Origin of the sequence: uncultured Fibrobacter sp. (genome assembly GCF_900316465.1) — a bacterium.
Classification (GTDB): Bacteria; Fibrobacterota; Fibrobacteria; order Fibrobacterales; family Fibrobacteraceae; genus Fibrobacter.
In genome coordinates, this window is record NZ_ONDD01000015.1 from 1 (window position 1) to 57,259 (window position 57,259).

Genomic DNA, 57,259 nt, shown 5'->3' on the forward strand with positions numbered 1-57,259 from the left:
AGGAGTTGTCAAGGAATATTACGAAGATGGCATTCCCGAAGCGGAATACAATTACGTTGACGGCTATATCGAAGGTACGGTGATTCGCTATCATAAGAATGGCAAGATTGCCTCGAAGGCCGAATACAAGCAGAACAAGCAGATTGCTTTCGGTGAATATTTTGATGAATCGGGTGAGCCGGCTACAAGCGGTTCTTACAAGGACTCGCGTGATGGTTACTCTTACGAATGGATTCGCATTGGTTCGCAACTTTGGACCGCCGAAAATATGAACTACGGTACAGCTTCGGGTTCTCTTTGCTCGCAGTGCAATCACTGGGGCAGACTCTATAACTTTGAAAATGCCAAGAAGGCTTGCCTTGAAGGATTCCACATGCCGACCAAGCAGGAATGGAATGAATTGCTCACTTTTGCGGGCAAGGAAAAGCCGGTGGGAGTCGTACTGAAAGCAGGCTACGGCTGGGATCCGATCAAGGGCACCAACAATTATGGCAACGGCAAGGATGAACTCGGATTCGGTGCCAAGGCCGGTGGCGCTCACTTTGCCAAGAGCGATGTTCCGCTGAAGGAACGCAAGTTCGAAGCTGCTGGCCAGAAGGCTTTCTTCTGGACGGCTGAAGGCGAAGTGCTTGTGTTCTTCCACGACAAGGATATCGCCAAGTTTGAAAAGTTTAATCCGGAATACGGCGCAAGCTTGCGTTGCATTAAGGACTAATTCAATTTAAATTGAAAAAAGAAAGGCGCTCTGGTGAGCGCCTTTTTTTATGGTTTGAAAATGGTCGTTTGCCGTGACGCAAGCCTTAAGCGATGTTAAGCGACTGTTCGCGGATGCATTCGACTTCGTTCTTGAGCTCGATGGCGAGGGCGGCGATGTCGGCACTCTGGCACTTTGTGCCGAGGGTGTTGGCTTCGCGGCCCATTTCTTGCAGAATGAATCCGAGGTTCTTGCCTTGCGCGCCGCCTTCCTTGAGGGCGTTCAAGAAAAGCTTGTTGTGGCTGCGGAAACGCGTGATTTCTTCGTGGATGTCGAGCTTGTCGGCCATGATGCAGGCTTCCTGCAGCAGGCGGACGTCGTCGATTTCGCTATCCTTCAAGAGCACGTTGATGCGTTCCTTGAACTTGTCTTTCCACACTTCGATGCGCTGCGGATCGAGAACTTCAATCTTGTCGAGGACGGCGTTCAAGTGATTCACGCGGCCTTCGAGATCGCGGGCGAGGTTTGCACCTTCCTTGGCACGCATTTCGTTCACCTGGTCAAGAGCCTTGTCGAGTTCGGCAGCGAGGTGCTTTTCAAGCGCATCGGAGTCGGCGTCGGCATCGGTGAATTGCAAAACTTCGGGGAGGGCCAGAATATGTTCTAGCTGGATGTCGCCTGCAATGTGGTATTTCAGCTGCATGGCGTGCGTGATTTCGACAAACTTTTTGATGGCGGCGTCGTTGTAGGAAACGGGAATGTTTCCGCCCGTGCCTGCGCCAAGCGTTACGCTAAAGATGACCGAACCGCGGACCAACTTATCCTTAATCTGGTTCTTGAAACTATTTTCGAGGTAGGCCAGGTTCTTGGGCAACTTGCAAGAGATATCCAGAAAGCGGTTGTTCACGCTGCGGACTTCAATCACGCAACTTGCGCCCTGGTACATGGACTCGCTCTTCCCAAACCCTGTCATCGATAAAATAGCCATAATCAATCCCTAAATTTATTTCTTGCTCACCATGGCAATCACGTGTTCTGCGCCGAAGGTCGTGAGGCCAATAGCCGTCAGGAACTTGCTGAACTTGTGTTCGTTCTGGTAATGAATGGTTTCGACCTTCAGGCCTTCCTTTTCGCAAAGAGTATAGAAATCTTTGAGCGTGAGCACACGGATGTTCGGCGTGTCATACCATTCGTAAGGCAATTCCTTGGACTTCGGCATGCGGCCGCGCAGCATCAGGCTTCCGCGAGTTGTCCAGTGACCGAAATTCGGGAAGGTCACGATGGCGCGCTTGGCCACGCGCAAGAGCTCGTTCAAGAGGGCGACCGGGTCGCGGATTTCTTGAATGGTGCGGTTGATAATCGCGTAGTCGAAGCTGTTGTCCTTGAAGTCGCTGATTCCGCTTTCGTCGAGGTCGCGCTGGATCACGGGCACATCGTTTTCAAGGCAATCCATGATGCTCTTGAAGTTGCGTTCGATGCCGAGAACTTCAACATGCTTTTTCTTGTTCAAGTAGTCGAGCAGTTCACCGTTACCGCAGCCGAGGTCAAGCACCTTGGTGTTTTCCTTGACGAGGCTTCCGATGTAGTCGAAGTCTTCGGTGTCATGGAATACCGGCATGACCTGCGTATCGGTCGAGGTCGGAATAATCTTGCTGTCGAGGAAACGGCCCACGGCCTTTCCGAGGTCGCCGACTTCAATAAGGAAGCCGTCGTGACCGAATTGCGTGTCGAGTTCGAGGCTCGTAACCACCTTGCCTGCATTCAAGAGTGCACTTGTAATACGGCGCGATTCGTGCGGCGGGAAAAGCCAGTCGGTACTCAGGTTCACGTTCAGGAATTCCGCCTTCACGCCCTTGAATGCGTTTTCAAGAGAGCCGTATTCCGTTTCGAGATCGAAACTGTCGGTAGCGTGAGCAATGTGCAGGTAGCTGTTGGCGTCGAAGCGGTCCACGAATTTGGCACCCTGATAACGCAGGTAGCTTTCGAGCGGAAGATTTAGGTCGAAAGGCGTGCTGTAGGTGACTGCGTGGTTGCGGCTTTCCTGGTCCTGGGCACGCTTGAACTTTTGTTCCATGCCCACGGCGCTGAGGTAGGTAATGTGGGCGAGCTTGCGGGCGTTCGAAAGGCCGACATCGGGGTGGGCGGATTCGTAGTAGTCGCCACCGTTGAAGTTCGGGTCTTGAGTAATCACGTCGCGTGCGACGATTTCAAAACCGAGTGCCTGGCTGCTGAAACGCGGAGAGCTTGCAATCACGATGCAACGGCGTACAAGGTCCGGGTAGTAAATGGCCCATTTCATGGCCTGGAATCCACCCATGGAACCACCGATCACGCAGCAGAGCTGATCGATGCCGAGTCCCTTGGCGAGTTCTCGTTGGGCATTCACCATGTCGCCGATGGTAATCATCGGGAAGGTGCTGCCGTAGGGCTTGCCGGTGCGCGGGTTAATGGAGGCGGGGCCAGTTGTGCCTTTGCAGCCGCCTAAAATGTTGCTGCACACGACAAAGAATTTATCTGTATCGACCGGTTTTCCGGGGCCGATCAAGGCGTCCCACCAACCGGGTTTCTTGTCGTTCTCGGTATAGTATCCGGCTACGTGGGCATCGGCCGTTAACGGGGAACACACCCAGACCACGTTGCTTTTGTCTGTGTTCAGTGTTCCGTACGTTTCGTAACGGATAGTCAGCGCCGGGAGTGTCTTACCACACTCCAGCATGAAGCCCTGTTCACCATAATCTTTTTCGAAAGTCTGGGGAACTACGGGACCGACGCTGTTTTTATGCAAAAATTCACTCATATGCATAAATTTAGAAAATGGTTGCCCAAATTAGGGTTAAATAATGAACAATGACTAATTAAAAATGAAGAAAATAGCAGAATATAGTTTAAATGGTGATAGTTAGTTATAGCTTCTGTTTATGACTTGGCTCAAACTTTCAAAAAGGTTATAAAATTACTTTTTCCTTACAAAATGGACGAGGAAGGCTCCAAAAGGGTTCAAAAAAAGGACTCTCTTTGCTACATTTGGCGCGGTTTGTAAACAAATAGTTAAGAAAAAGGTGTAAAGATGGTAATTGAACCGATGATCCGCAGCAATATGTGCGTGAATGCTCACCCTCAAGGCTGCGCCATGGATGTGAAGCGCCAGATTGAATACGTACAAAAGAAGCGCGCTGAACGTGGTACCCCGAAAGAGGCTCCGAAGACGGTTCTTGTGTTGGGATGTTCGACCGGCTATGGACTTGCTAGCCGAATTTCGGCGGCGTTTGAATTCGGTGCCGCGACAATCGGTGTGTCGTTTGAAAAAGAAGGTGCTGATGAACCTCGCCAGAAACCGGGTACGCCTGGCTGGTATAACAACATGGCTTTTGACAAGTTCGCTCATGAAGCGGGCCTTGAATCGGTAACTTTTAATGGCGATGCATTCTCCCATGAAATGCGCAAGAATGTGATTGACACCTTGAACAAGATGGGTCGTAAGGTCGATTTGCTGGTGTACAGCGTGGCATCGAGCGTGCGCGTGGATCCGGACAACGGAACGCTTTATCGCAGCGTGTTGAAGCCGATAGGCGAAACTTTCTCGGGCGCAACGATTGACTGTATGACCGGTAAAATCAGCACGATTAGCGCAGAGCCCGCCAACGAAGAAGAAATGGCGAACACCGTGAAGGTGATGGGTGGCGAAGATTGGGCTCTTTGGATTCGTCAGCTTAAGGCTGCTGGCGTGCTTGCCGAAGGCGTGAAGACTGTTGCCTATTCTTACATTGGCCCGGCTTTGTCGCATGCGATTTACCGCGACGGTACGATTGGTGGCGCCAAGAAGCACCTGGAAGCAACCGCTAGGGAACTTGATGCAGAACTCCAGAAGGAATTGAAGGGCGAAGCCTACGTGTCCGTGAACAAGGGCTTGGTCACACGCTCCAGCGCCGTGATTCCTATTATCCCGCTGTACCTTTCGGTGCTCTTTAAGGTGATGAAGGAACAGGGAAGTCACGAAGGTTGCATTGAACAGATGGAGCGCCTGATGAACGAACGCCTTTATACGGGTAGTGCTGTTCCGACTGACGAAAACCACTTGATTCGTATTGACGATTGGGAACTCGATCCGAAGGTTCAAGAAGAAGTGAACAAGCGCATGGCAACCATCACGCAAGAAAATCTTGCTCAGGTGGGCGACCTCGCAGGCTACCGTCACGACTTCTTGGCAACCAACGGTTTTGACATCGAAGGCGTAGATTACAGCGCCGACGTGAAGAGCGTCGAGACGATTTAATAGAAGTCTTATGTTGTGAAGCTAAAAAGGCGCGGGTAAAACCGCGTCTTTTTTTTATATTTGGGACATGTATATTATTGTAGGTCTCGGAAATCCTGGTACTCAGTATTCTAACACACATCACAACGCCGGTTTTATGGCGGTCGAAAAACTTGCTGATTCGAGCAAGGACTGGAAAAGCGAACATAAGGCGCTCACCATGAAGGTGAACATCGCAGGCGAGGAATGCCTGCTGGTGAAGCCGCAGACTTATATGAATTTGTCTGGTGAGGCCGTGCAGGCATTGATGACGTGGTACAAGGTGAAGGTGGACCACCTGCTCGTTTTCAGCGATGATATTAATTTGGATGTAGGCCGTATCCGTTGCCGCAAAGACGGCAGTCATGGCGGTCAGAACGGACTGCGCAATATCATTGAGCATGTGGGCGACAAGTTCCCGCGTATCCGCTTTGGCGTGGGCAAGTGCCCGCCCAAGTATGACTTGAGCAACTGGGTGCTCGCCAAGTTCCCGCCCGAAGATCGCCCGGCCTTTGACGAGGCCATTTCGAAAGTCCCTGCCCTTGTAGAATGCTACTTCAAGTTCGGCATCGAAAAGTGCATGGAACGCTACAACGGCAAGTAAAACCGACTTTTTACAATATTTCTAGCGGTATACAGCTAGGATTTGCGCGTGAAAATTACTATATTCTATGCGCAAAAGAGGTACTTTATGAAACTTTTGCCAGAAGCTTTGACGTTTGACGACGTCCTCCTTGTTCCCGCTGAATCTTCTGTTCTTCCGGCTCAGACCGATGTGAGCACTCAGCTCGCCCCGAATATCAAGCTGAACATTCCTATTATCAGTGCCGCTATGGATACCGTGACGACGGCTCCGCTCGCCATTTCTTTGGCTTTGCAGGGTGGTCTCGGCATTATCCACAAGAACATGAGCATCGAAGACCAGGCCGAAGAAGTTCGCAAGGTCAAGCGTTGGCAGTCCGGTATTGTGACCAATCCGGTGACGCTCGATGCCGACGAACCTGTGTCTGCAGCTTTTGAACTCCGCGCCCGTAACAAGGTGAGCGGTTTCCCGATTCTTTCCAAGGGTAAACTCGTGGGTATGCTCACGAGCCGTGACCTCCGCACGGTGAGCGACATGAACGTGAAGATCCGTGCCGTGATGACCAAGAATCCGGTGACGGCAAGCCCGAAGGTGAGCCTTGCCAAGGCGAAGGAAATCCTCGCCGAAAAGCGTATCGAAAAGCTCCCGCTCGTGGACGCTTCTGGCGCCTTGAAGGGCCTCATCACGATGACTGACATTTTGAAGCGCGAAAACAACCCGAACGCTAGCCTCGACAAGAATGGCCAGTTGCTCGTGGGTGCCGCTGTCAGCACTTCTGCAAATACTCTTGAACGCGTGGCTGCCCTCGTGGATGCCGGCGTTGACCTGTTGATTATCGATACGGCTCACGGCCACCACATCGGTGTGCGCAACATGGTGAAGACCGTTCGCAAGAAATATCCGAAGCTCACGATTTGCGCCGGTAACGTTTGCACACCGGAAGCCGTGGAAGAACTCGCCAAGTGCGGTGCCAACATCGTCAAGGTGGGTATCGGTCCGGGTTCCATCTGCACGACTCGTATCGTGGCTGGTGTGGGTTACCCGCAGTTCTCCGCTGTCGTGGAATGCGGCAAGATGGCTCGCAAGGTCGGCGTGAAGATTATCGCTGACGGTGGCCTCAAGTTCTCTGGTGACATCGTTAAGGCTCTCGCCGCTGGCGGTCACGCCGTGATGGTGGGCTCCCTGTTTGCCGGTACCGAAGAAGCTCCGGGCGAAGTGATTCTCGCTGATGGCCGTAGCTACAAGAGCTATCGCGGCATGGGTTCTCTCGGTGCCATGAAGGCTGGTTCTGCTGACCGTTACTTCCAGGGTGGCGTTCAGGAACCGCGCAAGTTCGTTCCGGAAGGCATTGAAGGCCGCGTTCCTTACAAGGGACCGCTCCGTGACACCGTTTACCAACTCATTGGCGGTATCCACTCTGCTATGGGTTATGCCGGTGCTGCTAACCTCGAAGAACTCTACAAGAAGGCAACCTTTGTCCGTATTACGGGCGCAGGCCTCCGTGAATCTCATCCGCACGATGTGACCATCACGAAGGAAGCTCCGAACTACAGAACGGGCGAATAATTCCGCTTTTTCGATGTATAAAAAAGCCCGCGATTCAAATCGCGGGTTTTTATTTGTTTTGCAAATGGAACTGTGCTGATTTTAGAACGGGAACGTTAAACCGATACCGAGGGGCAATACAACCTTGTTGTTGTCAAGATAACCGTATTCCTTGTTCAGGTTCGTGTAGTAACTGCCGTCTCCGGCGAAGAACTCGAAACCAGCTTCCACGTAGGCGCCGAAATGCTTCACGAACAGCACTTCCGCACCGATACCCAGCACGACTCGCCAGTAGTTCACCGTCTCGGTGTATTCCTTGTAGACGCCTGCGCCGATGTCGCGGTCTCGGTCGTATTCGCCGTGGACCCAGTCGGAAGTCAGAAACGTGTAGAAGTAGCGGGATTCCATGGGGTAGTAGATGAGCGAGATGCCGACCTGGAAAATATCTTCCGTGTAGTCGGTGAAGTGCACGCCCACGTTGAAGATTTCTTGCGCAACGACGTATTCAAGCGAGACTATGCCGCGGCTCGGAGATTTGATACCCGCGGTGGCGACGAGCGTGTAGACAGGGGCGTCCTTGCCGTAGACCATGCGCTGAGATGAACTGGATTCTGCGCCAAGGAGGACGAGTCCTCCGTCGCCGCTCGAGGATGAAGATTCTTCGGCCGCCGATGACGATGATGCCGTTGTCGCCAAGGGTTCGGTTTCGCCGGTGCTTGTGGCAGAACTGGCGTCGTCTTCGGGAGCAAACTTCTGATCCATGATCGAAGCGAAGGCGTCTTCCGACGAAGACGATTCGACTGCCGATGACAATTCATTTGCCGACGAGCTGGACTCCTGCGCGAATGAGATCGGCGCGAGGAGTGCAACGACGAGCGAGATTGCCTTGAAGAGAGTCTTCATTACTTGTTCAACTTTTCCGTAGCGGCGGCGACGCTGAGCAGGTCGGCTTCCTGGAACGGCTTGCCGATCCACTGGAGGCCCACGGGGAGTCCGCCAGCCATGCCGCACGGCACGCTCACGCCCGGGAGGCCGGAAAGGTTCAGGCTCACGGTGTAGATGTCGCTGAGGTAAACGGCCATTGGGTCGGATTCGTTCATGCCGCACTTGAGCGGGAGACCCGGCATCGTGGGGCTTGCGATCACGTCGCAGCTTTCGAATGCCTTGTTGAAGTCGTCGGTAATCAAGCGACGGACCTTCTGGGCCTGCACGTAGTAGGCATCGTAGAATCCTGCGGAAAGCACGTAGCTGCCGAGAAGAATACGGCGCTGGACTTCCTTGCCGAAACCTTCGCTGCGGGACTTGGCGTACAGGTCAAAGAGCTTGCGGGCTTCTTTGCTGCGGTAGCCGTAGCGAACGCCGTCGTAGCGGGAAAGGTTCGAGCTAGCTTCGGCGGTTGCAATGATGTAGTAGCTGGACACGGCGTAGCTGATGTGCGGAAGGCTGATTTCCTTGAGGGTGGCGCCTTCGGCTTCAAGCTTTTTGAGCATGCCTTCGATGGCGGCCTTGCACTGCGCGTCGAGACCTTCGCCGAAGTATTCCTTGGGAACGCCAATCACCTTGCCCTTCACGCCGGCGTCGAGCTTTGCGGTAAAGTCTTCGGTCGGGCGAGTGCTGGTGGTGTTGTCGTGCGGGTCGATACCGCAGATGGCGCCGAGGAGCGTGGCGGCATCTTTAACGGTTGCACCGAAGGGGCCAATCTGGTCCAAAGAGCTAGCGTAAGCGAGCAAGCCATAACGGGATACACGGCCGTAGGTGGGCTTGAGGCCCACAACGCCTGTGCAGGCAGCGGGCTGACGAATAGATCCACCGGTGTCGGAGCCAAGAGCACAGGCGACCGTGCCACTGGCCACGGCTACGGCCGAACCGCCACTGGAGCCTCCCGGAACGCGGGATTCGTCGAGCGGGTTGATGACCTTGCCGAAATAAGAAGTTTCGTTGCTGGAACCCATGGCGAATTCGTCCATGTTCGTCTTTCCAACGATCACGGCGCCGGCGGCTTCGAGCTTTTCAATAGCGGTAGCGGTGTAGGGGGCAACAAAGTTTTCAAGAATCTTGGAGGCGGCGGTCGTGCGCGTGCCTTCGATGCACATATTGTCCTTCACGGCAACGGGGATGCCGTCGAGGGCACCCAAAGTCTTGCCTTCAGCGCGGCGCTTGTCGGATTCGGCAGCCTTTTGAAGGGCGCGTTCGTTCAAGACGCTAATGTATGCATTTAAATTCTTGGTAGATTCAATCTTTGCGAGGGATTCTTCAGCGAGGGCCACGGCAGTCTTGCTGCCGTTGGCGAGCTTGTCGCTCAATTCTTGGATGGTCTCCATTACTTTCCTCCGGACCATTTCATGATGTAGATGCCGAGGATCATGCCGATAACGCTTACCACGTTCAGCTTGATGCCCACACCGAAGGCAAACCTGACGAGATACAGGTCAAGGATTACCGGTTCGGGTCTGTCGGCAAAACCGATGTTGAGGTTAAAGGACGAAACGAAGAAGTTGTGGACGACGTTGTTGTATCCACCAGCATTCATCAGTTCGCCAAGCTGACCGAACAGCACACCGAGGCATTCGCCAAGGATTCCGCCGATAATCAGGCCAAGCACGATAAAAACCAATAAACGGCCAAAAGTATTATTTCGATTCATGGCTGTTAATATAGAAAATAGTGGATGCTGGAAATGTATAATGAGTAATGAGGAATGGGTAATGAGACAAATGCTGGATGAAAAATTTAATTTTACATTCTGCGTTTTAATTACTCATCTCACATTGCACATCTACTTAATGCTCCAGTCGATGGGTTCCAGGCCTTTGCTCTTTAGGTATTCGTTAGCCTTACTAAAGTGCTTGCATCCGAAGAAACCGCGATAGGCAGAAAGGGGACTCGGGTGCGGGGCCGTTAAAATCAGGTGACCGCGATTTTTGGCGACGAGTTCCTGCTTTTTGATGGCGAAGCTGCCCCAAAGTAAAAATACCAGGTTCTCGCGAGTCTCGGACAGGCGCTTGATGATGGTGTCGGTAAATTGTTGCCAACCGATTCCGGCGTGGCTTGCTGCCATGTGGGCACGAACCGTGAGCGATGCGTTCAGCAAGAGGATTCCCTGGTGAGCCCAGCTTTCCAGGTTTCCATGCGGGGGCGGATTGATGCCCAAATCGTCGTGGAGTTCCTGGAAGATGTTGATGAGCGAGGGCGGCGGTTGGATTCCCATGGGCACAGAGAAGCAGAGCCCGTGTGCCTGGCCCGGGTTGTGGTAGGGGTCTTGTCCGATGATGACGGCCTTGACCTTATCGACAGGACAAAAGTCGAGGGCTGCAAAAATCTGGGATCCCGGCGGGTACACCACGTGGTGTTCTGCCTTTTCTTGCAGAAGTTTTTCTTTGATCTGCTTAAAATAGGGTTGCTCGAACTGGTCGGCGAGCAGGTTCAGCCAGGATTCTTCAAGTTTAACGGACATTGACTTTCCTTGCAAGTATTGCGACTTTTTCACCGTAGGCGCGGGTGTAGAATAATATAGCGGATTCCTTGCCCTTGGGTTTTAAACGCTTGATTTCGGCATCGGGGTCGAGTTTTACGCCGCGGAGTTTGAGCGTGATTTTGCCGATGTTGTGTTCTTTAAGCATGGCGCGCACGGCACCTGTTGCAATTTCGGTGTGGGCAAGCACTTCGTAGCAGGCAAATCCAGTAGCCGGCAGGGGAGTGGCGCTTGCCACGTAGGCGATGCCTTCTGAAATCAGGTGGGCGCTTGGGTCGCAGGCGAGAACCGCCTGGTTAAAGAGGTGGCTTCGAATGAGGACGGGTGCCGGTTCCGAGATGTACTGGCTGATTTCGCCGAGGGGCAGGTCGCTCTTGCTGGTCGCGGTGCGGTAAGTGCGGTCCTTGCCTTCGAGGCTGTCGTTTTTGTCCAGTTTCTCTTGAAGGTCGTCGTCCAAGGTTTCGGAGGAACGGTCGCGCGCCCGGCTCCATTCGGCAAGCGATTCGCCGGACTTGTCGATGATGACGGCGCGTACGGTGTCCGGATTCTTGGCGTGGGCGCCGAACAGCACGAGGCATTCGCGGCAGTCGCTGTGGCCGCCCAAATAAAGAATCTCGGTGCCGTTGGGGATTTCGGCCGGCGGGTATCCGGGCGGGAGCTTGGCCATGCCGCCCTTGTAATGCTTGCTGATTTCAATGACTTCTTCGAGCGTGGGCGTCAGATTGCGCAAGTCTCGCTGGTTTTCGCCTTCGATGGCGCGACGGGCTGGGTCGATGGTGAAGTAGTCGGCTCCGTTTTCGACCGAGCGCACGTCGCAGCACTGGGTGCCTACGGATTTTCCGAGGGCCTGCATGTTGTAGCGGTACATGGCGAGGCGGTTCTCGTCGAGGTCGAAGCCGGTAACCTTTAGGGTTTCGGGCAAGAAAAGGCTGTCGCCACCCATGCCGCAGCAGAGGTCGTTCACGGAGCCTTCGCTTGGCCAAAGGTTAGCCTTCCAGCGACCGATATCTTTTGCGGTGCTCTGCTCCAGGGCGAGCTTGTCGCAAAGCAGAAAGGCTTTTTTCTGTTTGGCATCGCCGAAGAATTTTTCGCGGAACTTGGGGACAAGCGCCATGTAGTCCATGATGGCAGCACGTTCTTCGTTGCTGAACCCTTCCTTATTCAGGTAGGTGGAAACCTGCAATGCGTCTAGCCGCTTAGAAAAGGCTTCTTCGATAAAGCCTTGGATCTTGGCAGAGGTGAGCAGGTCCCAGAAATTCATGTTTGCAAAGATACCTTTTTTGAATTTAATTATATTACAAGGCATGAATAATTCCCTTGATTTTATCGGCGATGTTCACGGGCACTGCGATGAACTCCGCGCCTTGCTGCAAAAGCTGGGCTATGTGGAGTCCGAAGGTGCGTTCCGGTATCCGGGCGGTGATCGATCGGTAGTATTCTTGGGCGATTACGTAGACCGCGGTCCCAAGGTACGCGAAACGTTGAACTTGGTGCGTGCCATGCGCGATGCCGGGTCGGCGATTGCGTTGATGGGTAACCACGAATTCAACATGCTTTCGTTCTGGCAAAAGAACGGTGCCGGTGGCGGCCATGTTTTGCACCGCTTTAAAGACGGCTTTTTGCGTGAACACAGCTTCAACAAGATTGCGATTCATTCACGGACGGTGACCTCTTTCGTGGGGCGTAAGCAGGAATTTATGGATGTCCTTGATTTCGTGAAGACGCTGCCGATTTACCTGGAAACAGAATCTTTTAGGGCGCAACATGCCTGCTTTGATGTCGATGCCGTTGCCGCGTTAAGGCGCGAAGGCATTACCTGCTTTGCCGACGGCAATTTCGATGAACTCATCGCCCGCGCCAATGACGAAGATTTTGAATATGAAGACAGCCTTTTTGTGCCCATGAGTACGCTCTTGAAAGGCCCTGAAATGCCTTTGCCCGAAGGCGAACATTTTACCGATGCCGAAGGCGTTCGTCGCATTAAGACCCGTATTGCCTGGTGGCTAGACCCGACCAAGGCTAGCTTCCGGGAACTTTGCTTTCAGCCGGGGGTTTCGATGGATGTAGAATCCGAAGTTTTGCCGTCGGTGCGTGCACGGAATTTTTACGGCGAAAACGAACGCCCCGTATTCTTTGGACATTATTGGCTGACGGGGCTCCCGAAGTTGATTCGTGACAATGTATGCTGTCTCGATTTTAGCGTAGCCGGTTACCGCGGAAATGGTCGATTGGTGGCCTATCGCTTTGACGGCGAACAGAAACTGGATGAAAGTAAGTTCGTATGGGTAGAAGCCTCGTCGTTATAAAGAAATTGGCATCCTTGAAGTTTACGGCCGTGCTGTTGGTGGCGTTTTTGCTGCTGACTTTTTGGGGCGTATTGGCGCAGGCCAATGCCGAGTCTGCCGGACTTCCGGCATCTGTCGCGGTGGATCGCTTTTTTGGTAGCTATTTCATTTGGATTTTAGGTGTCATTCCGCTGCCGGCATTTAAAGGCCTTGTGGTATTGTCTGCCGTGAATGTCCTCGCGTCGCTCTTGTTCCGCATGCCTCGCGGACTGAAGAATGTGGGACTGTGGATAATGCATGTCGCGCTGCTGGTTTTGCTTGTTGGCGGAATTGCCGAAAGTGAAATCAAGCGGGAATACAACGGCTATCGAGATGTGTCTATTTCCAACGCGACGGTTTCTTTTTTCGCCGTCGATGACAGCTTGAGAGTGACTCCGGTCGAGGTAAATGAAAAAGAATATGCTTACTCGGTTCATTATCATGGTAGGGTAGACGATGTAATGGGAACGTCGGTGGATTTGTACAAGGCAACCTACGACCCCTTGCGTTTTGTGCCTTATGCGTTTATGGCGTTGTTCCTTTTAGGGGCGCTTGTTCATTATGCGATAAAGGTCCGTTGTAAGCAGACGTCAAAAAAGCTAGAAGTGCTTAAGGCTTTGTCCTTTGTGGCCATTCTTGCGGCTTTCCCCATGGACGCTCATGCTTCAGAGCGCCCGGTCCCGATTTGGGAGGCTCTGCATTCGGATACTCCGATTTTGGTTGAAAACGCGGTGCGTCCCTTTGATTCTTTTGCGCGAGGCTTTCTTGACGACTTGAGCGGCCGTGTGACCTATAAGAAACTTACGGCGGCAAATGTGGTCCGCCAGATTCTGGTCGCTCCCGGAACGGCCAGAAATTATGACTTGTTCAAGGTACTCCGTAGCGATGTGTCCGTGATTCTTCGCTTGCCGCATCAAAAGCGTTACGTGAGCTATGCGGAGCTGGCCCCGTTGAAAGATATCCTCAAACTTTATGCGACGCGCAACGATGACTTGCCGGCGACTGCTGAAATGCGGCGTCTTTATTCAAATGTACTTCTGTATGAATCGGTTGTGGATCGTACTGCGTTTTCGATTATCGCTAAGCATTCCCTGACGCATTCCAATGTATACCCTCGCCGGTTAAAGGCTGAAGTTTTGTACCACTGGCTGAATCTTGCCTTATTTGCCTTTGTGGGCGCTTTGCTGGCATGTATTCTCTCTTCGCTGAATGTGGTGCTCCGTTCTTTAAAGTTAGATGCTGTTGCCAATATCATGTGTATCGTTACGGCAGTCATTTTGACGGCTTTGTTTACGATGCGCGCTTATGTCGCTGCCCGCCCTCCGATGTCTAGTTTGTATGAAATCGTGATGCTGGTGGCGTTGATGCTGATGGTTTTTGAATCGGGTGCGTTTATTTTCTGCAAGCGTCGCACTTATACCTTGATGATTCCCGTGACGTTTATGGCTGCGGCCCTTTTGTTCTTTGCCAAGTTCGTGCTGGAGCCGGGCGATACATTCCAGCCGATTCCGAATGTGTTGAACTCTTCGGTGTTCTTGACCATTCACGTGTTTGCGATTGCGCTTGGCTTTGCATCGATGATTTTGTCGGGGGTGGTTGCCCATTTGGTGCTTTACCGAAAAGCAAAGCAGACTCCGATTTTTTCGCTGATGTATGGAACGCTCGTTTTTGGCATGGTATTTACGATTCTTGGAACGCTTCTCGGTGGCGTGTGGGCTGATTTTGCGTGGGGCCGTTTCTGGGGGTTTGACCCGAAGGAATGCGGCGCGCTGTTTGTGATTCTCTGGGCGCTACTTTCAATCCATTTGTGGGCGGGTAAAGTAATTTCGCCGCGGGTGTTTGCCCTGTTGAATGCGCTCAACGTGATTGTCACGTTCCTCTGTTGGTTCGGGGTGAATTTGCTTGGTGTGGGCTTGCACAGTTATGGATTCCAGAGCGGCTCTTTGACATGGCTTGCGCTGTTTGTGGGGATTGATCTGATTGTGATAGCGTATCTTGGATGCCGAAAATTCTAAGCCCTCATCGCACATTCCTCATCTTGCACCTTACATTTTTCTATCTTTCTACCCATGCTTCAATGGGATACTCTGCTTTCTGCGACGCGTTACGGGCACCCTGCCGATTTGGACCCGAACCGTTCTGACTTCCACCGCGATTACGACCGTATTGTTTTTTCGACGGCATTTAGGCGCCTTGGCCGTAAAACCCAAGTGCATCCGTTCTCGGTGAACGACCACGTACATAGCCGCCTTACGCACAGTATCGAAGTTTCGAGCGTGGGCAGAAGCCTTGCCATTACGGTGTATCATCTGATTAAAAAGTATTTGCCCAAGTACATTAACGAATACCATTTCGGTACCATCGTGCAGTCGGCATGCTTGGCCCACGATATCGGTAACCCGCCTTTTGGTCATGCCGGTGAAGCCGCCATTCGTGAATGGTTCCGCAAGAATCGCAATTCGGCCCCGCTTCGCGACTTGAACGATACCGAAATTGCCGACTTTGAAAATTTCGATGGTAACGCCCAAGGCCACCGTATTTTGAGCAAGTTGGAATACCATTTCTTGGATGGTGGCATGCGCTTGACTTATGCGACGCTGGGCGCCATGATCAAGTACCCGCAGCTTGCAAAGTTCGGTTCGCCCACAAGTTTGTTCGCCACCGAAGCCGACCTTTATCGCGTGACAGCCTATACCCTTGGCATTCCCGAAGTGGAAACGGGCAAGTGGGTGCGTCATCCGCTGGTGTACCTGATGGAAGCGGCTGACGATATTTGCTACAGCATCTTGGATGTGGAAGACGCCATTGAACTCGGCATTTTGAGCTACGGCGATGTGCGTGGCATGTTCAGCTATCTTTGCGGTCCCGATGTGGATATTGACCGCGAATACCGTGAGAATGGCCAGAATTTCCGCGATTTTCTGAGCAGCGTGCGCGGGCTTGCCATTCAGAATCTGATTGACGATGTGGCCGTAACCTTCGTGAATAACTACGAAGCGATTATGAGCGGTGAACGCGTCAAACACTTGACGAATTTGTCACGTTCCGATGTAATGGAAGGTATCCGTATTGCGAAGCGCTTGGGTGTGGAACGCATTTACCCGGACCGCCGCAAGACCGAACTTGAAGTCGGTAGTTACACCACGCTTGCAACCGTGCTCGACGCTTTCATTAATGGTGTTTACGACTTCCGCTTGAACGGCAACAATTCTTACCGCGCCGACCGTATTGTGCGCCTGATTGGTCAGGCAAAAATCGGTCAGAGCGTGACGGTTGCCGAGGCATACCACCAGGTGCTGGACTTTGTGAGCGGCATGACGGATAACTATGCAACGTATCTGGCTCGTCAGATTGGCGGCCTAGCCATGGGATACTAGTTCCCTATGGTTTGGCTGTTTGATTACGACTTGACCTTGTACGGGGCTGAAGAACGCTGTGTCTTGAATTCCCTGGACCATCGCATTTCGCTATTCGTGCAAAAAACGGTCGGCTGTGATTTTGAAACGGCTCATAAGGTGCGTACCGATTACTTGGAACGCTATGGAACGACACTTTCGGGGTTAATGGCTCTTCACCATACGAATCCTGATGATTTTTTTGACTTCATTCATGAACCGGAGTATTTGATCTACCCCAAGAAGGCGCCTGAAAAGCTTGCTTTGTTGCAAAGCTTAAAAGGCCCGCGATTCGTCTTTACGAATGGCCGCCACGACTGGAGCGAAGCGGGTATGGCCCACATGGGAATCGATTCGGCGATTGACGGCGTTTTTGACTTGAAGTTGCTTGGCTGGGAAGGAAAACCTCACGAAAGCGCATACGACAAAATGGAAAATTGGCTTGCGCAGAAACTTCCGGCGATGGGTTTTGAAATGCCCACGAACAAGCGCGAAATTGTGCTGTTGGATGATGGCCTCCGCAATCTGGAACCTGCGCATCGCCGTGGCTGGACTACGATTTTTGTGAATCCGACCACCGATAGCGCCCCTTATGTGGATTACCATATTCCGCATCTAATGAATTTGGCGGATTTAAAGCTTTAATTTTTGTATTTTATTCTACGTATGAGAAAAATTTCACTGTTTGCATTGATTTGCCTTTTGGCCGTGTCTTTTACTTGGGCCATGCCTGAACCTGCCAAGCGTAACGGTTTTACCAATATGACTGTTACGACGGAGTATTCTGAACTTTTGAAAGAAAAGAATGCTCGCAACGATTCCTTGTTGCCGGCCCTCGATGGCGACAAGGCCTTTGCCGAAGTATTGCGTTTGAATCCGAATTTCTGGAGTCTTGGCGGAGCTATCGATAAAGAAGAATCGGTGGTGACCAAGCTTAATGCAAAGGTGATTTTTATTGACGGTATCCGTGAAGATCCTTTCTGCGAAATCGACAAGAATGCCGGTAGTACTGCTGGCGAATGGAATGTTCGCATTGGCGTGGACTTTGTGTCTGGTGGTTCCAATACGGTGCATATCCACGTGCAGCAGTGCTTGGACTACGTGCGCGATCAGTTGGGCTATGCAATCAAGAAGGGCGACAAGGTCGTCTTTGTGCCGCCTAAGAAGGTGCTCGATAAAATCAAGGAAAGCGAAATTCCGGATGCCATTGATATCGACATGCAGCAAACTCTGCTGAAGGCTCATGAAGATGTGAACCTGACGGGTAAATGCCCCAACAATATTGAAGCGTACATCATTTTGATGGATGTCTACAAACAGGTTAAGAATCAGAAAATGGATTTTGTGGTCATCAACGACCAACTCAACAAAAAGCGCAATGGCGCAGGCCGCGTGCAGAGCTGCGCTTTTAGCCGCGAATGGAACAAACGCTACCACGAAAGCGCAAGCTTTGAATGCGATATCGATAACGACCGCTGCACCTACCGCCAAGAAAATGACGGCAATTCCGAATGGTCGATCAACTACGACAAGGACCGCTTTGAATACATTAACAAAAAGTTCCTGTTCTTCAACAGGAACCCGAAAAGCATTCACAAGGGAGGCACCATGCTCGACTTGCGTCTGTTACGCCTTTCGACGAACTTGTGGCTTGAAGCCTATTTGAACATGAAGGGTGATCCGGTAACGCTTGGTCTGATTATTGTGCCTGGTGGCGACAAGTCTATGGAAGACTATGATGATGGTGGCGATGACGAAGAAGAAGGCTTGATGATGGAATAGCGAAAAAAGACTTGCAAAAGCTTGCGCGATAGAATATATTTGGGATATACAACAAACTAAGAGGAGAAACAATTATGAAACAAAAACTTTTATTCTTCGCTGCCGCGGTTCTGCTTTTTGCCGCGTGCTCGGACGATTCTTCAATCCAGTCGAGTACGGATAAGACGTCCAAGGTTACGACTTCGTGCAAGTTTGATGACTCCTGGTTCGAAGAAGCCTCTGCAAACGGTGGCTTTGCCTTGAAGAAAATGGCTTATGAGGAGTCGGAGCGGGAGCTGGGACGTAGTTTCTATGTCGTGGACCAGGAGGATTCTGTGCTTTTTGTGGTCACGGGAGTAGTTGATGCTTGCAATAGGTTGATTCGTGATATAGGCATGCGCATGGAGGGCGATACGCTCTACGCGACCCTAAACTATGAGCCGGATGTGGGGACAAATTGCCTCTGTTTTTGGGTGGATATGTCGTTTACGGCAGCAAAAAAGTATGGATCAGCGAAGACGATAATTATTGGTGACGAGGTATTCCCGTACCGCGAAAAGGCTGAAAAGGCGGAATCTTCTTCGGAAGAGTGAGTTTTGAGATTCTTTTACCAAAAAAACACCTTTTTGCCGGTCCGCCCGGCATTTTTTATTATATATTTGCTACAGATAGATTTATAAGGAGTTCTTATGAAAAAGTTTGTCAAGGCTTCTCTTGTTGCAGCCATGCTTGCTGCTCCGATCATGGCCGACGAAGAATTCGGCGGTATCGGTGTTACGATTTACCAGATTCGTGATGGCGTAAAGGTCGCCGAAGTGATTCCGGGTACTCCTGCTGCCGACACCAAGCTCCAGGCCGGTGACGTGATTACCGCTGTTGACGGTGTGAGCCTCAAGGGTAACGATATCGAAGCATCCAAGTCTATGCTCCGTGGTACGGTGAACAAGCCGCTTGAAATCACTTACGTGAGCGATGGCGAAACTTATACCGCTACGATCCGTCGCGCCCAGATTACCGTGAAGGATTTGGAAAGCGCCAAGGTGGAATCCTGGTACAATAAGGCTGAATTCAACGCCCAGGAACTCGAAACCTATGCAAGCGCAACCGAAAGCAACAACAAGCAGCTTGTTGCCGTGCTCCAACAGGGCTCGCTGGTTGCTTCTGATGCCAAGGTGCGTGCAACAAACCTGAACGGCATTTATGTGGAACGCGTGAATGAATTTGCTCCGGCTCCCAAGGTGAATAGCAACATGAAGCCCTCTTCTGCTATGCTCAAGGGCTTTAGCCGCAAGGCCATTAGCTTTGACCTCAAGTCTGCCGGCACTGCAATCATTACGATTCTGAATTCCGACGGTGCCGAAGTGGCTTCTCTCCGCGCTGACAATGCTCAGCCGGGCTTCAACACGCTTCGTTGGAATGGCGAAAACGTTCCGAGCGGTCGTTACCTTGTTCGTATTGACCACAACGGCTCCGTTTCCGGCAAGAACGCCGTGCTGAAGTAATTCAAGCGCTAATCGCTTTTCTTACAACCTCCGACAAAAATCGGGGGTTTCTTTTTTTGCATTTTTCTAAATTATCGCCAACGTGATTTTATCTAGAACCCATCGTATTCTGTGGGCTTTTTTGGCATTATGGATTTTTGCCATCGCCACTCCGACCGCCTTCGGCCAGGAGATGACTCGCTTTGAACTCGAAGAGCGTGTACAAGAAGAAGAGGATACGACGGAAGTTGACTGGATGAACGACACGACCGGTGTGGATACCATTGAATACCGCGCCGTGGACTTGGTTTACGATGTCGATAAATCGACCTTTAACCTGAATAACAGTGCCCAGCTCAAGTACCGTACTGCTACGCTGGATGCCGACACGATTTTGTTTGATCAGGAAAACAGTATTCTGGCGGCGACGGGCGATCCGGTGCTGCGCGAAACCAAGAACCCTTCGCTTTCGGGAATGCGGCTCAAGTACAACATGAAAAGCCGTATCGGTGAAATCTATTACGCGACTACCTACCAGGATAATCAGCAGCTGAACGGCATGGAAGTGCGAAGGCTTCCGGACCAAAGAATCCAGATTGCGCGTGGCGACTTCAGTACTTGTAACGACTCGACTCACCAGCACTTCTATTTCTACGGACGTCGCATGGTGGTAAAGCCTAAAGAGACGATTACTGCGCGTCCGGTGGTGCTGAATATTGCCGATGTGCCGGTGGCGGTGCTCCCGATGATTGTTGCGCCTTTGAAGAGTGGACGTAAGTCAGGTTTGTTGACTCCGAAGTTCGGTGGTGACCAAAAACAGGGTTACTACATGAGTAACCTCGGCTTTTATTATGCTGCAAACGACTACTGGGATGCAACGGTCAAGGGCGACATTATTGAAGGCGACGAAGCAAGGTTTGAACGCTCTACCTTGACGGGTGAGGTGCGATACAAGAAACGTTACGTACTCGATGGAAACGTGTCCTATACTTCGTACCTCGAAGAATTTGACATGGCGAACAGCGGTTACGATATCCGCTTTACGCATAACCAGAACTTGACTCCCGATGGCAAGCAGACGTTGAGTGGTTCGGGCTCCTTCGTCAGTAGCCAGAGTATCCGTAAAGACAAGGCTCTCGATGCCGAGACGATTTTGAACCAGCAAGCGAATGCGCAGTTGACTTATTCTGGCCGCTTTGGAACGAACAAGAGCCTTACGGTGAAGGCTCGCCAGAACCACAACTTGGTGACGGACATGATGGAACGTGAAATTCCGGATATCCAGTACCGCATGAGTGGTCAGCTCTTTACTTTTGAACTGGATGAAGATGAAGAAGCGTATGAAGACGGCTCGTTCATAAGCTACCTTGAAAAGTTCAATTACAACTTTAACAACCGCTTTAACTATTACACCAAGCGAGCCCGCGATACGGTCAATGCCGTAGACACGACGGCAGAATATGTTGGCTATACGGGTACGTATTCTATGGATTACTCGGGTACGCTGTTCGATGTCATCAATATCACGCCGCGTGCCACCTTTACGGGTTATTGGACTGGAACGGGTTGGATCAATCCCGAAGATTCACTCAAGTACCGCAAGCGCTACATGAGCCTTGATCCCGAACATGATGAATATGGCCAAGTGGCTTACAACCACAATTACAGCATTTCCGCCGACACAAAACTTTATGGTATTTGGGTTCCTGAAATTGGTCGATTTACGGGCGCAAGGCATGTGCTCTCGCCGAGTGTGTCTTACACGTATGCCCCAGAAATTGATACCGTGAAAAAGTTCGCCCCGCATCCGCTGTTGGGGCAGACTCCGTACCAGATTGAACAGAAGACCATTGGCTTTGGCCTCAACAATGACTTTGATATCAAGTACTTGAAGGTGGTAGGCCATGCGGCCGATACGACCAAGGGCGACACGGCGAAGGCGGTGGAAGACCAGTATGGTACACGTCGCTTGCTCACGACTCGCCACAACGTCTCGTATAACTTTGCCGCAGATTCTCTGCAGTTCTCGGACATTACGTCTTCGTTCGGTTTCCAGATTTTGCCAGACTACTTGTTTACGATCAACACTCGCCATAGCGTGTATCACAAGTTCACCGAAGACCCGAACAAGGTGCAGATGCCGGAACTTATTTACTGGGGTTACGATTTTTCGAAACGCTTTAGCTGGAGTGGCGAATTCAATGGTGGTCTTCCGTCGCAGTTGGGCAAGTACGAAATGCTCAAGTGGACCTTTGGCTTTGACTACAGCTACAGCTTTAGCAGTACTCGTGTGGCTCGAGACTTGTTCCAGGACCGCGTGACCCATTCTACGGGAATTAGCGCGAGCTTGCAACCCACTAAGAACTGGGAAATGACTTACAGCACCCGTTACAACTATAACGAAGGTCGCTTCGTGACGCATAGCTTTACTTTTAACCGTGTGTTGCACTGCTGGCAGCTTGACTTTAGCTGGACGCCGACGGGTCCTGCTGCGGGCTGGAGTTTCTCGATTTACGTGAGAGATTTGCCGGATATCAAGCTCAATGCGGGTAGCACGGAGACGAACTAAACGAAAAAAAGTTTGGATGGAATGAGATGGGTAAAACGAAAGTGATTCTGGCGAGCGGGTCTCCGCGGCGCAAAGAAATCTTGAACCTGATAGGCGTGAACTTTGAGGTGGTGGTCTCGAACGAAGAAGAAAAGCCGACTTCGACGAACCCGCTGGATTTTCCGAAAGAGAACGCCTCCATAAAGGCGCTTGCCGTTTCGCGCAAGATGCCTTCTGAAATCGTGCTTGGCTTTGACACTCTGGTGTTTCTGGACGGCCAGCCTTTGGGTAAGCCGCATTCCGAGGCGGAGGCCCTGGAAATGCTTTCGAAGCTTAATGGCAGATCGCACAAAGTAATAACTGGCGTGGCCATAGCCCATGGCGGACAAATTATTAAAGCGGAATGTGAGGAAACAGAGGTTGTTTTTAGAGACTGTTCCAAACAAGAACTCGAAAATTATGTAAATTCTAAGGACCCGATGGATAAGGCTGGCGCTTATGGAATTCAGACCGGTGGCGCAAGGCTTATCAAGGAAATCCGGGGGTGCTACTACAACGTGGTGGGTTTGCCTGTAGCGCGGATGCTCGAGATGTTGGTTGATATGAAGGTAGAGGTATAATGTCTAATCCAGCAGAAGAAATACGACCCGAAGAAAAACTGGGTCAGTTTATTGCAAGAGTTCGTGAAAGCCGCAAGATGACGGTGGAAGAACTTGCTGATTCAATTAAGCTTGGTGTCTCTTATATTAAGGCGATTGAAGCAGGCGACTGGAGAACGTTCCCGGTGGCTGCTTATGTACGTGGTTATTTACGTTCTATTTCTCACGTTTTGAATTTGAATGCCGACCAGGTGCTCAAGGCTTACAATGCCGAAAGCGGTGCTCCGGTTGAAACTGATTTTAACGATGTGTCGGCGGGCCGCAAGCTTGCTCCTCTCAAAGAGGGTGAAATCAAGAAAAAGAGCATGGCTGTCCCCGTGGTGCTCGTGCTTCTCGTACTGGCATTCCTAGTCGCATCTCATTTCTTGGATTTGGAATCCTTGGCTCAGCAGTCTAACGAACAGCAGCCCGCAGAAAAGCTCCCGGTTGCTGTCGAAGATTCCATGACCCAGGAAATTCCGGATGGTGCCGAGGCTGTTCCGGCTGATTCCATGGCTGCGGTTGATACTGCCGCTAAGGATTCTTCTGCAAACCAGGTCGCTGCCAATACGACGGTGAGCCAGGCTGTGGTGGATTCGGCTATCAAGAAGTCTGACTTGCCGGCATCTGCAACGATTTTCATTTCGTCTGATTCCAAGAAGGATACCGCAAAGGCTGCTGTTCCGACTACACCCAAGACTAGCAAGACGAATTTCGTGTTGATCGGTTCTGGTGAATCTCTTTCTTGGGTTGGCCTCAAGCGCCGCGAAGATGCTGATTCCTTCTTGAAGGAAGCAAACATTTCTAGAGCCGGTGTTCGCATGGTTTATAACACGAACGATACTTTGTGCGTAACTATCGGCGATCCGACGGCTATTGCCAAGATGCTCTTGAACGGTGTCGAAACTCCGCTCCCCGAAATGAAGTTCGGCCGCGTGACACGTTTCCGCGTGTATGGTGGCGTGATTGTTAAAAAGTAGAGGTCTATGATGCGTAGCACGACTCTCACTCGAAAGACCGGCGAAACCGATATTACCCTTTCTCTGAACCTGGATGATTCTACTCCGGGTAAGATTAGTTCCGGTAACGGCTTTCTGGACCACATGCTTAATTTGTTCCAAATTCATGGTGGAATCCACCTGGATTTGACTTGCGTGGGTGACGTCCATGTCGATATGCACCACAGCATGGAAGACATTGCGATTGTGCTTGGTCAGGCCTTGGTGGAATGCCTGGGCGACAAGAAGGGAATCGAACGCTACGGATTCTACTTTGTCCCGATGGACGAAGCTTTAAGCCGCGTTTGCATTGACTTCAGTAACCGCATTGGTTTTGTGTGGAACGTGAAGCTTCCGGCTGCCATGGCTGGCGGTATCGAAGCGAGCATGTTCGAACACTTCTTCAAGAGCCTTTGCGAAAATGCCCGCATGAACTTGCACGTGGAACTGTTCTATGGTAACGATAATCACCACTGCCTTGAAAGCATCTTCAAGGCGTTTGCTCGTGCAGTTGCGATGGCCATTGCTCCGAGCCGTACCGTGAAGGGCATTCCCAGCAGCAAGGGCGTGCTGTAATAATTACAATTTCGGTACTCTGACTTTGTCGCCGGCGTTCAAGTGTTCAAGCACGACGCCGGCGTTTACTGATTGTAGAGCCGAGAGAACGTAGAAGCGGGGGAGTCCTTGGACTCCTGCGCCGTAAGTGCGCTTTAACAGCTTGAACAGGTCGTCGTCTTCGTTTGCGGTGACTGTCTTGTAAAGGCTAGCGTTAGAGGGGTCGGACTGTAGCTTGGAAAGGGCGGTCGCGAACCGGTCTGCAAAAAGTTCGGCGGAATTGTCTGCCTTGGGGGCACTTGCCTGTTTTGCTCCCGCGGACTTGCCTGCGTGGTTCGCCTTCGGGGCAGCCTCTTTTTTGCCCGTGACAGAGCCCGGCAGTTTGAAAACTGGGGCGTCGAATACGTTCATGTTGATTTTGGCTTCGGCGTCAGCGCCCTTTTTAATGGGCTCCAGTGCCAAAATAGAGTCTAGCGAGGCGATGTAGGCGCTGTCGGGCCATTCGGTGAGCGGCATTTTCTGATCGGTTACGATGATTTTTGCCACGGGAGGTTCGCTCTCGCAGGCGATAAAAAGAGACGGAATAATTGTAAAAAATGCCGTAGAAAATCTATTCATGCTCCTAAAAATACCTAATTCCCTTGCCAAAATGGCGTATTTTTCTAAATTTTGGCTCTCAAAATCAACTACTTCATAGGAAGTTTAAAAATGAAAGAAGGTATCCACCCTAACTATCAACCGGTCGTGTTCGTCGATGCGAATACGGGTAAAGAATACATCACCCGCTCCACGAAGTCTTCCGCCGAAAAGAAGACTATCGATGGTGTTGAATATAGCGTAATTTCCTTGGAAATTACGGCTGATACCCATCCGTTCTGGACGGGCAAGCAGCATCGCGTGGATACGGCTGGCCGTATCGACCGCTTCAACAAGCGTTTCGCTGGCAACATCACTGGTGCAAAGCGTAAGACCCGCAAGGCTGCTCCTGCCAAGGCTGAAGACGCTGAATAATTACAGATAAATGAACGGCTCCCTTTGGAAAGAGGGGGCCTTTCTTCAAAAGGATTCAAATGAAAAAGCAACTCTTTATTGGTGCAGCCGCTCTCGTGGCTATGGCTATGACCGGTTGCCAGAAGACTGGTACTATCGAAGGTGTCGTTCTTGATCCGTTTACCGGCAAGGCTATCGAAATGCCGACCGTTTGGATGGATTCTACCATTTTCGGTACCCAGAACCCGAAGTACCCGTACAAGGGCGAACTGCAGCAGGGTAAGTTCAAGTTTGAAAAGGTTCCCGTTGGCGAATACCTGATCAAGGCCCGTCGTTCCAAGTACATTCTCGGCCAGCAGAAGATTGCTACCGACGAAAAGAACCCGAACCTCTCTGTGACTCTGTACGAATACAGCGACCAGATCAAGCCGGGTCTCTACAAGAGCGGTACGACCGAAGGTCCTGAAAAGATTGATAACCAGTGGGTTGTCTATTCTACAAGCTGCAGCGAATCCGTTGCCGGTTACCGTTTGACCATGCCGATTGCTACCGATGCCGCCAAGGTTCCGGGCAAGAAGGACAAAAAGAAGAAGAAGAAGGCCGATAAGGGCGCAGCCAAGGTTTCTAGCCTCCCGGCTCCGTTGGCAGTGGACGCTGCACTCAACGTGTTCTACGTGAATGCAAGCTCCGTGACTTCTCCGCTGGTCGTGACCTCCTACCCGGCTGTGGAAGGCAAGGTGGCTGACCATTCCGACTGCCAGGGCTTCGGCGCCGACGAAAAGACCGGTCTCTTTGTAGACAAGTCCAAGGGCACGACTCTGAATGTGGAATACAAGGCCGAAAACCTGTTCCAGGTGACGGGCACTCTTCCGTCTGGCAAGCAGATTCTTCAGCTCGCCCAGGATGGCAAGACCCTCCAGACCTACTACTTCCAGGTCAAGTAATTTTACGGCATAGGGCTTAGCCCTGTCTGTTGAATTTAGCGAAAGGCTCCGCTTTGCGGGGCCTTTTGCTGTATTGTGGGGCTGTTTTTTGCCGCGCAAGGCCTAGTGTAAAGAATTCGTTTGTTGATTTTTCGGGGTGTTTTGTATAGATTAGGGACATGGGAATTCGATTGGGAAAAATTGGCTTGGTATCTTTGGCGGCAATCGCTTTGTGCGCCTGTGAAGATAGTTCGAGTAATGCAACTGAACCGGTGCCGGAAAAGATTGAAGGGGCTACTGATGTTTCGTTGCCTAGTATTGATCTTGGCGATTATCTTTCTTCGTCCGCTTTAGCGTCGCTTTTGGAGGGCGATACACCGAATTCGTCTGCGATTGAACTTCCGCTTTCGTCTGAGTCGAATGCGCCGGAGTCTTCGGGGGCGGAGCAGCCGATTTCATCTGCTGAGATCGAAATGTCGTCGGGCGGGGTGATGCCGGGTTCTTCATCGACTGAAATGTCTTCAGGTGAGATGTTGCCGATATCGTCTTCGTCGAGAATTGTTCCTGATTTGTCTTCGGACTCGAGGCCGCCGCGTTCCTCGTCTTCCAAGATGGAACCGCCTCCGGAGTCTTCTTCTAGAATGGTGCCGCCCTCTTCTTCGAGCAATGGGCCTGCGCTTGACTTTAGCTTCTATAACGGTGCGGACATTTCGACGGTGCAGGAATACGAGCGCTGGGGTACCAAGTTCTACGATGTCGACGGCTCCGAAAAAGACATCTTTACGCTCCTGAAAGACCACGGATTCAATGCGATTCGCTTGAAGACTTTTGTGAGTCCGAAGGCGCAGTACGGTTATGCGGCGTCGGGCTGCGATCATGATGCCGAAAGTTATGCCGACAAGGACCACATTATCGCTTACGCCCAAAAGATCAAGGCGGCGGGCATGGCCTTCTTGCTTGACATTCATTACAGCGACAACTGGGCTGATCCGGGCAAGCAGATTATTCCTTCCCGCTGGCGCAACGTGAAAAGTTCCGATGCGATGGCGGATTCCGTATACAATTATACTTATGACTTGTTGAATTCCTTAAAGCAGGTGAATGCGACACCGGAGATGGTGCAAATCGGTAACGAAACCACGCCGGGCATTTTGATTCATGTGCCGAACAGCAAAACAGACTGCTGGGGCAACGGGGTAGACAAGGCATCTACTGCAATCAATGGTGATATGGGTACAAGTGCCGGCAAGGCCAATGCGGGCAAGTACTTTAAGGCGGGCATTCGCGCCGTCAAGGCGGTGTCGCAAAACATCAAGACGGTTCTTCATATCGAAAGCATCCGCAAAACAAACACGGTTAATTGGTGGATGGAAGAAATCTTCAAGAACCAGAAAATTCCTGCCGACGTGATGGGATTCTCGGCATACACTGCCTACGGTGATGACAAACCGGATAAATGGAATAGTTTGTTCAAAAGCTTGATTTCGACTTATCCGAATTTGGAATTCATCGTGGCCGAATACAACGGCGGTGAATCGGACAATACGTATTCTTACGATGGCTCACGCAAGAAGGCTGTCGATATGGTTCGCGGGCTAGATCGCTGGATTGGCGCCTTTTTCTGGGAACCTACTTTGAGTGGAGCCTGGGGGCCAGCGCTTTTTGACTGGGATGGCCCGAACATGAAGGCCAATAAGAAGGCTTTTGACGAGTACAAGGTGGAGTTTTAAGCGACACCATTGAGCCTTTTTTCTAAATTCAAAGTATGAATATTGAAGACTGGCGCAACCGTATTGATGAACTGAACGATGAACTGATTGCCCTTTTGAACAAGAGGGCGAGTTTCGCAGTGGAAATTGGTAAAATCAAGAAGCAAAAGGGACTCCCCGTGCTTGATGCTGCGCGCGAAGAGGCTGTTTTGAACGTGGTCGCCGAAAAAGCGAAAAAGGCGAATGGCCCCTTGCCTCCAGAATCGTTCAAGAACATTTTTAGAACCATTATTGACGAAACTTGCAAGGTAGAAGAATAATGCGGATTACCTTCGTTGGCTTTGGACTTTTGGCAAGTTCGGTAGCCGCTGCCATTAAGCAGGCAAAGTTGCCGACGGTGGTTCGTGCGGTGAGTAGCCCTGCAACGCTTGCCCGTGCAAAAGAACTGGGACTTGCCGATGAATTTTACGGCTACGACGAAATCAAGGACTGGGTTCCCGGTTCCGATGTGATTTTGCTTTGCGCCCCGATTCTCCATATTTTAAAAACCATCGAAAACTTGTCGCAGATGGATTTGTCGCTGCTGGAAGCTCAAAAGCAGATTCTGGTGAGCGATATCGGATCGACCAAGGTGGAAATTTGTAAGGCGGGTGCCAAGCTCCCGAAGCCGTTTGTGTTTGTGGGAAGCCACCCGATGGCGGGCTCCGAAAAGCGCACGCTTGAATACAACGATCCCTCGATTTTTGAAAATGCTTACTGGTTTGTGTGTCCGCCCGAAGGCGTAGATGAATCGGTGTACAAGCCGCTCTTGAACTTGATTTCGTTTGTGGGCGCAAATGCCGTGGTGTTCCCGCCGGAACATCATGACCGCACCATGGCTTGGGTATCGCACATGCCGCAGATGCTTTCGTCAACGCTCGCGGCGAGTATGCCTGAACGCTTGGTAAAGCCCAACTACCAGCATTACGCTGGTCGCGCCTTTAGAGACATGACGCGCATTGCCGCCTCTGGCTGGAACATGTGGCACGATATTGCCGTTACCAACCGCGACCAGACCGTGCTTGCGCTTAAAGAAGTGCGCGCCGGAATCGACAAGACGGTGGAGGCCATGGAAAGCCTGAAGGTAGTTTGTGAAGGCAAGCCCGCGGGCGATGATTGCTCTGCTGCGTTGGAGACGGTTTTCAAGGCCGGTAACGATGGCCGTGCAAGCTTGTTTGCTCCGGGCCGCAATGCCGCTGCCGCCTTCTCTGAAATTACGGTGCCCCTGAAAGATGTACCGGGTGCGCTGTTGCAGGTGTTGCAACCCCTAGCCGACAATAGTTTGAATATTCGCGATATAGAACTCATGAAGGTTCGCGAAAATATTGCAGGCACTTTGCTGCTTGCGTTTAAGACCCCTGAAGAGGCCCGCCGTGCCATGCAGATTTTGTTGCAGCTTGGTTACGACGTAAAGGAACGCTAATGGAATTTGTTTTAAACCCCGACCGCGAACGCATGGAGCTTGCGCTGGTGATGGCGCTGCTTGTAAATGGTCGTACCGTTTTTGAAGATTTTTCTTTTGCCGCAGGTGTAGAACCTTTTGCCGAGGCCCTCAAGGAATTTGGCCTGAATTATATGCAGCAAGGTCACCAGCTGGTGCTTGAAGGCAAGGGCTTTCAGTACGCGCTTCCGAGCATGCTCCCGATGGATTTGGGTGAATCGCGCTGCGTGATGCTTTGGACGCTTGCTTCTAAAGATGTCGATCAGATTTATACTTTTGCCGCCGAAAATGACGAAGCGGGAATTGCCAAGGTCGCACAAGCCAAGGAACTTTTGCAGAAGTATTTCAAGGTAAAGCCTGTCGACGATGAACCGGCGAAGTTTACGTTTACTTTTGCGCCCGAAGAAGTGGCAATTAAAAAGGATTCGCTCGGCAACGTGGCGACCGTGATGCGTAACCGCTTGCTTTTGCGTACGCTTATTCGCGGCGAATACCTGTCCTTCGAAGAAAAGGGCTCGGTACACGACCAGTGGACTAAAATGCTCATGTACTTTGGCGTGAATGTCAAGTACGAAAGCCGTGGCATGGAACAGTTGACCGAATTGGAACGCCGTATGATGATTGCGCGCGGCCAGAAGGTGGAACGTTCGCAGTTTACCGAAATTTCGGAAACCCAGGTGATTACAGGCCGCGACTACTACATTCCGGGCGATGCGACTGAGGCGATGGCCTTTGTCTTGCTCACAACGATTGCGGGCATTCCGAAGAATACCGAAGTCTGCCTCAAGAATGTGGATTTGAACAGTTCCCGCGCAGGAGCCCTCACTTGCCTCAAGCGCATGGGCGGTAATTTCGAAACCGTAAGCCGCCGTGAACGTTTTGGCGATGTCTATGGCGATATCATGGTGTATCCGCTTGCTTCGGGCAAACGCTTGCAGGGTAGGCGTTTCTCGGAAGATACGATGGCGACCGGAATTGAGGAATTTCCGTTCTTGGCGGTGGCCGCTTGCTTTGCCGAAGGCGAAACGATTTTGCGCATTCCCAAGGAATTGCGCGCCGAAATGCGCCCGATTAACGAAGCGCTGGCCGAAAACCTGCGCAAGACAGGCGCCGAAGTGGGCGTCTACGATGACGGTCTTGTGATTCGCGGGCTTGAAACGATTGTGAACGGTAGCGATTTTGACGGCGGAGACGTGCCGCAGAATGGCCTTGCGCTTTCGGTGCTTTCGATTGCACTTGAAAACGACGAGCCTGTGGCCAATTCCGAACTTGTTGAAGGTACTTACCCAGGTGTCTTGCAGAAACTTGGACAGCTTTTGGAAATGGCAACGGCAAAGCCTGAAACGGAGGTGTCGTAGTGAACAAGGTCAAAAAATTCCAATTCCGCACGATTGGTATCGTGGGCTGGAAAGACAAGAATCCGGATTTGACGCTTGCGCTCGACGTGATTTCGAAATGGGCGGTCGAGCATCCTCAGGTAACGTTCTGCGTGCTGAATAACCTGAAGGATCTGGTGCGCAAGCCCATCAAGATTGTCAAGGAAAGCGAACTTTGCAAGTCCGACTTGTTGCTTGCTATTGGCGGCGACGGCACTGTGCTTTCGGCGGCGCACATGGCGCTCGGGCACGACACGCCCATTCTGGGCGTGAACGCGGGTCGAGTCGGGTTCTTGGCCGAGACTCGTGTTGAAGGCCTTTCGCAGACTTTGGATAGCTTGCTTGCTGGCGACTTTTCGACCCGCGAGCGCATGATGATTGACGCGGTAGTTTACCACGGTAAAAAGCAGATTGCCAAGCAGACGGTGCTAAACGAGGTGCACGTTCGTGCGCACGCGCCCGAGCGCATGGTGAATGTGAGCGTGACTTACAATGGAACTGCTCTGACGGATTACTGGGCCGATTCCGTGCTCGTTTCGACTCCGACTGGCTCTACTGCCTACAACCTGGCGGCTGGTGGCCCGATCATTCACCCGGCAACGCCTGCAGTGGTGTTGACTCCGGTGGCAGCGAGCAGCCTTTCGGTGCGCCCGCTGGTGCTTTCGCTTTCGTCCAAGAAACTTCAGATGAAGTCGGCTGTCGATGGCCCGCTTGACCTGGTGTTCGATGGCCGTACCACGATTGTCTTGAAACCGAACGATGTGTTGACTCTTGCTGAAAGCAAGTCGGTGACGACGTTTATTCGCTTGCGCCATACGGGTTTTGTGGGCGCGCTTCGCGAAAAGCTTGGTTGGACGGGAAAACCGAGGCAGGTATAAGATGAAGAAATCTTTTGAATGGATTTTGGCGTTTGCAGTTGCGGGTCTGCTTTCGTTAGCAGGTTGCGCGGGCAGTCAGGGTGGCGACGACGCTTCGGGCGATGCGAGCATGAAGGATGCTCCGTGCCAGGAATGCGGAACCCGCGGCGATATCGAGCTCAAGATTTCAAACGAAAAGACCTACCGCGAATGGAACAAGAAGGCCTACAGCCGCATGGATTCGACGGCGGTGTGGGGCGTGTTCCCGGCGCTTTCGGTCAAGGCTGACCGCCCCGAAATATGCAAGTTCTGCCACAGCTACAGTGCGGACGCCTTGGATTTTGACCTGGCCCGCGTCGAAGATTCCCTGATGGTCAAGGCATTCCCCAAGATGCGTCGCGAACTCATGCTCCCGGGCATGCGCCTGCCCGATGCGGATTCTGCCTACGTCGATAGCCTTTCCAAGCTGCTTTTGAATTCGGTCTTTGCCGACGGTAAAAAGTTGAGCGATATGAGCCCGTGGCTGGACCGCGACGGGGTAGAGCAGGATATTTCCCGCGAACTTTCAAAGGATTTCAAGAACTTGCTGAATGCTTTAGCTAGCCGCTACGAACTGCGCTATGTGTCCATTCCGGTAGTGCTGAATGTGCGCATGGATACTGACCTCGGCAAGAGTGGAGGCTATACCTGGCAAACTCTTTGGACGCTTTGGGATGCCCGCTACGGGGAACTTGTGTTCCTCGTGTATTCGGAATTTACCGCTGCGACCACGAGCCGCGTGGCGCCTGAAAAAGAATGGGCGGAACCTTTCGCGTCCCGCCTCTGGAAAATGCTTTCGACTGACTTAAGCAAACTCGAAAATCACTAAAGCAAAAGCCCGGTTGACCGGGCTTTACTTTTATTTTTTCTTCTTTTTCTTCTTGTCCTTGGGCGGTGTGTAGTTGGAACCTACGGCGCCGCCATTGTTTTGCTTGCGGGCCATGTCGCCGACCTTCTTGAACATTTCCTTCATGGTTTCGTACTGCTTGAGCACGGCGTTCACGCGACCGATTTCGGTGCCGGAACCCTTGGCTACGCGTGCCTTGCGGCTGCCGTCCAGAATCTGCGGTTTCTTGCGTTCTTTGGGTGTCATGGAGCTGAGCACGGCTTCCACGTAAACCAGTTCCTTTTCGTCAATCTGGTCGATGGGGAGCTTGTTCAGGCCCGGAATCAAGCTCAGAATGTCCTTGATGCGGCCGAGCTTCTTGATGGTGCGCAACTGGTTCAAGAAATCGTTCAGGTCGAAGGTGTTGTTGAGAATCTTCTTCTTCAGGTCCTTGGCGTCTTTTTCGTCGATGACCTGCTGGGCTTTTTCCACGAGGCTCACCACGTCGCCCATGCCGAGGATTCGGCTGGCCATACGGTCGGGGTGGAACAGTTCAATTTCGGGGAGCTTTTCGCCGACACCGATAAAGCAGATGGGTACCCCCGTCATCTTCTTGATGCTGAGCGCTGCACCGCCACGGGTGTCACCGTCCATCTTCGAAAGGCAAACGCCCGTAAAGTTCAGACGGTTCCAGAAGGTTTCTGCCACATTCACCGCTTCCTGGCCGATCATGGCGTCGGCCACGAACAGAATTTCGTCCGGGTGAACGGCGTCGCGGGCCTTTTCCAGTTCCTGCATCAACTCTTCGTCGATCTGCAGGCGGCCTGCGGTATCGTAAATCACTAAGTCAAAGCCGTTGTCCTTGGCGTACTGGTAACCGTGCTTGATGATTTCGACCGGATTGCCCTGGCCTTCGTCGTAAACGGGAATGCCGATGGACTTGCCGAGCACTTGCAACTGCTTGATAGCGGCGGGGCGGTAAACGTCGGCGGCCACCAAAAGCGGCTTGCGCTTCTTTTTGCTGCGCATCCAGAGGGCGATTTTGCCAGCGAAGGTCGTCTTACCGGAACCCTGCAGGCCAACCATCATGATGCCGACCGGAGCCGGAGCGGAAAGGTTGATTTCCTTGGTTTCGCCACCCATCACGGCCACAAGTTCGTCGTGGATGATTTTCACAATCTGCTGACCGGGAGTCACCGAGGAAAGCACTTCGGAGCCCATGGCCTTTTCTTTAACGGCCTTAACGAAGTCGCGGGTCACGTTGAAGTTCACGTCGGCTTCGAGGAATGCACGGCGCACTTCGCGCAGCGATTCGGCGACGTTTTCTTCGGTGAGCTTGCCCTGCCCGCGCAGGTTCTTGAGAGTAGATTCTAGAGAGTCAGTCAGCTGTGAAAACATAGTGGGTCAAATATAGTAATTTCTTGCTTGGACTTTGAATTTGAGGTAAGCCGTTTGCTCACGATAAAATGAACTTGTTATAGAAAAAAGCTATCAATTGCCATGAAAAAATAGTATTGGACGTAAACCTCCGTAAAATCTAATATTGAGCCCGATTTAAAACGAATACAAACGGAGGCTTCAATGACAATTCATAATAATTTCGCTTTATTCTCGGCAGCAATTCTTGCTTCTACACTTTTCTTTGCCGCTTGCTCTGATGACTCAAGTAGCGCCCCCGAAGAAAAATCTTCTCACGAAGAAGAAACTTCCCACGAAGAGCACCATGGCCATCACATGGAAGAACCTAGCGCCGGTGACCTGACGCTTGGAGATGAAGATATTCAAGATGGATTCATTTTCTTGCAAGATACAACAATCAATGGGGTGCTGACGGTTTCTACGACAACACCAGGTGCAACGGTCCTAAAGAATGTCAAGGTGACCGGAAATTTGCTCATCAAGCGTTCTGGCCGTGTCGATTTTTCTGGAAGTGCCGATGTTGTTCATGTGGGGAGCAGTAATACGGATGTCTATGCCTTTGAAGATGAAGCTCAGGTGAACGGGCATCATTTTATGGGCAAGAACAATACCTTTACGACAAAGAGCTTTGCCGAGTACCAGAATGTCGATTGGACAGAAAAATCGGTTGACCTTGAAACGGGAATACATTTGGCCTATACAGTGACGGGTGATGAAAAGGGAACTCCGGTCGTATTGATTCACGGACTTACCGATGGTCGAGTTTCTTGGTCGCAGGTGGCACCGTCGCTTGCCCAAAAAGGCTATCGCGTTTATGTACCCGAATACCGCGGTAACGGAAAAACGGACAAGCCGATTGATGAATCTTCGTATTCTGTCGCTGAACTTGCAAGCGATATAGCAGCCTTTGTCGAAAAACTTGGCCTGAAAAAAGTTCACATTGTGGGTCATTCGCTTGGAGCCTTTATTGCTCAGGAATTATCCATCACGAACGCAGAAATTGTTTCTTCAATCACCTTGATTGGCTCGGGCGCTTCGGTCGACAAGAAAAATGCCACGCTGGATTGGCTTGTGAACGGTACCGACGATGAATCGTTCGATGGCATTTATGCATACGATTCGACCCAGAAACTCCCTGAAAGCTTTATTCAGGCGTGGGGCTACAGCACGAATCCGGATAAGGATTTTCAGGCCGCCAATCTGGAACACTTGAAACAAGTGCCTTACTATGTGTGGAAATACTTGGTCAAGAATCTTTTGAAAATTGATAATACCAAGCGCCTTTCTTCGATTGCGACGGATGTTCAAATCATATGGGGTACTAAAGATGCCTTGTTCGACAGCGAATCTCAGAAGACTTTGCAAAAGGGACTTTCTAAGGCAAAAAGTGTTGTCTTCCACGAAGTCGAAGGTGCCGATCACAATACCCATTGGGGCTCTGCCGAAGACGTGAAAACGGTAACGGGTTATATCGACGAATTTATTAAGAGTTTGAAAAAGTAACAAGTTGCGTTACGGGTGCCAGAATTTATTTGTATGAATAAACGAATATTACTATATGTCCTTCTATTAGTCGGTTTGTCGCTTGCCTTTGAGCGTCCTAAGCTGGACCTTTCGGGAATGATCATGGTTCACGCTTATGCCGACTGGAATACTGATGAATCGAACGTCGTGCATCGTTATGAATCTATGCTAGACTTGGATTTCGATGTCCGTTTTAACGATCGTTGGTCTGCATGGCTCGAAATTGAGGCTATGGGAATGGCGATGGATGGAATGGAGGATATGGAAGGCATGGATATGGGCGATGATGCGACCATGGATCCTGTGCACCCGACTGTTGTTTTTAACGGAGCTTATGTTCAATATGCGCCTTCTGAACACCTGGCTTTTCGTATTGGCGATTTAAATTATTTTGAAGGTCTATTCAAAAATTATTATGATTTTGGCGACCCTCGGGACGATGCGGCGGGCATAAGGCAAAAGTCTATTCGCGGCGTTGAATTCTTGTGGAATGGCTTGCAACTCAATGTCGGCTTTGGCAGCGGAAGTAACGACCAAAGTTGCTATTACCACTATATGTTCGGCGAATACATGGGAATGGATTGCAAAGAAGGACTCACGTACGAAATTCATGCCGCTTACGATCTTGAAATTGCAGGCCAGGTATTTCGCCCTTATGCCGATTACAAAAGCTATCAGCGAAAGGATTTTAATGAACTTTATGCTGGGCTAGATATTTCGCTTTCGTCGGAACATTTTGCCTTGCATGGATTATACGGCTTTCATTCGGTCTTCTTGGCTAGCGATGATGCGGTATCGAATCATGTATTCTTGGCTGAACCGTCGTTTGAATTTTCGAGATTTTGCATCATAGGTTCTCTGTTCTATGCGGTTATCGATGACCCGGAACGTACATTCTTGGAAATGACAACTCGTCCGGAATACTTTTTTGTAGCGGTAGAACCGAGCGTGGCCTTGCTGGAATCCTTAAGTATCGGTATCCCTCTTGAATACCATACGAATACTTTAGACAAAGATGAAGATTTGCAATCGTGGCGCGTCGGTGGACGGTTCTACTTTAATGTTCCCGGTTACAAAATAAATATTATCTCGATGGTTCTTGCCGACATCCCTGACGATAAAGATTGGCCGTCCGAAGGCAATAAAAACGATCCTTCTCTGATATTCGGCGTCGAAGTTATGTTCGATTTCTAGGGGGGGCTGTGAAAAAAATACTTTTATTATGTGCTTTATTAAGTTCTTTTGCTGCGGCTCGATTTGACTGTTGCGCCCGTAAGCATGCAACCCTCAAAAAAGAAGTGACGGCAGTGACCGTGACGGTGGGCGTCGTAAACGCAGAAGATGAATCAACGCTGAAAAAAGTGTCGGCTTCGCTTTCTAGCGAAGGAATCCAACTCCAGGTAAAAAAGTTGGGCGACCAGGGCAAGGCATCCGAAGCGCTTTCAAACGGGCTTGTCGATGCCCTGTATACAGGTAGCCTCCATGCTCGCCCTGATACCGAAAAGAAAGAAGTCCTTTCAGCCTTAAAAAAGAAACTTGAAAGTGTTGCTCGATAGAAACTTGCATAAATTGTAAAAATTTCTATATTTGTCGCCCAATATGGTCGACGCGATACTCAATAAGTTCTACAGACCGTCTAAATTCAAGAAAAACGGCGATGTGAAGGATGTGCTCGTGGTGGCACTTCCCATGCTCATGTCGATGTCTTTCGACACGATCATGACTTTTATCGATCGCCTGTTCCTTTCGAAGCTTGGCCCAGCCGAAATGAATGCGGCGCTTGGGGCGGGGGCGGTGCAGCTTGCGCTCACCATGTTCTTTACCGGTGCCATCAGTTACACGACCGCTATGGTGGCGCAGCGTCTGGGTGGCAAAAAGCGCTGGGATTGCGCCCGCGTGTTTATGCAGGCGGTGTACCTGTCGCTTGTTTCGGTGCCGCTTTTGTACCTCACGATTCCGCTGGGTCATGTAGCATTTGGAATGGAACACTTGCCGGCAGATCAGCTGCAGTATCAAAAGACCTACTTTAACATCCTGATGTTCGGCGGCATCATTAACTTGGTGCGCAATGCGGCTCCGTGTTTTTTTAGCGGTATCGGTGAAACCAAGATTGTCATGAAGGCAGCCTTTGTCGGCATGATTGTGAATGTCATTTGCAACTTCTTCTTGATTTACGGCTTTGGCCCGATTCCTGCTTTAGGTGTCGCGGGCGCTGCTTACGGTACCTTGATCGGGAACCTGGTTTCGACAGTGATTTTGTTTGCGAAATTCTTCGGTAAAAATTGCCATAACCGATTCCGTACCCGTTATGCGTTTGCGTTTAGCTGGCCCCTGACCAAGGAACTCTTGCAAAAAGGAATTCCCTCCGGTGTCGAAATGTGCCTGAACATGGCGGCGTTCCAGCTCCTGATTCTCATGTTCCATGCGCTTGGGCCCGAATCGGCAACGGCGTCTTCGGTCATGTTCAACTGGGACATGGTGGCCTACGTTCCGCTGATGGGCCTTGAAGTGGCGTCTACGAGCCTCGTGGGGCGTTACGTGGGGGCCCGTGACGGTGCCGCGGCATCGCGTTCGACTTATTCCGGCCTTAAACTCGGCTGGGGATATTCCTTGCTGATGGGCATTTTCTTTATCTTCTTGCCGGGCATACTGACGGATATCTTTAAGCCCGATGCGGCTGAAGCTTCTGCCGAGGCGCTTGCCATTTTCGCAGCAGCTAGACCCATGAGCATATTCATGTTGCGGATTGCGACCTTCTACATTTTTGTGGAAGTCCTGCTGGTGATTTATGCGGGTGCGCTTCGCGGTGCGGGCGATACCGTATGGGTCATGTTCGCGTGTGCCATTATGAACTGGTGCGTGGCGGGCGCCTTGTACGTGGCTGCCTATATTTTCCACTTGCCGGCTCAATACGCTTGGATTACGGTTGTTGCCGTGTACAGTACGGCTCCGCTTATTTTCTGGATTCGCTGGAAGAGCGGTAAATGGCGTAAGCACGTGATGGATAAAGACCGCCTGGCAGCCTAGCTTTTATTCGTCCAGAGAAATCTCGACGATTTCCATAATTTCTTGACAGTATTCCAGCTGCTTCGAAAGAATCTTGACCGCGTTGATTTTTGTGTTGGTCCGCGGGCTAGGTGTGACAGCGGAATTCGAACCAGCAAGTTCCTTGGTAAAGAATCGGGCCAGGTTCCAGAATAAAAGCGCGAATTGACGCTTGCCCTGCTCGCGGCCTTCAAAAAGGCACTTGGCGTAATGGCGGTAAATCAAGTAGGTGAGCAGTCGCGCACTTTCGTTTTCGGTAAAGAACCCTTGGTCTACAATCGGTTCGCCAGACTCAATTCGGGCCTTGATGCGCGAAAGGGCGGCGTCCCAATCCGGGCCGTAGCTTTCGAGCTTCGCCAAAAGTTCGAACATGGCGTTCGTGCTTTCAAAAGGCGCAAACGGACTCTCGTCTGTGTAGCCGAAGACTTTGTAAAGCTTCTCGGCGAAAGGTGTATCTTGGTCGGCGAGGGCTTCGAACATCCATTCGCGTTCGCCAAGAACCTGGTCGCGGATATCAAGGTCGTCGTCATCCAATTCATCTTCGGGCTCGTCGCATTCTTCGCTAGTAAATGCCAGCGGGCCTTCGCCTTCAAGCAGCAAGCGCGCGGCTTCTTCGCAGCAAAGCCCGAGCCCCCGCTCCATTATATCGCCGTAGACCTCGACAAATCGCGGATGCTCGGTGCAAATATCGCAAAGCGCGTCTTCGCCCAGATTCTGATAGACTTCGCAAAGATTGTCCTTGTCTAAAAACGGGCAGCGATCGTGGGGGAGTAATTTAAAATGCCCGTCCTCGATGTTTGCGCGGAGCCTGTCGCCGAAAACGCCCGATACCTTCCGGTAAACTTCTTGCGTTGCCTCGTCAATATCGATTTCCCAGCTAACGCAACAAGTGTCCGTGCACCGCGAGGCGATACACTTGAACTGGTCATAAAAATCGGGCTTTCGAAGAATCATTTAGTTTGACTTGTTGTCAGAAAGCAAACCGAAAACTTCGCCCTTTACAAGCCAGCTGATACCGAAGAAAGTGAGCGCAATGGCTTCGGCTATGAAAACCTTGGCGGGAATAATACCTTCAAGCGGCAGGGGTACCATAATCAAGCCACAAAGCATGCCGACGCCGCAAAGCCTGAAAATAATGTTCTTGATTTTCTTCTGTTTTGTGAGTTCTTGGTTTTTATCGTTCCCGTCTTTAGTGAACAGGAACAAACTGTTAAATGCCAATAGAAGAAAGAATATGACTGCAGCCGTGCAGTGAATCTTGTTTGATACCGCAGCCGTCAATTGGAAAAAGCCGACTAGAGTTTCGTCTTTTACCATGGGGCAATTGCAGGGGAACAAGACAATCATGATTCCGAATACACCGGATATGGAAGTGATAACATGGTCAAGTAAACTGTAGCCTTTGTAGCTCATCAAGACGACTGCCGCTGTCGTTAATACTCCGGCCAAGGCGGGCGTCACGTAATAGGTTTCCGAAATCGACAACTCTGTCCAAAAATCAGACGGTATAATTTGGGGCTGGGCTTTTGATACGATAAATGCTCCGAGCATTGCAATCCAAGGAAGCGTCATTCCCAAGACGCCGGCAAAAACACGGATTCGCTTTAGCCAAATCTTGTTTGCCTTTTTGGTGGCGTTCTGTTCGGCGCTAAGTACTTTTTGGTTGTTTTCGCTCATATAATTCTCCTTTAAGCACCCCATAATATAGCTTAATCGCAAAAAAATGACTTTTTTGTAAAAATGAAAATATATTTAGATGGTGAACTTGTCAAAAAAGGAGGCCAACAGTGAAATTAGCATTGAAAATAGCGTCGCTCGTTGTTCTCCTGTTTGCAACGGTTGTTGCAACGGCTCTAGTCATCAAGAAACTGGCGTCCGAATCCGAAGGTCCCCAGATTACAAGCTCGTATATAGAACATCAAATTAGCGAGATTTCTGAACTTGCGACCCTCCATCACCATTACCGGAAAAATGCGAACTACCAAGATGCCAAGGTCCTCTTGAAGTACATGCCCGATTGGCGAATCAACAAGTCTATCAAGGAACTCATGTTGATATACGAGGGCGATGTCAAACTGGGCTACGACTTGAAAGATATCAGCATCAACGTGGATCCTTTGACAAAGACAATCCTCATTTACCTGCCTGAACCTAAAATCTTGAGCCATAGCATTGACTTCGAAAGTATCCAGATTTTTTTGGAAAAGAAGGGCTGGTTTAACGATATCAAGTTTGAAGATTTTAAACAGTTCTTTATTGCTGAACAAAAAAAGTATGAACAAGAAAACGGCTACGAGCTGAAACGCTTAGCTCGAGAGCACGCTAAAAAGATTATTCTGCTTTATCTCGGTTCTGCCATCAAACTGACGGATTCCCCCGAGAATTACAAGAAGTCGTTCATCGAAGGTTGGATTCACCCCGATGACGGCTACAAAATCAGAATGGAATAATTATTCCACGTATTTCTTGATCAGTCGAATCATCAGGTCGGCGAGCTTTTCTATGTCGTGATCGCCAACGGATGCTTCAAGATGGGAATAGCCGATGCCGCTGTCGTCAGTGAGGAAGACGTAGGTGCCGCCCGTGATAATGTCGAAGAATCGTAACATGGATTCCGTATCTTTGTCAATACCGCTTGCCGCTACGGGAATAAGCTTGATTCCATTCTTGGCGTAGAGGTTTATTGATTTTTGAAGACTTTCGATAACGTCGTCCTGGTGATGCGCGGGGGCGTCAAGAATCAAGAAGGCTATGCGGGCGCGAGCGGATTCGTTCCAAGAAAAATTCTGTAACGAGGCTTCGAGTGCGGTATGCACGGCTTCGGGGAAGTCTCCGCCACCACTTGCATACTGTTCTGCGATGTATGCCTGGGTGTTAGCGACGTCGGTGGAAAAGTCCTTGCCCTGGATGAGGTATTCATCGTCCTCGTCGCGGTAGAATAGAACTGCCGTACGCAATGCAACCTTGGTGTCCGAGTGGGCGTGGTCTATGATATAGCTTAGGTCCGATTGGAGAAAGCGGATTTCGTCGCCCATAGAACCAGTGGCGTCAACGATAAAGGCGACGTCAGCTTTGGCGTCGGCTTGCTTGGCGTCGCTGGTGATGACGTTTACATCAAGCGAATCGTTGGCTCTGGAGGTGAGTTTGACGGGGTCTTCGGATACTTTGCCGTTGACCTTCAAAGCGAAATCTTCGGATTTGATTGCATCTTCGGTTGCTCCGTTGAATAATTTTACCCAGCAGTAGGCGAGGCCGGTATTGTCGGTCTTGGTGGCGAATTCCACCTTGTCGTTAATAAGAAGTTCTACCGAAACGTTGGCAAGGCCGTTGCCGTTTTCGTCAACCACTTTTACGGCCGCGAGGGTTGTCGGATAAAATTTCCAGTAGCCGGTTTTATCGGAAAATTCGCCCTTCAGAATATCTGTCCAATCGCTCCAGTTGTCCAGATCGTTCCATTCGGAGGCCGTGAGTAGACCGTAAGTTCTGCCGTTATATTCGTCAATAACTCCGCCGGGGGCGTAGTCTACAGGAACGTATTCATCCGGTACCATGACGGAAGTCGGTTCTGCGGTTGCAGAGACGGCGTCAACCATGCGAACGACGCCATCGTATGATTCGGTAATACCATATTCGTAGGTGGAAGGATTGCCTTTGGTTTCGAAGGTGGCTCCGTTTTCGGTTTCAATGTTTTGGCTTCCGGCAATCTTGCCGTCGTCCTTGCCAGCGTCGCTAGCGCTTAGGCTGTTGCTGTCGTCACTGCAGGCCGCACACAACAAGCTGAGCGCAAATCCTGCGGTTAAAAAGATTTTGGATTTCATAGGACCCCTCTTGTCGTAAAAAGATAACCTAGTCTCGTGGCGAGACCCTTACGAAAACAAAAATAGTTCTTTTTTTAGTAAAGGGAATACCCAAAAAAGAACATGCAAAAACGCATGCTAAACATCACGACTTATTGCGAAAACGGGTTAAATCCTCGAAACAATCGCCTTTAGAACGATTCGTGGCTTTCCCAAATCTCGGCTTCAGTCTGGCAAATATCCTTGTCGGAACCAACTGCTTCGCCGGTCATCATGAAAAGGGCGTCTTCTACGATAGCGGCAAGGACGCAACGCTGGTATTCGCCGTTCACGGTCCTGATGGTGCCGTATTTCTTTTCGCTGTTGAAGGCGGGACCGCTGACTTTACCGTTTTTCATCTTTTCTTGCCTAGTTGCCCAGAAGTTATGATCCCATTGCAGGTAGAACTTGATGAACTTCTCTTCGGGGGCGTTTTTGTTTACGGTGAATGTTGCGTCACGGTAAAGGTCTTCGATGCGCATGCCCCTGAACTGGATGTGCTCCGGTTCCTTGGTGCACATGAAAAAGGCGAGGTTCTTTTCTAGCGAAAAGTATGAGGTTTGAATATCCCAGTCACCATCAAAACTTACAGTAATGGGCTTTGGTACGGGTGTGCTTAGGGTGCGGCTAGAAACTTTTGTGTATAGCCCGTTGAATGCGGAAAATCCTTTAGTCGTAACAGTCGGTTCTACGCGGCTGGGGGCACAACTTGCAAGCAATAGGGCGAAAGGCAATAATAAAAGTTTTTTCATAATTTATCTTTAATAATAGGAAAATTTTGCAGGCTAGAACCTGCGCACCACAAGGATTTCGAAGGCTGACACGTATTTTTGCTCCAGATGTTCGCCAAACGCAATGGCGGAGTATCCGCATTTAAGAACGATGTTCCATGCCCATTTTTCCCCGATGTAGCCCAAAGCGGTCTTTATGTCCGATTCGGGCAATAGCAGGTTGCCGTCGTCAATGCGTTCGCGGCCGTATGCGATACCGACAATGCCCCAGAGGTTCCAGAAATACCCGTTGCTGAAAACGAAGGTGTAGGTGTACCCGACGTCACCCCAGATGGAGGTGATGTCTCGCTTGTCGTTTTCGTAGCCGAGAACCCCGTCGTTGTCTTCGGCAATGTTTCGTTGCAGGCGCCCGCCGATAATCAAACTCCCGGCAGATTTCTTTTGACGCCTGTCCAAAAAGTAGGCGCTCCTGGGGGCGAAAATTTCTTTTGCGGTCGCCATCCAGAGCATCGAAAAATACATGTCCGCAAACCAGAGGTCTATGAATTCCTGCTCCTTTTCGCCGTCGCGTTCGACTTCCGTGGTAAAGCCGCTGTAAAAGCGGAGCTTTGCCGCAAGCCACCAGTTTCCCGGGAAAAAGTCAAGTCCCGTCTCGAAAGCCTGGGTGTCCGATTTTTCTTTTGAAGTGGTAAAAGGGAGGCTGTACTTGAAATCGGCGGACACGTCCCACGAAATTCCGAATGTGGTAAACAGACTGTCGTAACCGACGCCGATGCCCACATCGACCGGGCGGTTCGAATTGAGCATCGAGTTGTTGTAGGCGGAATTCCAGATGGCCACGAAATTGTAATCGCACAAGAAACGCAGCGAGAACCGTTCACGGAACTTGGAAACCGAGGGCTCGTCGCTGTCTTGCGATTCGGCAAAGGCAAACCCTGCGAACACCAGGGCAAACAGGAATATTTTCAGGACGCACTTCATCGGGGTTTTGAAAAGATAATAACAAAAAGAACCCCTATAAAATTTTACAGGTACTTCGCTTCGGGAGTATCCTTCAGGATTTCTTTCACGGAAAGAATATAAAAATGCCCAGCAGAACCCTCAAAACCATTTTTACGTATTTCATACATTTAATATAGGTTAAAAAGGGCGGAAAGTCAAAAAATTTTTTTGCCGCGAAGGAATGCTTAAAAGTTAATGTTAAATTGAAATTTCGATTTCAAACAGTTGGTTCGCAAGCCCGACCGTTGGTTCGAAATCGGCAATCTTCTTGAACCCGTATTTTTCGTATAGGCCGTGGTGCTCGCTTTTGAGATAAACTTTTTTGTAGCCGAGCCTTTGGGCGTAATCAAGCGCTGCGTCAATTAAGCTTTTGGATAGCCGCTCTCCCCGGAATTTTTCGCTAACGTAAACGAGGTTAATAAAGGGGCTGCAATTGAATTTTGGAGGAATGTTCCCGTTCTCCTCGAGAACGCAAAAGCCGACAGCATCTTCACCGTGTACAGCAATGAAAATTTTTTCCCAGTCTAGAAAATCGTTTTTTGACATTCGCTCGGCTAAACGACGCCCCGGCAGCCATGGGCAATCATTCGCGAAAGCGTGCGTCTTTTCCCACCATGGTTCATCTTTGTTGATCGCGATTATCATTGCTTGCCTCGGCTTTTAAAGAATCCCTGTAGGACTTAACTAAACAAGATAAACCTCTTTTAGGACAATATACCACTTTTTCAAAGGTATAGTTTTACCTCAGCTCATAAAGAGCCCTTATAAGTTTTTACGGGTACTTCGCTCCGGGAATATCCTTCAAAACTTCTTTCCAGAAATCGCGGAATTCCTTTTCGGTGACGGTGCCGCCTGCAGAGAGTAGGCGGTAGTGTTCGCCCTGCCAATGGTATTCGACAGGCGCTGCGTCAAAGCCGTTGCGCAAGTAAAATTCGCGCCGACGGTTCCGGCGTTCAAGTTCCTCGTCGTCCTTGGAATCTTCTTCGACTTCGATATCGACGACAATGCGCGTGTCGGGGTGCTGCTTGCGGATGGCCTGCAAAATTTGCGAGCCGTACCCGCGGCTGCGCAGTTCTGGCATAACCGCAAAATAGACGATGTTCGTAATGTCTCCGTGCGAAATGGAATTTGAAAACCCGCAGAACGTATCTCCATCGAAAAACGCCCAAAATTCCCGCTTGATTTTGTTGTCGAGTAAATGCTTTATGGGAATTCGTTCGTTCGCCGGGAACGCCGATTCATACAGCGCCTTGACCTGCGAAAACCACGGAGATTTCTTTGTGACTTCGAAAAACTGGAGCATCGGCAGAAAGAATAGGATAATGCGGTTTGTGCGTCAACTTGGGGCGCGCGCTTCGGTGTGTTTTAGTGTATATTTACCAACATGAAATCGTTTGAAGATAAAGTGGTCGTGGTGACGGGCGGGGCGCACGGGATTGGCGCTACCGTCGTGAGTGAATTCGAGAAAGAGGGCGCGAAGGTTGCGTACATCGACATTCGCGAGAATCCCTGCTTTGTGGGGGACCTTTCCAAGAAGGAAGTCCTCGAAAAATTTGCAAACTTCGTCATCGAGAAGTACGGGCACGTGGATGTGCTCGTGAATAACGCGCTCCCGCTGATGAAGGGCATAGACGAGTGCAGTTACGAAGAATTCAGCTACGCGCTGGCCGTGGGCGTGACTGCTCCTTTTTACCTCGCGAAACTTTTCGCACTGCATTTCGGGTCGGGCGCAAGCATCATAAACATTTCTTCGAGTCGCGACCGAATGAGTCAACCGCAAACGGAAAGCTATACGGCGGCAAAGGGCGGGATTGCAGCCCTCACGCATGCGCTGGCCGTGAGTTTTGCTGGTCGCGTGCGCGTGAATTCGATTTCGCCGGGCTGGATCGATACGGATTTCAAGGTCTACGAAGGCCCCGACGCCACTCAGCAGCCCGCGGGCCGTGTCGGGAACCCGCTCGACATCACGAACATGGTGCTTTACCTTGCCAGCGACAAGGCCGGCTTCATTACCGGCGAAAACATTTGCATCGACGGCGGCATGACCCGCCAGATGATTTACCACAACGATTGTGGCTGGAAATTGGAAGTGTAAAGTAGCCCTTTCAGGACAAGTTGGTTAGGAAAGATTATATTTCCGCAGGATAAAACAGGCCGTTGTGGCGAAGGAGAATTTGTGAAAAAGATTGACCGTGTCATCCTGAGCGAAGCAACAAAGTTGCGTAGTCGAAGGATCTCTACTTATTTATTCATTTCTGTATTGTTGGCGCTCTTGGTAGCTTGTGGCGACGACAACAGCAGCAATTCTGCGTCTAATTCCGACGAGGAATCTTCTTCGTCTGTTTGCAAGAACTGTGACGATTCTAGCAGTTCGAAGGCGAAGTCCAGTAGTTCTTCTGCGAAATCGTCTAGTTCAGAGAAGAAACCTTGCGTTGTGGGCAAAGACAAGAATTGCTTTGAGGATGAACGTGACGGTCAGACATATAGGACTGTCAAGATCGGTACGCAGATTTGGATGGCCGAAAATCTGAACTTCAAGGTAGGAAACAGTGCCTGCTACGACGACGAAAAAAGTAACTGCACCAAATATGGAAGGCTTTACACTTGGGGCGCTGCAATAGACAGTGTCGGAAAATACGGCGAGAATGCCAAGGGCTGTGGCAATGGCGAACATTGCACCCCGATACCCCCTGTGCGCGGAATTTGTCCTGAAGGTTGGCATTTGCCCGATACGACGGAATGGAGAGTTCTGATTGATGTGGCTGGTGGCGAAGATGATGCCGGCAAGGCGCTCAAGTCCAAGAGTGGCTGGAAAAATGACGGCAACGGCACAGATGAATTCGGATTCTCGGCACTCCCTGTCGGAGGCCGGTTCGGCGGTAGTTTCGATGGCGACTATTTCGATGAAGGCCTCCGCGCTGATTTCTGGACATCCTCTTATTCGTACCGCGTCTTGGGCGGGGCAATCGATATGGGTCTAATGGATAACTCCGATGGAGTATTCATGGACGTTATCAGTTCCCGCGTCGGCAGCAGCGACCGCGGATATTCCATCCGCTGTCTTAGTGACGAGTCTACGATTCCCGAGCCAAAGTCATCTAGCAGTGAATCTTCGTCATCAAGTTTGATGCAGGAAAGAGAGCCATGTGATGTTGAAACGGATGAAAATTGCATTAAAGACGAACGTGACGGACATACATATAGGACTGTCAAAATTGGTGAGCAGACGTGGATGGCAGAGAACTTGAATTATGCATACACTGGTGTTCCCTATAAATTTGAGGTACTCGGTAAGGCCTACACTTCCGATTCCATTAGCTGGTGCTATAACGATTCTGCTGAATACTGCGCCAGATATGGTCGCTTTTACACTTGGTCTGCCGTGATGGACAGTGCGGGAACTACGAAAGGCTGCCGAGGCGGCTATATGGCAACTTGTTCGAAGAAATACCCATTTCGCAGTGTATGTCCCGAGGGCTGGCACCTGCCTGAAAAAGAAGAATGGGGCACTCTGGTCGCATCTGTTGGGGGCGAAAAGATTGCTGGAAAAAAACTCAAATCCACATACGGCTGGGAAAATGACGGAAACGGCACGGATGAATTCGGATTCTCGGCGTTTCCTGCTGGTCAAAGGAGCGTCTATGGTTTATTCAACTTTATGGGTGAAAAGATTTGTTTTTGGAGTGCAAGCGATGGCGGCGGTAGTCTTGACGCCTATTGCTTGCTCTTGGTCAGTGAAGGTTATGCTGATGAAGCGAACTTAACCCCAGGAGACAAGAGTATTGGTCGCCCCGTCCGTTGCGTAAAGGACTAGTAAGGCATGAAAAATCTTGTTATTTATGTGCATGGGAAGGGCGGAAACGTTGACGAGACTTTACATTATAAGAGCTTGTTCTCTGATGCTGATGTTCTTGGTTTTGATTACAAGGCCGAAACCCCGTGGGATGCCCAAAAGGAATTTCCGGTATATTTTGATTCTGTTGCGGTGGGCTACGATGATGTGACCCTTATTGCAAATAGCATCGGGGCTTTCTTTTCGATGAATGCGCTAGGCGATAAGCCTATCAAACAGGCATACTTTATTTCGCCGATGGTCAACTTGGAAAAGTTGATTTGCGATATGATGATGTGGGCGGGAGTCTCCGAAGAGGAACTCCGCGAAAAGAAAACCGTGCCGACGAATTTCGGCGAAACGCTTTCGTGGGAATACCTGTGTTACGTGCGTGAAAATCCGCTTGTGTGGCCCATCCCAACAAAGATTCTGTACGGCTCGAATGACAATTTGACCTCGCTAGAAACGATGCGCGAATTCGCCCAGAAAATCGGAGCCCCCTTGACCGTAATGGACGGCGGCGAACACTGGTTCCACACCACCGAACAGATGTCCTTTTTGGACAAGTGGATTCTAAAGTAAAATTTGTTGACGGTTATTAAATAATAACCTATATTAAATTATACCGAAGATATTTGAAAGGGGGGGGCTTTATGAATGAAATTACGGAAAAAGATGTAAAAAGGCTTTGGGTTGAGAAAGACGCTGTTTGTGTCGAACTGAAAGACGGCCGAATCGGGCGTGAACTCATCCGAGATTACGAACCGCTGCGGAAGGCTACGCGAAAGCAGTTGGAGAACTGCCGCGTAGATTGCGATGGCGTGTGGTTTGACGATCTGGACGAGGGCCTGGAACTTTCGGGATTCTTTTCGCCGAAAAAGACAAATCCCATTGGCCGCATATTTTGGTTGTTTCCCGAACTAAACGCCTCGGCGTTTGCCCGTCGATTGGGGATTCCCCAGCCCCTGTTCGCCGCATACGTAAACGGAACGAAGAAACCTTCTTCGGCAAGGAAAAAACTCATTGACGAGGAACTCCGCCGCATCGGCAAGGAATTGCTGAAAACTGTGGATTAGCAGATGAGGGAATAATTATATTTCCGCCGGATAAATTGAGCCATTGGGACGAAGGAGTTTTTATGAAAAAGATTTTTGTGGCGTTGAGCATGGTGGCGTTTTTGGCGGCGTGTGATGATTCGTCGTCGGCATCGGCAGAGAACAATGAACCTACGACTTTGAGTAGTGCCGAAGAGCAGGGAAGTTCATCTTCTCGTCATTGCGAGGAGTGTAACGACGAAGCAATCTCTAGCAGTATTGAGGAGTTGAATGGGACTAGCTCGTCCAGCAGTGTAAAGGAGAAGTCTTCGTCAAGCTATACTCAGGGTGATGCGAAGCAATCTAGTTCTAGCGAAAAGTCTGGGAAGTCTAGCAGTAATCTGATTGAATCTTCGTCCAGTTCGGTAACGTCTGAATCGACTGAAAAATCGAGTAGCTCGGAGAAACTGCCCGAGACAAGTAGCAGTTCGGAAAAAGAGCCCGAATCAAGTAGTAGTTCTTTGGGTGGGATTGAGTTTTCGTCAAGTAGCGTCATCCTGAGCAGTAGTGACGTATCTATTCCTTCGTCTAATTCTGTTGTGTTGGCAACTCCGTGCAAAAACGAAACAGAAGACAATTGTGAATATGGTGAATTGTCAGACGAACGTGGTGGTCGAACTTATAAGACGGTAAAAATTGATAACCAATGGTGGATGGCTGAAAACCTGAATTACGAAAGCGCGAACAGTTGGTGCGGTGGCGGACGTACTACAGCAAATGGTGTCGAACGTATTACGACAGAAGGCGATTGTGCCGTCTATGGTCGCCTTTACACATGGACTGCGGCAACAACCGCATGCCCTAGCGGTTGGCACCTGCCAAGTAAGGCTGAATGGGAAACCTTGTTCACTGCAGTTGGTGGACAATCAACGGCAAGCAATGTGCTCAAGTCCACATCCGGTTGGTATGTCGCCCGCAATGGTACTGATGTCTATGGTTTTTCGGCGTTACCTGCCGGTGGTAGGAGCGACGTTGGGGGGTACTACAACAAGGGCGATGACGCATATTTTTGGAGTTCTACAGAGGACAATCGCTACAGCGCGTACTACACGACTTTATACTACGACTCCGATAAAGGCTTCGACAATGCGAAGTTTATCAACGACGGTAAGGACTACGCCTTCTCTGTTCGTTGCTTAAAGGACTGACCGCAAGGCGAACGCTGCACAGAGGCGCTGGAAAGCCCTAAGGCGGAAGAAGATAAGTCGGCGAGCGGACAGTAAAGGCCGAAGGCCGTAATTTGTCCGCGAGGCGAGCTTAGCTCTGGAGCCGTGGGCTGTTTGATGCCGGGGCGTTGCGGGGTGTCCCCGCTAGAGAGGGTGGTGTAGGACTCGGCGAGAGTCGAGGCCGAAAACAGGGGGATTCTTCCCCCTTTTATAGACGAAAGAACGGCTAAAATGCTATCTTTCCCCCCGGAAACATTCTAATTAACAGAGGTTCAAAAAATGAATTATTTCAATTCTATCCCTATGCGTCGCCAACTCGAAGAAATTGGCCACTGCCGTTTCATGGAACATTCTGAATTCAGCCGTGGTGTTGAAGCCCTCAAGGGCAAGAAGATCGTGTTCGTCGGTTGCGGTGCCCAGGGTCTCCATCAGGGTCTTGACCTGCGCGATAGCGGCCTCGACGTCTCTTACACGCTCCGCAAGGAAGCCATCGAACAGAAGCGCCAGTCCTGGAAGAACGCTACTGAAAACGGCTTCAAGGTCGGTACCTACGAAGAAATGATTCCGGATGCAGACCTCGTTTGCAACCTCACACCGGACAAGCAGCACCACAACGTGATTCCGGCCATCATGAAGCTCATGAAGAAGGGCGCCGCCCTCTCTTACAGCCACGGCTTCAACATCGTTGAAGAAGGCCAGGAAATCCGCAAGGACATCACGGTGATCATGGTCGCCCCGAAGGGCCCGGGTTCCGAAGTCCGTAGCGAATACGTTCGCGGTTTCGGTATGCCCTGCCTTATCGCTGTGCACCCGGAAAACGACCCCGAAGGTAAGGGCTGGGACTACGCCAAGGCTTACGCCGCTGGCCTCCATGCCGACCGTCCGGGCGTTCTCGAAAGCTCTTTCGTTGCCGAAGTGAAGTCCGACCTCATGGGCGAACAGACCATCCTTTGCGGTATGCTCCAGACCGGCACGATCCTCTGCTACGACAAGATGGTGAAGGATTTCGGCGTTGAACCGGCTTACGCGGTCAAGCTGCTCCAGTACGGCTGGGAAACCATTTCTGAAGCCCTGAAGCACGGCGGCATCACCAACATGATGGACCGTCTCTCCAACCCGGCCAAGATCCGCGCCACGGAACTCGCCGAAAAGATGAAGAAGATCATGAAGCCGCTCTACTGCGAACACCAGGACAACATCATCTCTGGCAAGTTCTCCAGCACCATGATGGTGGACTGGGAAGCCGGCGACAAGGATTTGCTCAAGTGGCGTGGCGAAACGGGCGAGCTCGAATTCGAAAAGGTCGAAGCTACCGACAAGGTCATCACCGAACAGGAATACTTCGACCGCGGCGTTCTCATGACCGCCATGATCAAGGCCGGTGTGGAACTCGCATTTGAAACCATGTGCTCCGTGGGCATCAAGCCGATGAGCGCCTACTACGAATCCCTCCACGAAACTCCGCTTATCGCCAACCTCATCGCTCGTAAGAAGTTGTACGAAATGAACCGCGTGATCAGCGACACCGCCGAATACGGTTGCTACCTGTTCGCCAACAAGTGCGTGCCTCTGCTCGCCGACTTTATGAAGAACGAAGTGAAGAAGGACGACATCGGCGCTATCTATGGCGAAGGCAAGACCACCGCTGTGGATAACGAAGAGCTCATCAAGGTGAACAAGAACATCCGTCAGCATCCGGTGGAAGAAGTCGGTGCTTGGCTGCGTGAACGCATGAGCGGCATGACGAAAGTTGTCTAATCGGCGCAATACGGCGTTGCTCGCCCCCTCACGTACGCTCTAGTACGCTACGGGGGCTCGCGCCTTGTCTTGCTTGATTATCCAACTTTCGAGAAAGATGTTTTGTCGTTCTCGAAATCGCGAAAATTTGGCCCGCCTTTTGGCGGGCTTTTTCTGTGTTGACTATATTTAGGGCATGAACAATTCTCAATCTCGCAGCAAGCTTCGTGACGAAGTCTATACCCAGATGATGTGCGCGCAGGCGCGTCTTTCTAAAGATCAGAATACCCAGATGGGGGCGGTGCTCGTGTCGGCCGACGGTCGCGTGATCAGCACTGGCTACAATGGAGCTCCGGCTGGCTTTGATGACGAAACGGTGCCGTACACTCGCGAAAAGCAGTTGCTGGCCTACGATTTGTTGGATGCCGATTCGGGCGAGTTGCTGAGCCACCATGAGTTTGAGGCGAACAAGTACCCGTTCATGGTGCATGCCGAAATCAATGCGCTGCACTATGCCCGCGGCAAGGTTCCTCCGGGATCCAAGCTCTATGTGATCGGTTTCCCGTGCGAACGCTGTGCCCTGGATGTGAGCCTTTCGGGGGTTGCCGAAGTGTTCGTGACCAAGGACGATTACGACCCGAAGTCTACGCTGAACAATAGCCGTGACACGGCCTACTACATGTTTGCGCAGGCGGGAATCGTGGTGACGCTGTGTGGTAAGCGCATTCGCCCTGTGGTTTCGAAGCCTAACAAGTAGTTTTTATCACACACGGAAAAGTGTAGACATAAATTTTTGTCTAAATGTAGACTTTTAGGCGGATTTTTTGTTATATTGATAACCGGGAGCAATTTGCGCTCGGTTATTTTTATTGGGATTTTTTATGGTGAATCTTTTTGAATATCTGAACTACCGCGAATTTTTGCGGGATAGCTACGAGGAGCGGCACAAGGGTGATTGGCGCTTTAGCCATCGCTATATTGCCGACCGAGCTGGATTCGATGCGTCGATGTTCAATAAGATTCTGCAGGGCAAGCGTAACCTGACTAGCCGCCTTGTCTCTGTTTTTGCCGATATTTTCTGTAGTGATGCCCGCGAAAAGGCCTACTTTGCCGATATGGTGGCGTTCAACCAGGCCAAGAACCATTCCGAAAGCCGCCAGTATTTGGAAAAGTTGGTGGCAACCAAGGAATGCAAGGTCGAAAATGTAGCCAAGGACCAGTTCGAATACTTTGACCACTGGTACCATGCGGTAATCCGTGAACTGGTGACTTTTTACCCGTATGTGGGTGACGATGCGGCGCTCGGCCTGATGGTGCGCCCGCCGCTTACGGCTTCGCAGGTCAAGTCTTCGATTGCGCTGTTGGAACGCCTCTCGATGATCAAGAAGAACGAGACGACTGGTTTTTACGAACAGACGCAGGGCCTGATTTCGAGCGGTTCGGAATCGTTCAGCACGGCGGTCAACTCTTACATTCAGCAGAATTTGAATGTGGCGCAAGACGCCTTGGATCGTTTTGAACGCGGCGAGCGCAATTTGTCAACGCTAGCCTTTGCCTGTGACGAGCCAACTTACAAAGAATTGGTTGAGATGGTGCGCCGCTTTAGGCGCGAAGTTTTGGCGAAGGTGGGGCAGTGCGAAAAGCCTAATCGCGTGTTCCAGCTGGGCATGCAGTTATTCCCGCTTTCTGACCCGTATCCGCCACCGCAGCGCCGCGGTCGTAAGCGCCGTATTCGCGGTATGGAAATGACGAACGGCGACGAATTAGAAGTTGCCGGTGATGATATCGCCGGCGAAAATGCCGAAGGGGGCGCGGACAATGCTTAAGAGAAAGTCTTTATATGCAGTTCTAGCACCCGTGGTGGCGGGAATGCTTTGCAGTAGCTTTGTGGGCTGCTCTGAACGTCGCGATGTCGCGGGCGGTACCGAAGCCGAATCGACGATCGCGTTGCAGATTCAGTTGGCAAGCGGTAAGCCAGCCGCTTATAGCCGTGTGCGTGCGCTCCCGGAAGGTTTTTTACCCGAAGGCAACCGCGTGGTGCCTTGGCTCGAAACGAATGATTCGGGCTTTGTCAAGATTCCGATGGAACCGGGTTCTTACACGGTGGAGGCTCGCCATGTCGATGGAACAGTGGCAACAGGCGCTATCCGCAGCGTAGACTTGGAGAAAAAGTCGGCCGCTAGAATCGATACGGTCAAACTCGGCGAACTTTCTTCGATCGAAGGCTACGTGATGCTCGGTGATTCGATGCCGGTGGTCCGTATTGCGGGCCTTGACCGCTATGTGATTCCGGACAGCGCGGGTCACTTTGTGATTGACTCGCTCCCGGTGGGCGATTTTGACGTGCAAATCGGCGACCCGCAAGAGGTTTATTCGGCCAAGGTGCAGTCGACGACGGGCGATACCTTGTATGTAGACTGCTCTGATTCCACTTCAAGCATTAATGTGGTAAAGCCTAAGGAAACGGCAGCAAGTGAATATCCCGATGCCGACTGGAACGAACACGATGCCTTGATTAAGTTGGCCGATGGCTATGCTGTAGGCGTGCTCGGTGCTGCGGGCGTTACCGATTCTGCGGGCAATATCAGCAAGCAGAAGGGCGAAGTCTGTATTGTGACCACAACCGAAGACTACATTATTGTCGAAGACACGACCAGTACGGATTCTGCGTCAACGACGGCGGTGATTGCACCGGGGTCGCTCCGTGAATGTGCCTATAAAGAAGGCCCGGTATGGGTGCTGTTTGAAAAAGACGGTACTTATAACCTGCAGGCTCCGCTCCGCTTGAAGTCCGACAAGACATTCGATGGCCGCGGCCGCGATATCCGCATTTCGGGCATGGGTGTGCTTACCGATGCATCGAGCAACTTGATCTTTGAAAATCTGACCTTTACGGCGCCGTCTATTACAGCGCAAGATACGACATCTCGCCGCGCCCTTTCGATCCATAACCGTACGCATCATGTGTGGGTGGACCATTGCACCTTCGAGGAATACCCGCTGGTGGAATTCGATGTGAAGCGCTGCTCGCATAATGTCACGATTTCTTGGTCTCGTTTTGAAAATGCTCAGACGGGTGTGCTGTTCGGACTTGCCGGCGATATCATTATGGATACTGCCCAAAGCCTGACAATGCATCACAATTACTTCGAGGGGCTCTCTCGCGACGGAATTCTTGCTCATGGAGGCAAACTTCATGCCTACAACAACTTCTTCTACTCTTTAGATTTGTCGGGCGTGGTATGTTCAGATTCCGCTACCTGCCTGATAGAAAAGAACATCTTCAATAACGAAATGCCCGTGACGCTATACCGCTGGTATTACGATGACGGTGCTCCGGTGGATTCTACGGTGGGCTTTGCCGACATGGAATCCAACTGGCATACCGCCGGCGGTGAAGATTTCATTACCGATGCTCGCGGCTACAAGCCCGACTACAAGTATACGGCTGATTCCGCCGATGCAGAGCTTGCTTTGAGAGTCAAGAAGCAAAGCGGAGCCCAGTAATTTTCTACTTTAGCGGTCATGAAAGAAAAACTCCCGGCTTTCCTGTTCATGCTTGCAATCCCGCTGTCGATTGTCCTCTACCTGAAGGTAGAGGCGGCTTCGGGGTCCGAAATGGTGGCGCTGCTTTCGGCGGTGGCTTGCTACCTAGTGGTCTTTTTCTTGCTGGCAGTATTCTTTAATTCTCGAGCCAAAGATGCTGACGGCAAGGCGGTTTCGGCCCTGGATAACTTGTTTGCAGAAAAGAAGACAAAGGCCGAACTTGCCCGCGAGGCGATTATTCGCAAGCAAAAGGAACTGGAAGCGAAAAAAGCCTCCGAAAACAAACCGAATTCCTAAGCGGCTCTTTGCAGACAAAATTATCTCCTTTAGCTATATTTGCGCCGTAAGGAGATTATATGAAGAAAACAGCCCTTTTCCTAGCCTGCGCGGTAGCCTTCGCCGGTGCCGCTGAACGTTATAAAGACCGCATGTTTGACGTCTCTGTTGAAAGAGATGTCACCTACGCTTCGGGTGTAAAGCACCTTAAAACCGTCAATTCGTTATTGAAAGCGTATAACTTGTATGCAACAGTCGATGATGGAATGCCGGTCCATCTTTACGAAAACGAGACTGACCTTACCGAAGTCAGCTTGAAGATGGATATTTACCAGCCGAAAAACGACACCGAAAAGAAGCGCCCGGTGGTTTTGGTGATGCACGGCGGTGCATTTGCTGCAGGTTCCAAGAACGATTATGACCAGCACTCGGTTACTTATTGTGACTCTCTGGCTGCTCGCGGATTTGTGACGGCTGCTGTGCAATACCGTCTGGGCATTACGGCGGTAGTCAAGGACAAGGCTCTTACCGTCGATAGCCTCGATTTCTCGAGAACGGTGTACCGCGGAATTCAGGATGTTCGTGCCGCTGTCCGCTACATTAGGGCTAACGCCAACAAATTGGGCATTGACCCGGATCGCGTTTACTTGATTGGCAATAGCGCAGGTGCAATCCTTTCGCTCGAAAACATTTACATGGACAAGGAATCCGAAATCCCGCAGGCAGCTAAGACGAAGCCGGATTTGGGTGGACTCGATGCCTATGGCGAGCAGGGTTATGGCTCTCAGGCGAACGCTGTGGCCGCCTTGTGGGGTGCCGTTCACGATCCTAAGATTATCGAAGACGTGAAAAAGCCGGTTCTCTTGGTTCATGGCAAGGCTGATAGTACAGTCGTCTGGAAGACGGGCCGCCCGTTGGGCAACATTGCCGTCGTTCTTGAAAACTTGATGCCTTCTGCTGCTGCAATGGTGAGCGCACTCGCTTTCCATGTGAATACTCCGACTCTTTACGGTAGCTACGTGATTGACTCGGTGCTTACGGCAAACAATGTGGAACACGATACCTACTTTGTCGAAGGTCAGCCCCATGAATTTTATGACTACGATGATTACGACGTGAAGGTGCAAAAGAAGGTCTTTGACTTCCTTTATGGCTTGACTCAGAAGCCTGCTGTTCGCGATCGCATTGTGCTTGCTTTGGCTAAGCCTTCTGCACTTCGCATGGGTGAAAATAACATGAGCTTTACGGTGTCGAAGGGTAACAATCTCGCTTATGCCGTGACGGATTTGCGCGGTCGTATCGTTAAGAACGGTGTGGCTTCTGCCGGTGAAACGGTTGAATTGAGCGACCTCAATCGCGGCGTGTACGTGCTTCGCGTGAAGGGTGAACGCCCCATTCGCTTCGGCATTTCTCGCTAAAAAACGCCAATTTCCAAACTTTCTAAAGCGCCCTTTCATTTCGGAGGGCGTTTTTCTATATTTGGGGTGGGGTGGCGGATGGCCGCCGGCAGCAATGCTGGAGGAAAGTCCGGGCACCGCAGGGCAGGATGCTGGATAACGTCCAGGC

At 50.9% G+C, this 57,259-nt stretch carries 55 protein-coding genes and 1 other RNA gene (1 of these 56 cut by a window edge); 40 read left to right on the plus strand and 16 right to left on the minus strand.

Going from position 1 to position 57,259, the window contains the following annotated elements; all coding sequences use genetic code 11:
* Positions 1-715: FISUMP domain-containing protein (locus tag QZN53_RS07360; protein WP_163438387.1), on the plus strand; the 715-nt coding region annotated here is incomplete at its 5' end.
* 85 nt (positions 716-800) lie between these two features.
* Here the strand turns inward: QZN53_RS07360 and QZN53_RS07365 are convergent.
* Positions 801-1,667, minus strand: a complete 867-nt coding sequence (locus QZN53_RS07365; RefSeq protein ID WP_294652247.1) for a YicC/YloC family endoribonuclease — start codon at positions 1,665-1,667, stop codon at positions 801-803.
* Positions 1,668-1,697: 30 nt separating this feature from the next.
* Positions 1,698-3,491 (minus strand): homoserine O-acetyltransferase, encoded by a 1,794-nt coding sequence (locus QZN53_RS07370; RefSeq protein ID WP_294652249.1) that lies wholly within the window; start codon positions 3,489-3,491, stop codon positions 1,698-1,700.
* Positions 3,492-3,761: 270 nt separating this feature from the next.
* On the opposite strand from QZN53_RS07370, the gene fabV reads away from it, so the two are divergent.
* From fabV to guaB, 3 genes are all read left to right on the plus strand, one after another.
* A complete protein-coding gene (fabV, locus tag QZN53_RS07375) occupies positions 3,762-4,967 on the plus strand; it encodes an enoyl-ACP reductase FabV (protein WP_163438390.1) in 1,206 nt (401 codons plus the stop codon).
* A 67-nt stretch (positions 4,968-5,034) separates the two neighbouring features.
* Positions 5,035-5,589, plus strand: coding sequence for an aminoacyl-tRNA hydrolase (pth, locus tag QZN53_RS07380; protein WP_163438391.1), 555 nt, complete (start codon positions 5,035-5,037; stop codon positions 5,587-5,589).
* 87 nt (positions 5,590-5,676) lie between these two features.
* Entirely contained in the window at positions 5,677-7,134 is a 1,458-nt protein-coding gene (gene guaB, locus QZN53_RS07385; protein WP_163438392.1) for an IMP dehydrogenase, read from the plus strand.
* A gap of 81 nt (positions 7,135-7,215) precedes the next feature.
* On the opposite strand, the gene QZN53_RS07390 is transcribed toward guaB, so the two are convergent.
* From QZN53_RS07390 to QZN53_RS07410, 5 genes are all read right to left on the minus strand, one after another.
* Complete coding sequence (locus QZN53_RS07390; protein ID WP_163438393.1) at positions 7,216-8,016, minus strand: hypothetical protein; 801 nt, start codon at positions 8,014-8,016, stop codon at positions 7,216-7,218.
* Positions 8,016-9,434, minus strand: coding sequence for an Asp-tRNA(Asn)/Glu-tRNA(Gln) amidotransferase subunit GatA (gene gatA / locus QZN53_RS07395; RefSeq protein ID WP_294652253.1), 1,419 nt, complete (start codon positions 9,432-9,434; stop codon positions 8,016-8,018). Before gatA ends, QZN53_RS07390 begins: the two co-directional genes overlap by 1 nt.
* Positions 9,434-9,757 (minus strand): DUF4321 domain-containing protein, encoded by a 324-nt coding sequence (locus QZN53_RS07400; protein WP_088627630.1) that lies wholly within the window; start codon positions 9,755-9,757, stop codon positions 9,434-9,436. The genes gatA and QZN53_RS07400 overlap by 1 nt, the downstream gene beginning before the upstream one ends.
* A gap of 132 nt (positions 9,758-9,889) precedes the next feature.
* Positions 9,890-10,567, minus strand: a complete 678-nt coding sequence (ung, locus tag QZN53_RS07405; protein ID WP_163415143.1) for a uracil-DNA glycosylase — start codon at positions 10,565-10,567, stop codon at positions 9,890-9,892.
* Positions 10,557-11,846 carry a class I SAM-dependent methyltransferase gene (locus QZN53_RS07410; protein WP_163438395.1) on the minus strand — a complete coding sequence of 430 codons (1,290 nt, stop codon included), beginning with the start codon at positions 11,844-11,846 and terminating at the stop codon, positions 10,557-10,559. The genes ung and QZN53_RS07410 overlap by 11 nt, the downstream gene beginning before the upstream one ends.
* A 43-nt stretch (positions 11,847-11,889) precedes the next feature.
* Between QZN53_RS07410 and QZN53_RS07415 the strand changes: the two genes are divergently transcribed.
* The 11 genes from QZN53_RS07415 to hisB all read left to right on the plus strand — a co-directional run bounded on the left by QZN53_RS07415 (position 11,890) and on the right by hisB (position 24,306).
* Complete coding sequence (locus QZN53_RS07415) at positions 11,890-12,891, plus strand: metallophosphoesterase (protein ID WP_163438396.1); 1,002 nt, start codon at positions 11,890-11,892, stop codon at positions 12,889-12,891.
* Entirely contained in the window at positions 12,867-14,924 is a 2,058-nt protein-coding gene (locus QZN53_RS07420) for a cytochrome c biogenesis protein (protein ID WP_163438397.1), read from the plus strand. The genes QZN53_RS07415 and QZN53_RS07420 overlap by 25 nt, the downstream gene beginning before the upstream one ends.
* Positions 14,925-14,978: 54 nt before the next feature.
* The gene (locus QZN53_RS07425; protein WP_163438398.1) at positions 14,979-16,286 is read left to right on the plus strand and encodes a deoxyguanosinetriphosphate triphosphohydrolase; all 1,308 of its coding nucleotides are present in this window, start codon (positions 14,979-14,981) and stop codon (positions 16,284-16,286) included.
* Between the two features lie 6 nt (positions 16,287-16,292).
* Positions 16,293-16,949 carry a pyrimidine 5'-nucleotidase gene (locus tag QZN53_RS07430; protein WP_163438399.1) on the plus strand — a complete coding sequence of 219 codons (657 nt, stop codon included), beginning with the start codon at positions 16,293-16,295 and terminating at the stop codon, positions 16,947-16,949.
* A gap of 21 nt (positions 16,950-16,970) precedes the next feature.
* Positions 16,971-18,086 carry a hypothetical protein gene (locus tag QZN53_RS07435; protein ID WP_294652260.1) on the plus strand — a complete coding sequence of 372 codons (1,116 nt, stop codon included), beginning with the start codon at positions 16,971-16,973 and terminating at the stop codon, positions 18,084-18,086.
* A 74-nt stretch (positions 18,087-18,160) separates the two neighbouring features.
* Positions 18,161-18,658 (plus strand): hypothetical protein, encoded by a 498-nt coding sequence (locus QZN53_RS07440; protein ID WP_088627636.1) that lies wholly within the window; start codon positions 18,161-18,163, stop codon positions 18,656-18,658.
* Positions 18,659-18,754: 96 nt separating this feature from the next.
* Entirely contained in the window at positions 18,755-19,567 is an 813-nt protein-coding gene (locus QZN53_RS07445; RefSeq protein ID WP_163438400.1) for a PDZ domain-containing protein, read from the plus strand.
* Between the two features lie 121 nt (positions 19,568-19,688).
* Positions 19,689-22,115, plus strand: a complete 2,427-nt coding sequence (locus QZN53_RS07450; RefSeq protein ID WP_294652264.1) for a putative LPS assembly protein LptD — start codon at positions 19,689-19,691, stop codon at positions 22,113-22,115.
* A gap of 26 nt (positions 22,116-22,141) precedes the next feature.
* Complete coding sequence (locus QZN53_RS07455) at positions 22,142-22,714, plus strand: nucleoside triphosphate pyrophosphatase (protein ID WP_163438401.1); 573 nt, start codon at positions 22,142-22,144, stop codon at positions 22,712-22,714.
* Positions 22,714-23,712: a helix-turn-helix domain-containing protein gene (locus QZN53_RS07460; RefSeq protein ID WP_163438402.1), complete on the plus strand. Its 999-nt coding sequence runs from the start codon at positions 22,714-22,716 to the stop codon at positions 23,710-23,712. The genes QZN53_RS07455 and QZN53_RS07460 overlap by 1 nt, the downstream gene beginning before the upstream one ends.
* Positions 23,713-23,721: 9 nt before the next feature.
* Complete coding sequence (gene hisB / locus QZN53_RS07465; RefSeq protein ID WP_163438441.1) at positions 23,722-24,306, plus strand: imidazoleglycerol-phosphate dehydratase HisB; 585 nt, start codon at positions 23,722-23,724, stop codon at positions 24,304-24,306.
* A gap of 3 nt (positions 24,307-24,309) precedes the next feature.
* On the opposite strand, the gene QZN53_RS07470 is transcribed toward hisB, so the two are convergent.
* The gene (locus QZN53_RS07470) at positions 24,310-24,903 is read right to left on the minus strand and encodes a hypothetical protein (RefSeq protein ID WP_163438403.1); all 594 of its coding nucleotides are present in this window, start codon (positions 24,901-24,903) and stop codon (positions 24,310-24,312) included.
* Positions 24,904-24,993: 90 nt separating this feature from the next.
* Between QZN53_RS07470 and QZN53_RS07475 the strand changes: the two genes are divergently transcribed.
* The 8 genes from QZN53_RS07475 to QZN53_RS07510 all read left to right on the plus strand — a co-directional run bounded on the left by QZN53_RS07475 (position 24,994) and on the right by QZN53_RS07510 (position 32,488).
* Positions 24,994-25,296, plus strand: a complete 303-nt coding sequence (locus tag QZN53_RS07475; RefSeq protein WP_072977299.1) for a type B 50S ribosomal protein L31 — start codon at positions 24,994-24,996, stop codon at positions 25,294-25,296.
* A gap of 59 nt (positions 25,297-25,355) precedes the next feature.
* A complete protein-coding gene (locus QZN53_RS07480) occupies positions 25,356-26,219 on the plus strand; it encodes a hypothetical protein (protein WP_088627640.1) in 864 nt (287 codons plus the stop codon).
* A 158-nt stretch (positions 26,220-26,377) separates the two neighbouring features.
* Positions 26,378-27,928, plus strand: coding sequence for a glycosyl hydrolase 53 family protein (locus tag QZN53_RS07485; RefSeq protein WP_294652273.1), 1,551 nt, complete (start codon positions 26,378-26,380; stop codon positions 27,926-27,928).
* Between the two features lie 35 nt (positions 27,929-27,963).
* Positions 27,964-28,227, plus strand: a complete 264-nt coding sequence (locus QZN53_RS07490) for a chorismate mutase (RefSeq protein WP_073057871.1) — start codon at positions 27,964-27,966, stop codon at positions 28,225-28,227.
* Positions 28,227-29,369 (plus strand): prephenate dehydrogenase/arogenate dehydrogenase family protein, encoded by a 1,143-nt coding sequence (locus QZN53_RS07495; RefSeq protein ID WP_163438404.1) that lies wholly within the window; start codon positions 28,227-28,229, stop codon positions 29,367-29,369. The genes QZN53_RS07490 and QZN53_RS07495 overlap by 1 nt, the downstream gene beginning before the upstream one ends.
* On the plus strand, positions 29,369-30,745 hold the full coding sequence (locus QZN53_RS07500) for a 3-phosphoshikimate 1-carboxyvinyltransferase (RefSeq protein WP_163438405.1): 1,377 nt from the start codon (positions 29,369-29,371) through the stop codon (positions 30,743-30,745). The genes QZN53_RS07495 and QZN53_RS07500 overlap by 1 nt, the downstream gene beginning before the upstream one ends.
* Complete coding sequence (locus QZN53_RS07505; protein ID WP_163438406.1) at positions 30,745-31,641, plus strand: NAD(+)/NADH kinase; 897 nt, start codon at positions 30,745-30,747, stop codon at positions 31,639-31,641. The genes QZN53_RS07500 and QZN53_RS07505 overlap by 1 nt, the downstream gene beginning before the upstream one ends.
* 1 nt (position 31,642) lies before the next feature.
* Complete coding sequence (locus QZN53_RS07510; RefSeq protein ID WP_163438407.1) at positions 31,643-32,488, plus strand: hypothetical protein; 846 nt, start codon at positions 31,643-31,645, stop codon at positions 32,486-32,488.
* Positions 32,489-32,518: 30 nt separating this feature from the next.
* On the opposite strand, the gene ffh is transcribed toward QZN53_RS07510, so the two are convergent.
* The gene (gene ffh, locus QZN53_RS07515) at positions 32,519-33,883 is read right to left on the minus strand and encodes a signal recognition particle protein (protein WP_163438408.1); all 1,365 of its coding nucleotides are present in this window, start codon (positions 33,881-33,883) and stop codon (positions 32,519-32,521) included.
* A gap of 183 nt (positions 33,884-34,066) precedes the next feature.
* Here ffh and QZN53_RS07520 point away from each other — a divergent pair, with 183 nt between their 5' ends.
* From QZN53_RS07520 to QZN53_RS07535, 4 genes are all read left to right on the plus strand, one after another.
* Positions 34,067-35,407 carry an alpha/beta fold hydrolase gene (locus tag QZN53_RS07520; RefSeq protein WP_163438409.1) on the plus strand — a complete coding sequence of 447 codons (1,341 nt, stop codon included), beginning with the start codon at positions 34,067-34,069 and terminating at the stop codon, positions 35,405-35,407.
* Between the two features lie 75 nt (positions 35,408-35,482).
* Positions 35,483-36,622, plus strand: coding sequence for a hypothetical protein (locus QZN53_RS07525; RefSeq protein WP_294652280.1), 1,140 nt, complete (start codon positions 35,483-35,485; stop codon positions 36,620-36,622).
* A gap of 8 nt (positions 36,623-36,630) precedes the next feature.
* Positions 36,631-36,984: a MetQ/NlpA family ABC transporter substrate-binding protein gene (locus QZN53_RS07530; RefSeq protein ID WP_163438411.1), complete on the plus strand. Its 354-nt coding sequence runs from the start codon at positions 36,631-36,633 to the stop codon at positions 36,982-36,984.
* A 43-nt stretch (positions 36,985-37,027) separates the two neighbouring features.
* Positions 37,028-38,455, plus strand: coding sequence for an MATE family efflux transporter (locus tag QZN53_RS07535; protein ID WP_163438412.1), 1,428 nt, complete (start codon positions 37,028-37,030; stop codon positions 38,453-38,455).
* Positions 38,456-38,458: 3 nt separating this feature from the next.
* On the opposite strand, the gene fliB is transcribed toward QZN53_RS07535, so the two are convergent.
* Complete coding sequence (fliB, locus tag QZN53_RS07540; protein ID WP_163438413.1) at positions 38,459-39,427, minus strand: flagellin lysine-N-methylase; 969 nt, start codon at positions 39,425-39,427, stop codon at positions 38,459-38,461.
* Positions 39,428-40,150, minus strand: coding sequence for a hypothetical protein (locus tag QZN53_RS07545; protein WP_163438414.1), 723 nt, complete (start codon positions 40,148-40,150; stop codon positions 39,428-39,430).
* A 110-nt stretch (positions 40,151-40,260) separates the two neighbouring features.
* Here QZN53_RS07545 and QZN53_RS07550 point away from each other — a divergent pair, with 110 nt between their 5' ends.
* On the plus strand, positions 40,261-40,923 hold the full coding sequence (locus tag QZN53_RS07550; RefSeq protein ID WP_163438415.1) for a DUF4230 domain-containing protein: 663 nt from the start codon (positions 40,261-40,263) through the stop codon (positions 40,921-40,923).
* On the opposite strand, the gene QZN53_RS07555 is transcribed toward QZN53_RS07550, so the two are convergent.
* The 5 genes from QZN53_RS07555 to QZN53_RS07575 form a co-directional block, all read right to left on the minus strand.
* Complete coding sequence (locus QZN53_RS07555; RefSeq protein ID WP_163438416.1) at positions 40,924-42,291, minus strand: vWA domain-containing protein; 1,368 nt, start codon at positions 42,289-42,291, stop codon at positions 40,924-40,926.
* 170 nt (positions 42,292-42,461) lie between these two features.
* Complete coding sequence (locus QZN53_RS07560) at positions 42,462-43,061, minus strand: hypothetical protein (protein ID WP_163438417.1); 600 nt, start codon at positions 43,059-43,061, stop codon at positions 42,462-42,464.
* Between the two features lie 33 nt (positions 43,062-43,094).
* Entirely contained in the window at positions 43,095-44,021 is a 927-nt protein-coding gene (locus tag QZN53_RS07565; protein WP_163438418.1) for a DUF4421 family protein, read from the minus strand.
* Positions 44,022-44,240: 219 nt separating this feature from the next.
* Positions 44,241-44,687 carry a GNAT family N-acetyltransferase gene (locus QZN53_RS07570; protein WP_163438419.1) on the minus strand — a complete coding sequence of 149 codons (447 nt, stop codon included), beginning with the start codon at positions 44,685-44,687 and terminating at the stop codon, positions 44,241-44,243.
* A 127-nt stretch (positions 44,688-44,814) separates the two neighbouring features.
* Positions 44,815-45,345: a GNAT family N-acetyltransferase gene (locus tag QZN53_RS07575; protein WP_163438420.1), complete on the minus strand. Its 531-nt coding sequence runs from the start codon at positions 45,343-45,345 to the stop codon at positions 44,815-44,817.
* 81 nt (positions 45,346-45,426) lie between these two features.
* Here QZN53_RS07575 and QZN53_RS07580 point away from each other — a divergent pair, with 81 nt between their 5' ends.
* The 12 genes from QZN53_RS07580 to rnpB all read left to right on the plus strand — a co-directional run.
* Positions 45,427-46,137 (plus strand): SDR family oxidoreductase, encoded by a 711-nt coding sequence (locus QZN53_RS07580; RefSeq protein WP_163438421.1) that lies wholly within the window; start codon positions 45,427-45,429, stop codon positions 46,135-46,137.
* Positions 46,138-46,218: 81 nt separating this feature from the next.
* A complete protein-coding gene (locus QZN53_RS07585; RefSeq protein ID WP_163438422.1) occupies positions 46,219-47,856 on the plus strand; it encodes a fibrobacter succinogenes major paralogous domain-containing protein in 1,638 nt (545 codons plus the stop codon).
* Between the two features lie 6 nt (positions 47,857-47,862).
* A complete protein-coding gene (locus QZN53_RS07590; RefSeq protein ID WP_163438423.1) occupies positions 47,863-48,456 on the plus strand; it encodes an alpha/beta hydrolase in 594 nt (197 codons plus the stop codon).
* Between the two features lie 71 nt (positions 48,457-48,527).
* The gene (locus tag QZN53_RS07595; RefSeq protein ID WP_163438424.1) at positions 48,528-48,950 is read left to right on the plus strand and encodes a DUF2442 domain-containing protein; all 423 of its coding nucleotides are present in this window, start codon (positions 48,528-48,530) and stop codon (positions 48,948-48,950) included.
* Positions 48,951-49,012: 62 nt separating this feature from the next.
* On the plus strand, positions 49,013-50,116 hold the full coding sequence (locus tag QZN53_RS07600; protein WP_163438425.1) for a fibrobacter succinogenes major paralogous domain-containing protein: 1,104 nt from the start codon (positions 49,013-49,015) through the stop codon (positions 50,114-50,116).
* A gap of 297 nt (positions 50,117-50,413) precedes the next feature.
* A complete protein-coding gene (gene ilvC, locus QZN53_RS07605) occupies positions 50,414-51,892 on the plus strand; it encodes a ketol-acid reductoisomerase (protein WP_072800835.1) in 1,479 nt (492 codons plus the stop codon).
* A 175-nt stretch (positions 51,893-52,067) separates the two neighbouring features.
* Positions 52,068-52,628: a deaminase gene (locus tag QZN53_RS07610; RefSeq protein ID WP_163438426.1), complete on the plus strand. Its 561-nt coding sequence runs from the start codon at positions 52,068-52,070 to the stop codon at positions 52,626-52,628.
* A 124-nt stretch (positions 52,629-52,752) separates the two neighbouring features.
* Entirely contained in the window at positions 52,753-53,697 is a 945-nt protein-coding gene (locus QZN53_RS07615) for a TIGR02147 family protein (RefSeq protein ID WP_163438427.1), read from the plus strand.
* Positions 53,690-55,378 carry a right-handed parallel beta-helix repeat-containing protein gene (locus QZN53_RS07620; RefSeq protein ID WP_163438428.1) on the plus strand — a complete coding sequence of 563 codons (1,689 nt, stop codon included), beginning with the start codon at positions 53,690-53,692 and terminating at the stop codon, positions 55,376-55,378. Before QZN53_RS07615 ends, QZN53_RS07620 begins: the two co-directional genes overlap by 8 nt.
* A gap of 18 nt (positions 55,379-55,396) precedes the next feature.
* On the plus strand, positions 55,397-55,714 hold the full coding sequence (locus tag QZN53_RS07625) for a hypothetical protein (protein ID WP_163438386.1): 318 nt from the start codon (positions 55,397-55,399) through the stop codon (positions 55,712-55,714).
* Positions 55,715-55,773: 59 nt separating this feature from the next.
* A complete protein-coding gene (locus tag QZN53_RS07630) occupies positions 55,774-57,111 on the plus strand; it encodes a carboxylesterase family protein (RefSeq protein WP_163438429.1) in 1,338 nt (445 codons plus the stop codon).
* A gap of 66 nt (positions 57,112-57,177) precedes the next feature.
* An RNA gene (rnpB, locus tag QZN53_RS07635) (RNase P RNA component class A) lies at positions 57,178-57,259 on the plus strand; it runs 290 nt beyond the window's last position.

What these genes read in the sequence shown, in the direction of transcription:
- QZN53_RS07365 (WP_294652247.1), bottom strand. Translation starts at nt 1,667, where the DNA reads ATGACAGGGTTTGGGAAGAGCGAGTCCATGTACCAGGGCGCAAGTTGC.
- QZN53_RS07370 (WP_294652249.1), bottom strand. Translation starts at nt 3,491, where the DNA reads ATGAGTGAATTTTTGCATAAAAACAGCGTCGGTCCCGTAGTTCCCCAG.
- fabV (WP_163438390.1), top strand. Translation starts at nt 3,762, where the DNA reads ATGGTAATTGAACCGATGATCCGCAGCAATATGTGCGTGAATGCTCAC.
- pth (WP_163438391.1), top strand. Translation starts at nt 5,035, where the DNA reads ATGTATATTATTGTAGGTCTCGGAAATCCTGGTACTCAGTATTCTAAC.
- guaB (WP_163438392.1), top strand. Translation starts at nt 5,677, where the DNA reads ATGAAACTTTTGCCAGAAGCTTTGACGTTTGACGACGTCCTCCTTGTT.
- QZN53_RS07390 (WP_163438393.1), bottom strand. Translation starts at nt 8,016, where the DNA reads ATGAAGACTCTCTTCAAGGCAATCTCGCTCGTCGTTGCACTCCTCGCG.
- gatA (WP_294652253.1), bottom strand. Translation starts at nt 9,434, where the DNA reads ATGGAGACCATCCAAGAATTGAGCGACAAGCTCGCCAACGGCAGCAAG.
- QZN53_RS07400 (WP_088627630.1), bottom strand. Translation starts at nt 9,757, where the DNA reads ATGAATCGAAATAATACTTTTGGCCGTTTATTGGTTTTTATCGTGCTT.
- ung (WP_163415143.1), bottom strand. Translation starts at nt 10,567, where the DNA reads ATGTCCGTTAAACTTGAAGAATCCTGGCTGAACCTGCTCGCCGACCAG.
- QZN53_RS07410 (WP_163438395.1), bottom strand. Translation starts at nt 11,846, where the DNA reads ATGAATTTCTGGGACCTGCTCACCTCTGCCAAGATCCAAGGCTTTATC.
- QZN53_RS07415 (WP_163438396.1), top strand. Translation starts at nt 11,890, where the DNA reads ATGAATAATTCCCTTGATTTTATCGGCGATGTTCACGGGCACTGCGAT.
- QZN53_RS07420 (WP_163438397.1), top strand. Translation starts at nt 12,867, where the DNA reads ATGGGTAGAAGCCTCGTCGTTATAAAGAAATTGGCATCCTTGAAGTTT.
- QZN53_RS07425 (WP_163438398.1), top strand. Translation starts at nt 14,979, where the DNA reads ATGCTTCAATGGGATACTCTGCTTTCTGCGACGCGTTACGGGCACCCT.
- QZN53_RS07430 (WP_163438399.1), top strand. Translation starts at nt 16,293, where the DNA reads ATGGTTTGGCTGTTTGATTACGACTTGACCTTGTACGGGGCTGAAGAA.
- QZN53_RS07435 (WP_294652260.1), top strand. Translation starts at nt 16,971, where the DNA reads ATGAGAAAAATTTCACTGTTTGCATTGATTTGCCTTTTGGCCGTGTCT.
- QZN53_RS07440 (WP_088627636.1), top strand. Translation starts at nt 18,161, where the DNA reads ATGAAACAAAAACTTTTATTCTTCGCTGCCGCGGTTCTGCTTTTTGCC.
- QZN53_RS07445 (WP_163438400.1), top strand. Translation starts at nt 18,755, where the DNA reads ATGAAAAAGTTTGTCAAGGCTTCTCTTGTTGCAGCCATGCTTGCTGCT.
- QZN53_RS07455 (WP_163438401.1), top strand. Translation starts at nt 22,142, where the DNA reads ATGGGTAAAACGAAAGTGATTCTGGCGAGCGGGTCTCCGCGGCGCAAA.
- QZN53_RS07460 (WP_163438402.1), top strand. Translation starts at nt 22,714, where the DNA reads ATGTCTAATCCAGCAGAAGAAATACGACCCGAAGAAAAACTGGGTCAG.
- hisB (WP_163438441.1), top strand. Translation starts at nt 23,722, where the DNA reads ATGCGTAGCACGACTCTCACTCGAAAGACCGGCGAAACCGATATTACC.
- QZN53_RS07470 (WP_163438403.1), bottom strand. Translation starts at nt 24,903, where the DNA reads ATGAATAGATTTTCTACGGCATTTTTTACAATTATTCCGTCTCTTTTT.
- QZN53_RS07475 (WP_072977299.1), top strand. Translation starts at nt 24,994, where the DNA reads ATGAAAGAAGGTATCCACCCTAACTATCAACCGGTCGTGTTCGTCGAT.
- QZN53_RS07480 (WP_088627640.1), top strand. Translation starts at nt 25,356, where the DNA reads ATGAAAAAGCAACTCTTTATTGGTGCAGCCGCTCTCGTGGCTATGGCT.
- QZN53_RS07485 (WP_294652273.1), top strand. Translation starts at nt 26,378, where the DNA reads ATGGGAATTCGATTGGGAAAAATTGGCTTGGTATCTTTGGCGGCAATC.
- QZN53_RS07490 (WP_073057871.1), top strand. Translation starts at nt 27,964, where the DNA reads ATGAATATTGAAGACTGGCGCAACCGTATTGATGAACTGAACGATGAA.
- QZN53_RS07495 (WP_163438404.1), top strand. Translation starts at nt 28,227, where the DNA reads ATGCGGATTACCTTCGTTGGCTTTGGACTTTTGGCAAGTTCGGTAGCC.
- QZN53_RS07500 (WP_163438405.1), top strand. Translation starts at nt 29,369, where the DNA reads ATGGAATTTGTTTTAAACCCCGACCGCGAACGCATGGAGCTTGCGCTG.
- QZN53_RS07510 (WP_163438407.1), top strand. Translation starts at nt 31,643, where the DNA reads ATGAAGAAATCTTTTGAATGGATTTTGGCGTTTGCAGTTGCGGGTCTG.
- ffh (WP_163438408.1), bottom strand. Translation starts at nt 33,883, where the DNA reads ATGTTTTCACAGCTGACTGACTCTCTAGAATCTACTCTCAAGAACCTG.
- QZN53_RS07520 (WP_163438409.1), top strand. Translation starts at nt 34,067, where the DNA reads ATGACAATTCATAATAATTTCGCTTTATTCTCGGCAGCAATTCTTGCT.
- QZN53_RS07535 (WP_163438412.1), top strand. Translation starts at nt 37,028, where the DNA reads ATGGTCGACGCGATACTCAATAAGTTCTACAGACCGTCTAAATTCAAG.
- fliB (WP_163438413.1), bottom strand. Translation starts at nt 39,427, where the DNA reads ATGATTCTTCGAAAGCCCGATTTTTATGACCAGTTCAAGTGTATCGCC.
- QZN53_RS07545 (WP_163438414.1), bottom strand. Translation starts at nt 40,150, where the DNA reads ATGAGCGAAAACAACCAAAAAGTACTTAGCGCCGAACAGAACGCCACC.
- QZN53_RS07555 (WP_163438416.1), bottom strand. Translation starts at nt 42,291, where the DNA reads ATGAAATCCAAAATCTTTTTAACCGCAGGATTTGCGCTCAGCTTGTTG.
- QZN53_RS07560 (WP_163438417.1), bottom strand. Translation starts at nt 43,061, where the DNA reads ATGAAAAAACTTTTATTATTGCCTTTCGCCCTATTGCTTGCAAGTTGT.
- QZN53_RS07565 (WP_163438418.1), bottom strand. Translation starts at nt 44,021, where the DNA reads ATGAAGTGCGTCCTGAAAATATTCCTGTTTGCCCTGGTGTTCGCAGGG.
- QZN53_RS07570 (WP_163438419.1), bottom strand. Translation starts at nt 44,687, where the DNA reads ATGATAATCGCGATCAACAAAGATGAACCATGGTGGGAAAAGACGCAC.
- QZN53_RS07575 (WP_163438420.1), bottom strand. Translation starts at nt 45,345, where the DNA reads ATGCTCCAGTTTTTCGAAGTCACAAAGAAATCTCCGTGGTTTTCGCAG.
- QZN53_RS07580 (WP_163438421.1), top strand. Translation starts at nt 45,427, where the DNA reads ATGAAATCGTTTGAAGATAAAGTGGTCGTGGTGACGGGCGGGGCGCAC.
- QZN53_RS07590 (WP_163438423.1), top strand. Translation starts at nt 47,863, where the DNA reads ATGAAAAATCTTGTTATTTATGTGCATGGGAAGGGCGGAAACGTTGAC.
- QZN53_RS07595 (WP_163438424.1), top strand. Translation starts at nt 48,528, where the DNA reads ATGAATGAAATTACGGAAAAAGATGTAAAAAGGCTTTGGGTTGAGAAA.
- QZN53_RS07600 (WP_163438425.1), top strand. Translation starts at nt 49,013, where the DNA reads ATGAAAAAGATTTTTGTGGCGTTGAGCATGGTGGCGTTTTTGGCGGCG.
- ilvC (WP_072800835.1), top strand. Translation starts at nt 50,414, where the DNA reads ATGAATTATTTCAATTCTATCCCTATGCGTCGCCAACTCGAAGAAATT.
- QZN53_RS07610 (WP_163438426.1), top strand. Translation starts at nt 52,068, where the DNA reads ATGAACAATTCTCAATCTCGCAGCAAGCTTCGTGACGAAGTCTATACC.
- QZN53_RS07615 (WP_163438427.1), top strand. Translation starts at nt 52,753, where the DNA reads ATGGTGAATCTTTTTGAATATCTGAACTACCGCGAATTTTTGCGGGAT.
- QZN53_RS07620 (WP_163438428.1), top strand. Translation starts at nt 53,690, where the DNA reads ATGCTTAAGAGAAAGTCTTTATATGCAGTTCTAGCACCCGTGGTGGCG.
- QZN53_RS07625 (WP_163438386.1), top strand. Translation starts at nt 55,397, where the DNA reads ATGAAAGAAAAACTCCCGGCTTTCCTGTTCATGCTTGCAATCCCGCTG.
- QZN53_RS07630 (WP_163438429.1), top strand. Translation starts at nt 55,774, where the DNA reads ATGAAGAAAACAGCCCTTTTCCTAGCCTGCGCGGTAGCCTTCGCCGGT.